The 45,407-nt window shown below is 57.6% G+C and carries 39 protein-coding genes, 2 tRNA genes and 1 other RNA gene; 29 read left to right on the forward strand and 13 right to left on the reverse strand.

All coding sequences use genetic code 11. The annotated features are described in order from the left end of the window. Nucleotides 1-441: 441 nt before the first annotated feature. The 5 genes from nirD to ABEA58_RS12965 form a co-directional block, all read right to left on the reverse strand. The gene (nirD, locus tag ABEA58_RS12945) at nt 442-774 is read right to left on the reverse strand and encodes a nitrite reductase small subunit NirD (protein WP_345552124.1); all 333 of its coding nucleotides are present in this window, start codon (nt 772-774) and stop codon (nt 442-444) included. Then, on the reverse strand, nt 762-3,383 hold the full coding sequence (gene nirB, locus ABEA58_RS12950) for a nitrite reductase large subunit NirB (protein ID WP_345552126.1): 2,622 nt from the start codon (nt 3,381-3,383) through the stop codon (nt 762-764). Before nirB ends, nirD begins: the two co-directional genes overlap by 13 nt. A gap of 485 nt (nt 3,384-3,868) precedes the next feature. Then, complete coding sequence (locus ABEA58_RS12955; protein WP_345552128.1) at nt 3,869-5,098, reverse strand: nitrate- and nitrite sensing domain-containing protein; 1,230 nt, start codon at nt 5,096-5,098, stop codon at nt 3,869-3,871. A gap of 147 nt (nt 5,099-5,245) precedes the next feature. After that, complete coding sequence (locus tag ABEA58_RS12960) at nt 5,246-7,000, reverse strand: bifunctional protein-serine/threonine kinase/phosphatase (protein WP_345552130.1); 1,755 nt, start codon at nt 6,998-7,000, stop codon at nt 5,246-5,248. 68 nt (nt 7,001-7,068) lie between these two features. After that, complete coding sequence (locus ABEA58_RS12965; protein WP_345552132.1) at nt 7,069-7,911, reverse strand: formate/nitrite transporter family protein; 843 nt, start codon at nt 7,909-7,911, stop codon at nt 7,069-7,071. Between the two features lie 717 nt (nt 7,912-8,628). On the opposite strand from ABEA58_RS12965, the gene cobA reads away from it, so the two are divergent. Together cobA and ABEA58_RS12975 are read left to right on the forward strand one after the other, a co-directional pair. Beyond that, nucleotides 8,629-9,591 carry a uroporphyrinogen-III C-methyltransferase gene (cobA, locus tag ABEA58_RS12970; RefSeq protein WP_345552134.1) on the forward strand — a complete coding sequence of 321 codons (963 nt, stop codon included), beginning with the start codon at nt 8,629-8,631 and terminating at the stop codon, nt 9,589-9,591. A 416-nt stretch (nt 9,592-10,007) separates the two neighbouring features. Further along, a complete protein-coding gene (locus ABEA58_RS12975) occupies nt 10,008-11,234 on the forward strand; it encodes a Rossmann-fold NAD(P)-binding domain-containing protein (RefSeq protein ID WP_345552135.1) in 1,227 nt (408 codons plus the stop codon). Nucleotides 11,235-11,379: 145 nt separating this feature from the next. Here ABEA58_RS12975 and ABEA58_RS12980 read toward each other — a convergent pair whose 3' ends face one another. The 5 genes from ABEA58_RS12980 to ABEA58_RS13000 all read right to left on the reverse strand — a co-directional run bounded on the left by ABEA58_RS12980 (nt 11,380) and on the right by ABEA58_RS13000 (nt 16,278). Next, nucleotides 11,380-12,216: a 23S rRNA (adenine(2030)-N(6))-methyltransferase RlmJ gene (locus tag ABEA58_RS12980; protein ID WP_345552137.1), complete on the reverse strand. Its 837-nt coding sequence runs from the start codon at nt 12,214-12,216 to the stop codon at nt 11,380-11,382. Nucleotides 12,217-12,350: 134 nt separating this feature from the next. Beyond that, nucleotides 12,351-12,738: a transfer-messenger RNA gene (gene ssrA / locus ABEA58_RS12985) on the reverse strand. 134 nt (nt 12,739-12,872) lie between these two features. Beyond that, a complete protein-coding gene (locus tag ABEA58_RS12990; protein WP_345552139.1) occupies nt 12,873-14,249 on the reverse strand; it encodes a sodium-dependent transporter in 1,377 nt (458 codons plus the stop codon). 43 nt (nt 14,250-14,292) lie between these two features. Then, complete coding sequence (gene smpB, locus ABEA58_RS12995; protein WP_345552141.1) at nt 14,293-14,772, reverse strand: SsrA-binding protein SmpB; 480 nt, start codon at nt 14,770-14,772, stop codon at nt 14,293-14,295. A gap of 87 nt (nt 14,773-14,859) precedes the next feature. Then, nucleotides 14,860-16,278: a sodium-dependent transporter gene (locus tag ABEA58_RS13000; protein ID WP_345552142.1), complete on the reverse strand. Its 1,419-nt coding sequence runs from the start codon at nt 16,276-16,278 to the stop codon at nt 14,860-14,862. 195 nt (nt 16,279-16,473) lie between these two features. Here ABEA58_RS13000 and ABEA58_RS13005 point away from each other — a divergent pair, with 195 nt between their 5' ends. Beyond that, a complete protein-coding gene (locus tag ABEA58_RS13005; RefSeq protein ID WP_345552143.1) occupies nt 16,474-16,914 on the forward strand; it encodes a type II toxin-antitoxin system RatA family toxin in 441 nt (146 codons plus the stop codon). Then, a complete protein-coding gene (locus ABEA58_RS13010) occupies nt 16,911-17,246 on the forward strand; it encodes an RnfH family protein (protein WP_345552144.1) in 336 nt (111 codons plus the stop codon). The genes ABEA58_RS13005 and ABEA58_RS13010 overlap by 4 nt, the downstream gene beginning before the upstream one ends. A gap of 131 nt (nt 17,247-17,377) precedes the next feature. Here the strand turns inward: ABEA58_RS13010 and ABEA58_RS13015 are convergent, their stop codons facing one another. Then, nucleotides 17,378-17,722, reverse strand: coding sequence for an outer membrane protein assembly factor BamE (locus ABEA58_RS13015; protein WP_345552146.1), 345 nt, complete (start codon nt 17,720-17,722; stop codon nt 17,378-17,380). A gap of 340 nt (nt 17,723-18,062) precedes the next feature. Here ABEA58_RS13015 and fur point away from each other — a divergent pair, with 340 nt between their 5' ends. The 16 genes from fur (at nt 18,063) to nadA (ending at nt 29,228) form a co-directional block, all read left to right on the forward strand. Further along, complete coding sequence (fur, locus tag ABEA58_RS13020) at nt 18,063-18,473, forward strand: ferric iron uptake transcriptional regulator (protein WP_345552147.1); 411 nt, start codon at nt 18,063-18,065, stop codon at nt 18,471-18,473. 90 nt (nt 18,474-18,563) lie between these two features. Then, complete coding sequence (gene ruvC, locus ABEA58_RS13025; RefSeq protein ID WP_345552149.1) at nt 18,564-19,094, forward strand: crossover junction endodeoxyribonuclease RuvC; 531 nt, start codon at nt 18,564-18,566, stop codon at nt 19,092-19,094. 14 nt (nt 19,095-19,108) lie between these two features. After that, on the forward strand, nt 19,109-19,717 hold the full coding sequence (gene ruvA / locus ABEA58_RS13030) for a Holliday junction branch migration protein RuvA (protein WP_345552150.1): 609 nt from the start codon (nt 19,109-19,111) through the stop codon (nt 19,715-19,717). A gap of 46 nt (nt 19,718-19,763) precedes the next feature. Further along, entirely contained in the window at nt 19,764-20,780 is a 1,017-nt protein-coding gene (ruvB, locus tag ABEA58_RS13035; protein ID WP_345552152.1) for a Holliday junction branch migration DNA helicase RuvB, read from the forward strand. Between the two features lie 59 nt (nt 20,781-20,839). Next, nucleotides 20,840-21,250, forward strand: coding sequence for a tol-pal system-associated acyl-CoA thioesterase (gene ybgC / locus ABEA58_RS13040; RefSeq protein WP_345552154.1), 411 nt, complete (start codon nt 20,840-20,842; stop codon nt 21,248-21,250). Continuing rightward, the gene (gene tolQ, locus ABEA58_RS13045) at nt 21,247-21,936 is read left to right on the forward strand and encodes a protein TolQ (RefSeq protein ID WP_345552155.1); all 690 of its coding nucleotides are present in this window, start codon (nt 21,247-21,249) and stop codon (nt 21,934-21,936) included. The genes ybgC and tolQ overlap by 4 nt, the downstream gene beginning before the upstream one ends. An 18-nt stretch (nt 21,937-21,954) precedes the next feature. Then, nucleotides 21,955-22,395: a protein TolR gene (gene tolR, locus ABEA58_RS13050; RefSeq protein ID WP_345552156.1), complete on the forward strand. Its 441-nt coding sequence runs from the start codon at nt 21,955-21,957 to the stop codon at nt 22,393-22,395. 17 nt (nt 22,396-22,412) lie between these two features. Further along, nucleotides 22,413-23,195: a cell envelope integrity protein TolA gene (gene tolA / locus ABEA58_RS13055; RefSeq protein WP_345552157.1), complete on the forward strand. Its 783-nt coding sequence runs from the start codon at nt 22,413-22,415 to the stop codon at nt 23,193-23,195. Further along, nucleotides 23,195-24,490 (forward strand): Tol-Pal system beta propeller repeat protein TolB, encoded by a 1,296-nt coding sequence (gene tolB / locus ABEA58_RS13060; RefSeq protein WP_345552184.1) that lies wholly within the window; start codon nt 23,195-23,197, stop codon nt 24,488-24,490. Before tolA ends, tolB begins: the two co-directional genes overlap by 1 nt. Nucleotides 24,491-24,632: 142 nt before the next feature. Then, entirely contained in the window at nt 24,633-25,109 is a 477-nt protein-coding gene (pal, locus tag ABEA58_RS13065; RefSeq protein ID WP_345552159.1) for a peptidoglycan-associated lipoprotein Pal, read from the forward strand. Nucleotides 25,110-25,123: 14 nt separating this feature from the next. After that, nucleotides 25,124-26,005: a tetratricopeptide repeat protein gene (locus ABEA58_RS13070; protein WP_345552161.1), complete on the forward strand. Its 882-nt coding sequence runs from the start codon at nt 25,124-25,126 to the stop codon at nt 26,003-26,005. Nucleotides 26,006-26,098: 93 nt separating this feature from the next. Further along, nucleotides 26,099-26,758, forward strand: a complete 660-nt coding sequence (queE, locus tag ABEA58_RS13075) for a 7-carboxy-7-deazaguanine synthase QueE (RefSeq protein WP_345552163.1) — start codon at nt 26,099-26,101, stop codon at nt 26,756-26,758. Between the two features lie 35 nt (nt 26,759-26,793). Next, a complete protein-coding gene (gene queC, locus ABEA58_RS13080; protein WP_345552164.1) occupies nt 26,794-27,474 on the forward strand; it encodes a 7-cyano-7-deazaguanine synthase QueC in 681 nt (226 codons plus the stop codon). Between the two features lie 131 nt (nt 27,475-27,605). Beyond that, nucleotides 27,606-27,681 (forward strand) — tRNA-Lys (locus ABEA58_RS13085). 141 nt (nt 27,682-27,822) lie between these two features. Beyond that, nucleotides 27,823-27,898 (forward strand) — tRNA-Lys (locus ABEA58_RS13090). A 271-nt stretch (nt 27,899-28,169) separates the two neighbouring features. After that, a complete protein-coding gene (nadA, locus tag ABEA58_RS13095; RefSeq protein ID WP_345552166.1) occupies nt 28,170-29,228 on the forward strand; it encodes a quinolinate synthase NadA in 1,059 nt (352 codons plus the stop codon). 195 nt (nt 29,229-29,423) lie between these two features. Here nadA and ABEA58_RS13100 read toward each other — a convergent pair whose 3' ends face one another. Beyond that, nucleotides 29,424-30,995 carry a M48 family metalloprotease gene (locus ABEA58_RS13100; protein ID WP_345552168.1) on the reverse strand — a complete coding sequence of 524 codons (1,572 nt, stop codon included), beginning with the start codon at nt 30,993-30,995 and terminating at the stop codon, nt 29,424-29,426. Between the two features lie 153 nt (nt 30,996-31,148). Here ABEA58_RS13100 and ABEA58_RS13105 point away from each other — a divergent pair, with 153 nt between their 5' ends. The 3 genes from ABEA58_RS13105 to ABEA58_RS13115 all read left to right on the forward strand — a co-directional run bounded on the left by ABEA58_RS13105 (nt 31,149) and on the right by ABEA58_RS13115 (nt 33,853). Continuing rightward, nucleotides 31,149-31,469, forward strand: a complete 321-nt coding sequence (locus ABEA58_RS13105) for a sulfurtransferase TusA family protein (protein WP_425563536.1) — start codon at nt 31,149-31,151, stop codon at nt 31,467-31,469. 20 nt (nt 31,470-31,489) lie between these two features. Beyond that, on the forward strand, nt 31,490-32,605 hold the full coding sequence (locus ABEA58_RS13110; protein ID WP_345552170.1) for an AI-2E family transporter: 1,116 nt from the start codon (nt 31,490-31,492) through the stop codon (nt 32,603-32,605). Nucleotides 32,606-32,749: 144 nt separating this feature from the next. Then, the gene (locus tag ABEA58_RS13115; protein ID WP_345552172.1) at nt 32,750-33,853 is read left to right on the forward strand and encodes a phosphoribosylaminoimidazolesuccinocarboxamide synthase; all 1,104 of its coding nucleotides are present in this window, start codon (nt 32,750-32,752) and stop codon (nt 33,851-33,853) included. 194 nt (nt 33,854-34,047) lie between these two features. Here the strand turns inward: ABEA58_RS13115 and ABEA58_RS13120 are convergent, their stop codons facing one another. After that, a complete protein-coding gene (locus tag ABEA58_RS13120) occupies nt 34,048-34,791 on the reverse strand; it encodes a GntR family transcriptional regulator (protein WP_345552173.1) in 744 nt (247 codons plus the stop codon). A 256-nt stretch (nt 34,792-35,047) separates the two neighbouring features. On the opposite strand from ABEA58_RS13120, the gene ABEA58_RS13125 reads away from it, so the two are divergent. The 6 genes from ABEA58_RS13125 (at nt 35,048) to ABEA58_RS13150 (ending at nt 44,659) form a co-directional block, all read left to right on the forward strand. After that, a complete protein-coding gene (locus ABEA58_RS13125) occupies nt 35,048-37,177 on the forward strand; it encodes a TonB-dependent receptor (protein WP_345552175.1) in 2,130 nt (709 codons plus the stop codon). Between the two features lie 89 nt (nt 37,178-37,266). After that, the gene (locus ABEA58_RS13130) at nt 37,267-38,610 is read left to right on the forward strand and encodes an MFS transporter (protein WP_345552176.1); all 1,344 of its coding nucleotides are present in this window, start codon (nt 37,267-37,269) and stop codon (nt 38,608-38,610) included. A gap of 556 nt (nt 38,611-39,166) precedes the next feature. Continuing rightward, the gene (gene aceE / locus ABEA58_RS13135) at nt 39,167-41,836 is read left to right on the forward strand and encodes a pyruvate dehydrogenase (acetyl-transferring), homodimeric type (protein ID WP_345552178.1); all 2,670 of its coding nucleotides are present in this window, start codon (nt 39,167-39,169) and stop codon (nt 41,834-41,836) included. Between the two features lie 29 nt (nt 41,837-41,865). Beyond that, nucleotides 41,866-43,563, forward strand: a complete 1,698-nt coding sequence (gene aceF / locus ABEA58_RS13140; protein WP_345552179.1) for a dihydrolipoyllysine-residue acetyltransferase — start codon at nt 41,866-41,868, stop codon at nt 43,561-43,563. Nucleotides 43,564-43,943: 380 nt separating this feature from the next. Continuing rightward, nucleotides 43,944-44,249 (forward strand): hypothetical protein, encoded by a 306-nt coding sequence (locus ABEA58_RS13145; protein ID WP_345552181.1) that lies wholly within the window; start codon nt 43,944-43,946, stop codon nt 44,247-44,249. 149 nt (nt 44,250-44,398) lie between these two features. After that, nucleotides 44,399-44,659 carry a hypothetical protein gene (locus ABEA58_RS13150; protein WP_345552183.1) on the forward strand — a complete coding sequence of 87 codons (261 nt, stop codon included), beginning with the start codon at nt 44,399-44,401 and terminating at the stop codon, nt 44,657-44,659. The last annotated feature ends 748 nt before the right edge of the window (nt 44,660-45,407 follow it).

Consider the following 45,407-nt stretch of genomic DNA (forward strand, 5'->3'; position numbering starts at 1 on the left):
CTTTATCCTCCTTGGATTGCACACAAATATCCTGCGTAACTGTGATTAATGCCTAAAGTAAGCTGAAGGAAGCAGGCGGTTGGGTGTGGTTTGGCTGTGTCGTCGGTAATATATAGACATGCCGATGTGCGCACTGATAAATCTGGCTGCCACAGTGTAAAAAGAGTGTGGACAGCTTCGGCATGTTAGAGCAGTTTTCTTCAGAGAGAATTTAAGGAGCATTAAAAAGGCTTCGAGCTAATTTAAAAAAGCTTTGGGAGGTATTGGGCCTGGCTCGCAAGTTACGCCGGTGACGATGGCTGAATAAATTTTGAGGTTATGCGGTTTAAACTATGGCACGCATTATTCTCCGTGCGTGGTAATTTCTCGCAGCAAGATTCGCCGATGCCTTTAGGAAAGGTTTCTTTAGTATTGAGTGGCTCCAGATGTCTGTGTCTTATGTCAGTCGTTAGCAAGAGCTACGTAAACCTTTCCACCTTCTTCCTTTACCCTATAAACGGGAATTCTGATCGAGGCGTCTTCCAGGCACTCGCCGCTGATGAGATCAAAATGCTGCTTGTATAGGGGTGAGGCGACCGCTAGTTTATCTCCGACACTGGACAGCAATCCCCGTGACAAAACGTTGGCGCAACCAATCGGATCATAGTTGTCTATGGCAAAAAGTTTTCCACTATTGGCTTCGCGGAAAATAGCTACCTGACAATCATGCACGCTGGCACAGACGCCGGTGTTTGGGGCAATATCGGAATAGTCACAAATGTTTACCCAGAACATAGAGTTAACTCTTTCTTAGTGATTATTTGACTGTTCGGTTTTTTATCAAGTTTGTTTTCTTTGGCAATCAAATACTCTTTTTCGTCTGCAGTTGCCGGACGGCGCTGCCCCCTTTCTGAGACATAAAGCAAATTTCCGTCGGTTGCATCACTATTGATAAAGTGACTGAAGCGCTTTAGTTTTTGTGGATCATTAAGGGTGGTGTTCCATTCACACTGGTAGTTGCCAATGTTGTATGCCATTTCAGCTTCCAGTTCTGCTGCAATGCCAAGGGAATCTTCAATGATGACTTTACGCAGATATTCGATTCCGCCCTCCATGTTTTCCATCCACACGCTGGTGCGCTGCAGGCGGTCGGCTGTGCGGGAGTAGAACATCAAAAGGCGGTCGAGATAGCGGATCAGGGTATTGCGGTCGAGGTCCGTGGCGAACAAATCTGCATGCCGGGGTTTCATTCCTCCGTTACCACACACATACAGGTTCCAGCCTTTTTCGGTGGCAATAATACCAAAGTCCTTTGATTGTGCTTCAGCGCATTCGCGCGTACAGCCGGATACAGCGAATTTTATTTTATGGGGTGCGCGAAGCCCCTTATAGCGGTTTTCAATATCTATGGCCAGGCCGACTGAGTCATCCACGCCGAAACGGCACCAGGTAGAACCGACACAGGATTTAACGGTACGCACGGACTTGCCGTAGGCATGCCCGGTCTCAAAGCCGGCGTCAACCAGGCGTCGCCAGATTAGCGGTAACTCATGCAGTTGGGCGCCAAACAGGTCGATCCTCTGGCCTCCGGTTATTTTGGTATAGAGATTAAAGTCACGGGCGATCTCGCCCAGCACGATGAGTTTGTCCGGAGTGATCTCGCCGCCAGCGACCCGGGGCACTACGGAGTAGCTGCCGTCTTTCTGCATATTGCCAAGAAAGATGTCATTGGTGTCCTGCAGGCCGATGTGTTTCTGATCCAGGATGTATTCGTTCCAGAGGCTGGCTAGTATTGAGCCGACCGTCGGTTTGCAGACTGCGCAACCGTGGCCACGACCGTGTTTAAGGAGCAATTCACTAAAGCTCAGAATTTTTTCAACTCTAATCAGGTGGTGGAGCTCTTGGCGGGTGAAGTCGAAATGCTCGCAAAGATTGCGGTTCACCTCGATGCCCAGTGCTTGCAAATTGTGATTCACTACCGTGGTAAGCAGTTGTGAGCAGCCTCCGCAACCCGTGCCGGCCTTGGTCTCAGATTTGACTTCACCCACGGAACAGCAGCCTGCGGTGACCGCAGTGGCAATATCGCCTTTGCTGACATCGTGGCACGAACAGATTTGCGCTGTGGCAGGCAGCGCTTCGACTCCAAGAGCTGGTTTTGCTTCTGTGCTTGGTAAAATCAAGCTCTCGGGGTTTTGTGGCAGGCCGATAGCATTGATCTTGTACTGCAACAGGGCCGCATACTCAGAAGTATCTCCAACCAGTACCGCTCCCAAGAGGGTTTTCTTGTCACTACTGATGACCAATTTCTTGTAGTAGCCTGCGGGCTGGTTGAAATAGGTATAGTTAAGTGCACCCGGCGTATTGGCATGTGCATCACCAATGGAGGCCACATCGGTACCGAGCAGTTTCAACTTGGTACTCATGTCGGCGCCCTGAAATAAACTGCCTTGACCCAGAAGCTGGGATACCACAACTCTGGCCATGGAGTATCCCGGGGCTACCAACCCAAAGATCCTGCCCTTCCAGAGTGCACATTCACCGATTGCGTAAATGTCGGGATCTGAGGTCTGGCAGGTGTCACCGATGACAACACCACCGCGCTCGCCAACTTCCAGACCACAATTTCTAGCCAGCTGATCGGCTGGTCGTATTCCGGCGGAGAAGACGATGATGTCTGTTTCCAGATAGCTGTCATCGGCAAACACCATGCGCTGAAGGTTTTTTTCACCGGCTTCGATTTGTTGGGTTGCTTTAGATAGATGAACCTTGACACCGATGGATTCGATTTTATCTTTGAGCAGAGCGCCACCATCGGTGTCGATTTGCAGTGCCATCAGACGCGGGGCGAATTCAACGACATGGGTCTGCAATCCCAGGTCATGCAAGGCTTTGGCCGCTTCCAAACCAAGTAAACCTCCGCCGACTACGGTGCCTACTTTGGCGCCGGAATGGGCCGCAGCAATGATTTTTTCGAGGTCTTCGATGGTGCGATAGACAAAGCAATTGGGCCGGTCGTTTCCTTCTACAGGCGGAACAAAAGGGTTGGAGCCGGTGGCAAGTACCAGCTTGTCATAGCTGATTTCCAGGCCGGATCGGGAGCGTACCAATTTACGCTGGCGATCGATGTTCACCACGGGATCACCCAAGTGCAAATTCACGCCCCAGCTCCGGTACCGCTCCTCTGTTGCCAGCGCCAATTGTGATGCATCGCGGGTGGCAAAGTACTCGCTTAAATGTACCCTGTCATAGGCGCATCGGGGTTCAGCGCTGAAAGTGTGAATACAGATGCCGCTTTTGCCCTCGGTAGCCTCGATTAAACCTTCGATAAAGTGGTTTCCTACCATGCCGTTACCAATAACTACTACGGTCATTGCCTGGTAATCACTGTTTATTTTTTGGGTCATGTGTCACCTCTGCGTGCTCTTGCAAAGCTAGCGCTACAGTAATGCGCATAAGTAGTGGGTAAAAAAAACGCCCATCAAGCTGAGGTCTTTCGACCGGCTTGATGGACGTCTTTGTCCAGTGGTGAAGTCTGTTGTTGCTAAGTTTTTTACAGCACTAACTGTGCCAATTTTGTCTCTGAGCTCTGTATTTCAATACAATAAATTTCGCAATCTGTACGAATGCTGATGGTTCGAGTTTTTTATGGCGCGAAGTATAGCTTTTTTCAGACGTTCACTGTTTCAATTGGATTTGATGCCGGCATTTTTTCTGTCAACCCGCAGCTATCCATCCACAGTATTAAACTCCGTTGATTGAATCGGATTGGGTTGCCGCCTTGGTTTACTTCATGAAAAAGCCTAGAAAATATTCAAAGCGGTGCGTCATGGTGCTCATGTTGTTGCTAGGTATTTAAAATGCATTAAAGTGGTGCATTATGTATTCAGGCTTAATTTTTCGAATAGGACTGGTGTGCGCTTATCACCTTCTTTGCTATTTCTTCAAGAGGGCTGTTTTGATCCATCGCGGATTTCTGTAAGCGGCGGAAGGAATCCTCTTCGCTTAAGTGCAAATTGTTCATCAGAATGGACTTGGCCCTTTCAACCAGTTTTCTTGCTTCCAACGCCTTTCTGGAATTGCTTAATTCGAGTTGAAGCGACTGAATTTGTCTTTGCTGTTCGGCGATCAAAGCCTGAATCGGACTCGATTCGGCGCTGCCCTTGAGCAGTTGGCTGACAGGAATGTCAGGCATCTCATTCAATTCATCTAGTTTCTCGCGGACCAAATTATTTGACTGTTGAGCGGTCTCAATGCGGTTCATGCAAAGGAGGATAATGGACCGCATTGCCTGTGTTTCGATTGTATGGAGCGCATCAATGTAATCGGTAATTTTGTGATACCAGACATCGGTGAGATCCGTGTTAACTTCGCTTCCCGCCGATAAGTTGTTCCTCACCTGTCGGAAACGGTTAAGATCCATTGCAACCGGTCCGCTGTTTAACCGTTCATAGGCGTCCAGAAGTTCAGAATCAGCACAGTTCAGCATGCGTTCTCTGACTTCCTGTTGCGTCATGCTCAGGCGATTAAGACGCTCCTGCAAGCGCGCAATAAAGTGCCCGCGAGAGAAACCAATGAGGGTCCAAGCTCGCTCCTGGCCGACATACTCCTTGAGCTGAATCAGCAGGAAGAATGCGGTCAAAGACTGGGCTACATCGGGATCGGTCGCGAGGTCGATGAGCTCAAATACGATCAAAAGCAGCGTTTCGATGGTGCGGTTATAGGCAAGAGTGGAATCGATCGGCAGTAGTTCACGAGTTTGGTTGCTTGCACGCAGGGCAGGTAGCTGTTCAAGTGTCGACAGGGCGCCGGCAATCAGGTTTAACAGGCTCGGATTAGCCGATTCCCTGCCTTGTAGCAGGGGGGGCAAGGCTGCATTGAACTCCGCCAGCGCCTTGTCACAAATGAGCAGCTGCTCCGTGAATTCATTGGCTAGCGTCGTCTTCTGGCAGACGAGATATACGTTGCTGAGGCCGCGCTCACGCTGTAATGCATGGATCAGATCGCAGATTACATCTACCCATTGCAAAGCACTCATCAGATCTTCGAGTTGACGGATTTTTGCCTGTTGGGCAGCCAGAAAAAAACTCTCCGAGTTGATACCTGCGTTGTGCCGATCCATGGGCATTTTTCCTAAGACTCGCTATGCTGAAAATCAGCAAATTTCATACCAATAGCGTCTGTAGATGGCACCAATGTCGCTTCTTGAGTATGCCTAATATCCAGATATTTTCCTGACACTAAATTCAATTTTTTCACAGTGGTTGGTTTACTGCGGCCATGCAGTCCAGATGAGTAGTGCAGTCATAATTGCCGATACCCATTGCCAAAATGTGACCGGGTCTCGCTCAAGTAATGGTGGCCTTTGACGATTGATAAAGCGTTGGTTCGGTGTCTTCAGGTCGTATATAAACTCGGATATTAGCGCATAGCGTTTTTCTGGATTAATGTGTACCGCCTTTGCTATTGCCATGTCGACCCAAACCGGAATGGCGCGCTCCGGCTTGGATAGAGGTCGATATTGCAGGCGATTTTGAGCGATCGTAGTTGTTGATTTTGCGACATTTGTCCCATAGGGATATTCACCTGACAGCATATGATAGGCGATTACTCCCAGAGAATACTGATCGGATAGTATACTGCCATACTCCCCCAGAAAGTATTCAGGCGCGGCGTACAATGCCGTCCCCTGCAAGGTGGCACCTACCATTCCGGCCTGTGACTCAGCCACCCCGGCGACATAGGTGGCACCGAGGTCGATGATTTTCACAGTACCGTGGGCATCAATCACAATATTGTCCGGCTTTAAATCCTGATGAATCATTTCCATGCGATGGAAAGCGCGCAAGCCGGTTGAGATTTGCTCGAGTATGGCTCTTACCTCGTTAAGGTCCGGTGCGGGGTGATCCGCTATCCACTGCTCCAATGTCTGCCCTTCAATGTACTCGGTTACCGAATACAGGTAGTGGCGGTCTCTATTTGTAGGAGCCGCTTTGATCACATGGGCACTGTGGATGCGTCGGGCAATCCATTCTTCCAGCAAAAATCTTTCGAGATATTGCTCATCAACTGTCATACCCAGCGCGGGTACTTTTAACACTAGCCGTTTCTGTGATTCCAGATCGACAACCAGAAAGGCTTTACTGCGGCTTGAGGAATGCAGCAGACGGCAAACCTGGTAGCCATCAAACAGATCGCCTTCCTTGAGTTCAGGCGGCAGCGACAATTGCTGCGTATCACTCACCACTTTGAGTGATGCGGTGTTGGCAACACTCTCGATTCGAATCAGTTGGATTGAAAGATTGTCGCGGCTGCCTAGCTGCAGTGACCGCTCTGTGATTTGCCTGGCCGCCATAGACAGGTCAACATCTGGAGTATGTAGCATGGACAGCAACGCTACTGTATCCATATGTTCATAAACACCGTCGGTCATAGCGATAAAAATATCGCCTTTATTCAATGCCACATTGACATAATCAATTTTTAAGCCTTCATCTACCCCTAGGGCTCGAGCAAGGTAGCTTTCCTCAGCGGAAACGATCAGACGGTGGTCATTGGTCAGCTTTTCCAAGCCCAGAGAATTAAGACGGTATACGCGGGAATCGCCCACGTGAAAAATGTGTAATAGGTTGTCCTTGATGACCATGGTTGTCAGGGTACATACGTACCCCTTGTTACTGTCGCTGGAGCGCCAGCTTTCCCGGGCGCGAGAACAAAGCCAGGAGTTGGTGGCCTGAATGACCCGTTCACCGGCGGTTCTGGTTGACCATAGTTCTGAAGTACAGAAATAGTCGTCAAGAAAAGCGGTCACAGCGGTGTTGCTGGCAATGTGACTGACATCGCTAGTGCTGATTCCGTCGGCGATGGCCAGGGCAATCCCCTTGTCTACTGTGTCTGAATCTTTAGGGAGTCGATAGGCAATGGCATCCTGATTGATGGACTTAACACCGGCAGATGTAAACTGGCCAATCGACACCTTGAGTTTGGTGTGCAAACTTGCTGGGGGTAAGTCGCAGCTGTTCATAGGCGTTGTCACGGCTAACCCCGGCGCAATTTTGGCTTACCTGGGCATCAGTGGATGGATTAACTGGATCAGGCGGCAATCGGCCTGGCTGCATTGCTGGTGCTGAGACTGCGCTGCTTACCTGTGCGGACATGGGTGTAATAGAGAGGCAGGCCTACCAGGCAGAAACCACCGACCAGATTGCCAAGCGCAGTAGGCAGTTCGTTCCAAATGATGTATTGCATAAATGTGAATTCCCCACCCATTATCATGGAAAAAGGGAACAGGAACATGTTCACGATGGAGTGTTCGAAACCCATGAAGAAGAAAAGCATGATTGGCATCCACATGGCGGCCATTTTTCCGGTAGCCGAGGTGGATATCATCGCGCCGACTACACCCATTGAAACCATCCAGTTACATAGCATGCCGCGAATGAAAATGGTCAACCATCCGTCAACGCCATGGGCCGCGTAACCCAGAGTGCGTGATTCACCAATTGTGGCGACTTTTGCAGCGATAGCACCGCCATCGGTGTTGTAGCCATAGGTCAGGATGAAGCTCATCATGAAGGCAACTGTCAAAGCTCCGGCAAAATTTCCGACAAATACCAGGCCCCAATTACGCAGCATCTGGCCGAAGGATGCACCGGGACGCTTATCCAGTACGGCCAGCGGTACCAGAGTAAATACTCCCGTGAGAAGATCGAACTTCATCAGATAGAGCATAATGAAGCCCACGGGAAACAGGACGGCTCCGATCAGGGGAGAGCCGGTTTTGGTGGCCACCGTAATGGCAAACACCGCAGCCAGCGCCAGAATGGCTCCGGCCATAAATGCACGAATCAGAGTGTCCTGCGTTGACATGAAAATCTTTTCCTGGCCGGCATCGACCATCTTTGTGGTGAATTCGCTTGGAGCTAGGTAAGACATAGAGGCCACCTTTGTGGTTTTGGTTTAGTAAAAACTTTTTACAGGCAAAAAAAAAGTGCCCGGATTTCCCTGTCTTGACAGGGAATCCCAGACACCTTTGTCTTGTAATCAGTCTGTTCTGAACTGATCGATTCAACTATGTTGATGCTAAACTCGTGCCAGATTTAATTTTCAGCATGACGATTTGATAAATGATTCGGTCAAGCCGACATTTCCTACAGATTTTATTGATTTGGTGGGTATCACTAAAAAATGCGCAAGCGATGTTTTGATCTAATCCAGTGCGCCACGGTAGGCGGCAGCACCAAAATGCAGCAGCAAGCTGCATTTAGATATTGGGATTCGGCTTTCATTGAGTTGTCTCTGCTGTATGGCGCCTATTTTGCCTAAGGTAAAAATTGAAAATATCCACTACAGAATGGCGTATTTAAAATCCTTTACCAGGAATCCTGTCCATATGCATCGTGGAGATGCAGCGTTAGGTGTAATCTGGCACATTAACTGCATTTAGATTTCTAAGGATAATACTTTCACCGAGTGGTGAACCAAAGAAGTAAGATAAGTAGGAAAAGTAAGAAGGTTGCGATAGGTCTATAGACGCCACGAAAAAGTTGGCAGATGCCGTCAGTAGATCGTCAATACATTCTTGCTTAACGAGGGTAACGAAGCCCAAAGTTCTGTAACAGGAGCTTTGGGCTTTTTTTGTAGGTAAAAGTTATGCCGAAGTCGATTACTGTCGCAAAATGTGAAGTCGGTTTTTTCAAGCCCAATGCTACTTTTGGCTATCTAATTCTTCGGAGTATGGTGTTGTCGTGGTTATCTGCAGTATTTCGTCGCTCGAACAGCCTTAGCTATTTTTTGGCCAGAAACAGTGAGCGTATTGGTTCGACAGGTGGGTTGACGCTTGGTAGAAGTTCACCTCAAGGCAGGGTTGATTTGGTAGGTGCTGGCCCCGGGGATCCGGAGTTGCTCACTAGGAGGGCATGGAATCTACTCCATCAATGTGATGCGGTAGTTTATGACGCGCTCGTCAGTGCCGAATTGATGGCGTCGCTGCCGAGTCGGATTGAACGTCACTATGTTGGCAAGCGTTGTGGCCAGCATTCGGTTACACAAGATGAAATCGGGAAATTACTGTGCGATTTAGCGCAACAGGGTAAACACGTGGTTCGACTTAAAGGTGGTGACCCACTCATGTTTGGGCGGCTCGGTGAGGAGCTAGACCAGCTTATTGAGGCAGCCATTGCTTATTCTGTTGTGCCTGGTATTGGCGCAGCCTCGGGTTGTGCTGCCAGTGTGGCGATGCCCTTGACGGAACGCGGCCTGGCAAAGGGTTTGCGGTTGATCACGGCCTCACTCAGTGAGGCAGAAGAGCAATTGAACTGGTCCGACCTTGCTCAAGAGGAGGAAACGCTGGTGTTTTATATGGGCTTGTCCAAGGCATCGACTATCAGCCTTAAGTTAATCGATGCCGGACTGCCAGCCAACTTTCCTGTTCTGATTGTAGAAAATGGTACACAGCGACAACAGCGTAACATTTCGACAACGCTACAAGGTTTACCGGTGACGGTTAACACATTCAAGATACAAGCCCCGGCTCTGATTTATGTGGGGAAAATCGTCGGAAAGCTGTCCCAGCGTCAGGGTTGTTTAATCGGTCCTGGAATGGCAATGACCTGATTGTTCGCTTTTAACAACTTTCCTAAGTAACGAACACAGCAAGCGAATCCGGCAGGACACCCATAAAACATCAGATAGCGAGAGTGATAATGAAAGCTGACAAGTTAAAAGTACAAGTAATGAGAACCACTCATACACACTGAGAGTTTCTGGTAAATCTCAAAGGTAATGAATGGGGCTGTTCAGGCCACCGATTGATAATAGTTATCACGGGTTATAAAGAAAATAATTTACATAGTTATTACGACAGTATTTTGATGTTGCGTGGTGAATTCAGCGGAAGCTGATTCACGTCAAAACAGAAAATATGAGAGCAATGAGGCTTATTTGACACCGGGTTTATCAATCCTGGTTTGATCGAATGGGCCTTTTTTTCGTCCTTTTTAAAGAAGCTACATCATCATGGAGAGAATAGTATGAAAAATCTTGCGATCATTCGTGCTCGGGGCACTTTTGTAAAATCGGTCAGCGGGGTGTTGGCTTTTACCACTTTGGCATTATCTGCTCTGAGCTCAGCCAGCACTGCAGAAGACACTGTCTCAGGCGTTAAAACAAAATTGACACTCCGTTATCGTGCCGAGTATGTGGATCAAGAGGGTATTGAAGAAACTGCATTGGCTTCGACTCTAAAAAGCCGTCTGACATTTACTACAGGCAGCTGGAGTGGATTGAGCGGACAAATTGAAGTTGACGATATCACAGTGATCGGCAGCGAAATGTACAGGACGCCAGAAAACGGGTACAGCGAATACCCTGTGGTGGCAGATCCTGAAGGGGTAGATGTCAATCAGGCCAAGTTGAGTTATCAGCGCGATGGCTTCAGCTCGACACTGGGCAGGCAAAGAATCAATCTGGGTTCACAGCGTTTTGTTGGCGGTGTTGGCTGGCGTCAGAACGAGCAAACCTATGATGCCTTCCGGGTTGGCTACAAAACAGATAGTAATGTAAGCGTGGATTATGCCTATGTGTGGGGTGTTGAGCGGGTATTTGGTCCGAACGACTCCACCAGCCAGCTGGCCCGTTGGAATACGGAGTCCCATTTCATTACAGCGGCCAGTGATTTTGAAAAACTGGGCAAGATTGAACTCTTTGCTCTGTTTAATGATTTCAATCCGGTGCCAGGCCTGTCAACACAGACCGTCGGTTTCGATTACCAGTTTAAACCGAAAGCGTTTACGCTGAATTTTGGCTACGCCCAGCAAAATGACTATGGAAGCAACCCCAACAATTTTAATAATGATTATTTATCACTCAGTGCATCCACTGAGGTGGCAAATCTGGGGCTGAGTGCCGGCTACGAAGTGCTGGGTACGGACAACGGTGTTTCCTTCAAGACCCCGCTGGCAACTCTGCATAAATTTCAGGGCTGGGCAGATATGTTTCTGGTCACTCCGGCTGGCGGCGTCGTCGATACCTGGGCGCAGGTGAAGGGGAAGGTCGGACCTGTTGACCTCCTGGTCAAGTATCATCAGTTTGGCTCCGACGAGGACAGTATTGATTATGGCGATGAACTGGACTTGGCTGCCACGTACAGCTTTTCAAAAGATCATTCGATCCAGCTGAAATTTGCCCAGTTCGATGGCAAGTCCATGGTGGATGTGGACAAGGTTTGGCTCAGCTGGAATTGGGCATGGGGTAATTAATAATAATAATTGGGGTCAGAGTAAAATTTTGTCGTCTTTATCTTCCCCCGATCGCCACGCAAAACCCTGTGTAACGGTCACTGATATCTATAGTAAGCTGAAAGAGTCCGGCGGCGGGATACTGTTTAGCACCGCCGCCGGTGGCTTATTCCTCCACCAATGTGGCGCACTGGTATATCTGGCTGCCGCACTGTGAAACCAGTGTGGCCAGTTTTGGTAGCAGTGCCGAGATCTTGCTCATTAGCGTCCATGGCGGGTTGATCACGAGCATTCCGGATGCGGTCATACCGTGTTCTCGTGAGTCCGGCATAACCCCAAGTTCAAAACACTGAATATTTCTGATCCCACTGTTGATCAGCTTTTTCTGCATACGCTGGATGGTGTTTCTATCCACTACCGGGTACCAGATGGCATAAATGCCCTGGCTGAATTTTTTATAGGCCTTGGCTACCTGGTCAATGACTAAGTCGTAGTCAGATTTGATTTCATAGGATGGATCGATCAAAACAAGCCCGCGACGGCTGCGCGGCGGGATCAGTGCTTTTAATCCGTCAAAACCATCAGTGTGGTACACGCGAATGTTTTTCCGTCCTGCAAAGTTCTTCTGCAAGAGCTGGTAATCCTGTGGGTGCAGTTCAAACAGCCAAGCGCGATCCTGTGGGCGCAAGAAGCAGCCGACGATAGACGGCGAGCCTGGGTAGAAGTTAACGGCATCAGTTTTATTGAATGACCCCACTACCTCGGCATAGCGGTCAAGTTCCGGCCAGTCAGCGAAATTTAGTCTGGCAATGCCACCGCTGTGTTCCAGGGTTTTTTGTGACTGCGCTGAGCGTAAATCATACAGGCCGGCCCCGGCATGAGTGTCGATGTAGTCGAAGGCGGTGTCTTTTTTAAGCAGGTGGTCGAGAATCTCGACAAGCACAATATGCTTGAGCAAGTCAGCAAAATTACCGGCATGGAAAGAGTGGCGATAACTCAACAAGGCGAAATACCTGCAGGGCAAAGTTAATGAAAGCAGCGTTTAACACGGGTAAGTGCTAGCGAGCGGCCCAGATACACAAAAGCCCCGAAAGCGCAGGGCTTACGGGGCTTTGTGATCTGTCTGAGACAGTGATTTGGTGGAGATGGCGGGAGTCGAACCCGCGTCCGTCAGCACTCTGCCAGGAGCTCTACATGCTTAGTTCCGCCTATTGATTTAGCTCTTTACAGCCCAGCGGGCAGGACGTTAAGAGCGAGCCTGAATAAGTTTTAGGCCATCCGCGTCAGGCACGCTTCAGGACGATCCAGTTCTGTATGACAGCCAGCAGCGCGATACTGGAACCTTGCTGAAGGCCGCTAAGGGCGAACCCTTAGTAGTGCGTCACGGGCCGCTTACGCAGCCAGTTGGGCACCGTAGTTGTCGTCGTTGGCAACTAATAAAATGCAGCTTTGGATTTACGTGATTCGCTACCCTCACGGCATGCACCCATGGTTTCGTCACCGGCGTCGAATCCAAGTCATCCCCGATAGGAAACCGTCATGGTTTAGAGGCGAGTATACCCGAATTAGTTCCTAAGCCATATCCCGCTGGGCGGCAATCTGGGTTCTTTATGTGCAGATTGTAGAGGGGCGTGAGCCTGACCCTGAGCCGGAGTTGGGTCAGGTGAACAGGTCCAGTATCCCGCTGAACAGGCCCACGGACTGGGCGAAGGCGGCCAGGATCAATACCGGGCACACAAGGCGCACGTACCAGGGCCAGATTTTCCAGAAGAGGGTGCTGCCGATGTTCTCGTGGCCTTTTTTCAGTTCCTTCAGGACTTCGTCGCGGCGCCAGATCCAGCCGGCGAAGATACACAGGGCCACGCCGAGCAGGGGCTGGCCGTATTCGGTGCTGATACTGATGACGAGTACGAACAGGCTGTCGAAGTTGAAGATGATCAGGCTGCTGATGGCAAAAATGATCAGCCCCACCAGCAGCGTGGCGGTTTTGCGGCCCAGTTTGAGGTTCTCGATGGAGAAGGCCACCGGTACTTCGAGCATGGAGATGGAGGAGGTAACTGACGCGATGGTCATAAGGGCAAAGAAGGCGATGGCCACAAACAGCCCGGCGGTGCCCATGGTGTTAAACAGCGCCGGCAGTACCTGCAGGATCAGATCCGGACCGGCGATCAGTTCGCCGCTGGCGGCAAAGATCTGGGTGCCGGCTTCTTGGGCCACATACATGGCGGGCAGGATCAGCAGGCCGGCGGTGAATGCGATGCCCACATCAATCAGGGTCACCAGTGCGCCCAGGCGCGGCAGGCTTTCCTGCTGGCTGAGGTAGGAGCCGTAGATCAGCATGGTGCCCACGCCCAGTGACAGGGAGAAGAACGCCTGGCCCATGGCGGAGATCACCAGTGACCATGAAAAGTGGCTGAAGTCCGGGATCAGATAGGTTTCCAGGCCGGTGATGGCGCCGGGCTGGGTGAGTACATAGACGATCAGCAGCAGCAGCAGAATGATCAAAGCCGGCATCAACAGGGTGGACCAGCGCTCGATTCCTTTCTCCACGCCGCTGGCGATAATCGCCATGGTCATGCCGCTGAAGATGGCGGCAAAAAGCAGGTTGCGGCCGATACTGCCGCTGGTGAGCCAGTTGGCGATCTCGCCGGCGCCGAGCAGGCGGGCAAAGGGTTCGGCCAGATAGGCCACCATCCAGCCGGCGACGATGGAGTAGAAGCTGAGGATCAGCGAGGCCACGATAATGCCGCCGAAGCCGGTGAGGTTGCCGAACAGGCGGCTGATGGGGCCGGTGGAAATCCCGCGCAGTGCCTGCACCATGTTGCTGCGGGCGTGGCGGCCAATGGTGAGTTCCGCCATCAGTGCCGGGTAGGCCAGCAGGAAAGCCAGGAGCAGGTAGACCACCACAAAGGCCGCACCACCGTTCTGGGCTGCCTTGGTGGGGAACCCCCAGATATTGCCGAGGCCCACGGCTGAACCCGCCGCGGCCATCAGAAAACCGATGTTGGAGCTGAACTGTCCGCGCGGTGCGCTCATGATCAATCCTGTGATGATTCTTCTTTTGTGCGGGCGTGCCGGATCAGCGGTGGTCGGTGCGCATCAGCCGTTGCTTCTGGCGGTTCCAGTCGCGCTCGCGCTCGGTATCGCGCTTGTCGTGGTGCGCCTTGCCCTTGCCCAGTGCGATCTCGCACTTGATCAGGTGTTTTTTCCAGTAGAGGGCTGTGGCAACTAGGGCGTAACCCTTCTGGTCCACAGCGGCCTTGAGCCTGGCCAGTTCGCGCTTGTGCAGCAGCAGCCGGCGGGTGCGGTCCGGTTCGGTGACAAAGTGGGTCGAGGCGCTGGCGAGCGGCTGCACACGCACGCCCAGCAGCCAGGCCTGGCCGTCCTTTATCAGCACATAGCTGTCGGTGAGCTGTGCCTTGCCCTCGCGGCAGCTCTTCACTTCCCAGCCCTGCAGCTCAACACCGGCCTCGAACTTCTCCTCGATGAAGTAGTCGTGACGGGCCTTCTTGTTGAGAGCGATGGTATTGGAAGACGGTGCCTTTTTCTTTTTGGCCATAGATACAACTTTGCGGTGGGTCTAACTGGCGGATCATAACAGAGGCCCCCGGGTGATCACAGCGAGGGCTTGCCGGTCCGGGGTGCGTTAGAAGAAGCTGATTCCGAAGAACTTGAGCGCCACGGTGTTGATAAATATCAGCAGCAGGAACACCGGGATGAAGGTGCCCAGGGCGAAGTTGACATAGCGCTGGGAGAAGGAGCCGGCGAAACCGGGCGCACCGTCCTGCAGTTCCTGGTCAAAGTTGGCCTTCTTCCAGCGGTAGATCACAAACAGGCACACCAGCAGGCCGTTGAGCGGCAGGATGGTGTCGTAGAAGATGATTTCCACCAGATCGAAGAAGGACTTGTTGGCGCCGGCGAGGGTGACGAACTCGGTGAACCACTGCACCATGCCGAAAGACACCGCGCAGAAGGCGGCCAGCACCACCTGCACCGCGCCCACGGTGTAGATGGCTTTGCGGCGGTCCATGCCGCGCTCATCGCGCAGTGTGGCCACCGGCACCTCGATGATGGAAACCAGAGAGGTGATGGCGGCCACCAGTACCAGGAAGAAGAAAACCGCCGCGAAGGCGCTGGCGCCCACGTAACCGATGCTGTCCTGCAGGGCCAGGAAGATCTTCGGCAGGAACAGGAAGATCATGCCGGCGGAGCTGTCGGAGAGCTCGGTGGGGTCGATCTGCGGGTTGAAATGGAAGATGGTCGGCAGGATCAAAAGACCGGCGGTAAAGGCCACCATGGTGTCGGTCAGGGCGACCACTTTGGCGGAGCCGGGTATGGACTGGTGAGATTCCATGTAGGAACCGTAGGTGATCAGGATGCCCATCCCCAGTGACAGGGAAAAGAAGGCCTGCGCCATGGCGCTGCTGAGGACGTCCGGAGTCAGTTTGGAAAAATCGGGGATCAGGTAGTACTGCACGCCGAGGATGGCGTTTTCCTTGGTGAGCACAAAGGCCACCAGGCCAATCAGGATGGCAAACAGCATCGGCATCAGGGTCTTGGCCGCGCGCTCGATGCCGTCTTTCACGCCGAGGGCGAGAATGCCGTTGATCAACAGCATCAGTGCAATGAGATAGACGAATACACTGGGCGAGTTGATGAACTGGTTGAAATACGCTTCGGTAGCGAGCCGGTCGAGGTTGCCGCCCAGTGTCTCAACCAGGTAGCCCAGCACCCAGACGGTGACCACCAGGTAGAACACGGCAATCATGAAGGGTGTGATCAGGGCCAGCCAGCCGGGGATCTGCCACAGTTTTGAGCCGCCAGACAGTGTGCGGTAGGCCCCCACCGGGTCTTTGTCGGTGTGGCGTCCGAGGGCCAGCTCCGCCATCATCACGGGCAGGCAGATAAGAATGACGAACAGGGCATAAACCAGCAGGAAGGCGCCGCCGCCACTTTTGGTGGCGGCGACGGGAAAGGCCACCAGGTTGCCGATGCCCACGGCGGACCCCGCCGCGGCCAGGATAAAACCGAGCCGCGATCCAAAATGTTCTCTCGCTGCGGACATAGTACTCTCGCTTGCCTGTTATTCTTTTGCTGCGCCTGGTCGCGCGTGCGATGCGTTTTGCGGGGCGGCGCCAATGAATGATGTTAGAACAATTGTTGCAGGAATTATCTTGCTTGAGTAGCGCTGGCTGGCAAAATTGCCCGCGGGGCGCGCATGTCGGCCCTGCAAGTCCTGAGGTTGGAATCAATAGAAAACATGACGCAGATTGAGCGCAGCGCGCTGGTGATGCACAGCGTGGAACGGATGTTTGACCTGGTAAACGACGTGGAAAAATATCCGCAGTTCCTGCCCGGGTGTCGCAACGCGGAAGTGTTGTACCGAAATGAGCAGACTCTGGAGGCGCGGCTGGATTTATCCCGTGCCGGTATGCGCCAGAGTTTTGTTACCCGCAACCGCCTGCAGCGGCCGACGTTAATGGAGCTGGAGTTGGTGGACGGGCCGTTTTCGGAATTTTCCGGCCGCTGGGAGTTCAAGCCGCTGGGCGACAATGCCTGCAAGGTGCAATTTTCGCTGTCATTCGTGATCCGCAACCGGCTTGTGGCGGCGGCGGTGGGCAAGCTGTTCAGCGAGCTGGCCAATCAGATGGTAGGCGCCATGAGTGCGCGCGCGGACGAGATTTACGGTAAATCAGTATGACGGATAGGCAAACGATCGAGGTGGAGGTGGTGTACGCGCTGCCCCGTGAGCAGCGGCTGGTGAAGTTGCTGGTGGCGCCGGGCACTACGGCCAGGGAGGCGCTGCAGCGCTCGGGAATCCCGGAGGAATACCAGGAAGTGGAACTGGATACGGCCAGGCTGGGTATCTTCGGCCAGTCCTTGGGCACCAAGGGGTTGGCGCCGCCGGATCAGTATGTGCTGCAGCCCGGGGACCGGGTGGAAGTGTACCGGCCGCTGATCGCCGACCCCAAAGAGGCGCGCAAGCAGCGGGCGGAAAAGGCGCGCCGGCAGGCGCAGCGGAAAGAGTCTTAAAGGCTGTTGCCGGCAGGCGCTTCATCAGAAAGCGCCTTATTAGCGAATGTCTTGGCGGACGGCGACTTGGCAGAGCACGTCTTGGCAGAAGGCGCCTTGGTGATAACGCGAGCGCTTCACCGCGCTGGGCCTCAGGGCCAGCCGGCCGGCTGGAAGTCGCCATTGGTGGCGATGAGGATGTCGCCGTTGAAGTAGACGCTGAAGCGCTTCTCGCTCACCTCACCTTCCGGGTCGCGCACCCGGTTCACATAATCCCAGCGATTCGGTTTAAAGGTGTCCTCGATCAGGGGGGTGCCCAGAACAAAGCGCACCTGGCGGCGGGTCATGCCCGGCTTCAGCTGGTCCACCATCTCCTGGGTGACGATATTGCCCTGCTGTATCTCGATGCGGTGCACGCCGGGGAATTCAAACAGGCTGCAAGCGCTGAGCAGGGCGCCGAGGCTGGCGATGGCGATCAATTTTACGAAAGAGGGCATTCAGTGCTCCGTTATCTTTTGTCTTGCAGCGGTAAAGCCCGTCGGTATGGCCCGTGCGGGTCGGTGACCCTGTCTCTGAGAGCCGGCGGCGGTGAAAGTTCCTGCCGCGAACGCCGGGTCGGAATTTCTACGGCGCTTCTGCGCACAGGCCGCGATGGTGACCGGGGTTCCGCTGTGTCCACTGGGCGTGGATAATAACCGAAGAGCAAGCGCGCTGACAGAGATCGCGACCGCTTCGCTGCGGGAGCGCAGGCACGCGACCGGTGCCACGGCGGCGCCCTGCGTCACTCTGCGCCAAGGCGCCACCATAGCAACCAGAATTCAGTCGGGAAAAATATTCATGCCAAACGAAAACCAGGAGCTGCGCAAGGCGGGTCTCAAGGTCACCCTGCCACGGGTAAAGATACTGCAACTGCTGGAAACCGCCAGTGAGCAGCACCTGAGCGCGGAAGATGTTTACAAGATGCTCCTGGAAGCGGGTGAGGATGTGGGTCTGGCGACGGTTTACCGCGTGCTCACGCAGTTTGAGAGCGCCGGCCTGGTGATTCGCCACAACTTCGACGGCGGCCATTCGGTGTTCGAGCTGGACCGGGGCGACCACCACGATCATATGGTCTGCACCGATACCGGCCAGGTCATTGAATTCCACAACGAGCAGATCGAAAAACTGCAGCACCAGATCGCGGCAGAGCACGGTTACGAGCTCACCGGTCACAGCCTGGTGCTGTATGTGCAGAAGAAGACGCAGTAAATCCTGCCGGGGCGGCCCGCGCCGTCCTTGACGCCTTCCCCCCGCCTTGGGACACTTCCCACCACTATATAAACATACAGGGAGCAGCCCTTGACCCGGATACTGGGTATCGACCCCGGCTCGCGCAAAACCGGTTACGGTCTGATCGATATTCAGCGGGGCGGGGCCGTTTACGTGGCCAGCGGTGTGGTGCGTATCCCGGATACCGCGCTGCCGGAACGCCTCAAATTGATCTTTGACGCCATCAGTCAGATCGCCGGGCAGTACGCCCCGGCGCAAATGGCGATTGAAAACGTGTTTATGTCCAAGAGTGCCGGCTCCGCCCTCAAACTGGGTCAGGCCCGTGGCGCCGCGATCGTGGCGGCCACCCACGCGGGCCTGTCCGTATCCGAGTACGAGGCCCGCAAGGTCAAGCAGGCGGTGGTGGGTAACGGCGCTGCGGACAAGCTGCAGGTGCAGCATATGGTTAAGACGCTGTTGCGGCTGCCCGCCGCGCCGCAGGAGGACGCGGCGGACGCCCTGGCAGTAGCGCTGTGCCATATGCACACCATGCAGACCCTGGTGCAGACCGCCGGTGCCGCCAACAGCCGCTTTCGCCGCGGCCGCCTGACGATTTCCTGAGGGGAACTTATCCAATGATCGCAAGACTGCGCGGCAGCCTCGCCGCTATTCAGCCGCCACTGGTATTGGTGGATGTGCAGGGCGTGGGCTATGAGGTGCTCGCGCCCATGACCACCGTGTTCGAGCTGCCGCCGCTGGGGCAGGAAGTTCAGCTGTTTACCCACCTGTCGGTTTCCGAGACCTCGCAGCAGCTGTTCGGATTCCTGCGCGAGTCCGACCGGCAGCTGTTCCGCACCCTGATCAAGGTGAATGGCGTCGGCCCCAAAATGGCGCTGGCGATCCTGTCCGGCCTCGATGGCAAGGCGCTGGCCCGCTGCGTTTCAGAGGATAACGTGGGTGCCCTGGTCAAGGTGCCGGGGGTCGGCAAGAAGACCGCCGAGCGCCTGATCATCGAGCTGCGCGACAAGCTGGCACCGGATCTGGGTGACGCCAACGATATTCCGCTGCTGGCGGCCGGGGCGCCGAAAGTGGACCATGCGGGTGAGGCGGAAAGCGCCCTCACGGCGCTCGGCTACAAGCCCACCGAGGCGAGCAAGATGGTCGCCCGGGCCAGCAAGGAGCAACCGGATGCCGACAGCGCCACGCTGATCCGTCTGGCGCTTAAGGGAATGGCGCCCGCATGATCCGCACTGACCTCTTTGGCCCACTGCTCCTCTGGAGGATGCCGCTTTGATCGAAGCCGACCGCCTGATCGCCCCCGAGCCCATCGGCCCCAGTGGCCATGAGGAACAGTACGACCGCGCCGTGCGCCCCAAGACCCTGGCCGACTATGTGGGGCAGCCTGTGGTGCGCGAGCAGATGGAGATCTTTATCCAGGCCGCGCGGCTGCGCGACGAGGCGCTGGACCACACGTTGGTTTTTGGCCCGCCGGGGCTGGGCAAGACCACCCTGGCCAATATCATCGCCGCGGAAATGGGCGTGGCGATCAAGACCACCTCAGGCCCGGTACTGGAAAAGGCCGGTGACCTGGCGGCGCTGATGACCAATTTGGAGCCGGGGGATGTGCTGTTTATCGATGAAATCCACCGTCTGAGTCCTCATGTGGAGGAGGTGCTGTACCCGGCGATGGAGGATTACCAGCTGGATATCATGATCGGTGAAGGGCCGGCGGCCCGCTCGATCAAGCTGGACCTGCCGCCGTTTACCCTGGTGGGCGCCACCACCCGTGCAGGGCTGCTCACCTCGCCGCTGCGCGACCGTTTCGGTATTGTGCAGCGGCTGGAGTTCTACAGTGTCGAGGATCTCACCAGCATCGTGCGCCGCTCCGCCGGCCTGATGGGGGTGGAAATGGACGAGGGCGGTGCCCGCGAGGTGGCCCGCCGCGCCCGTGGCACACCGCGTATCGCCAACCGGCTGTTGCGGCGGGTGCGGGACTTCGCCGAGGTGAAGGGCGACGGCAGCGTGGATGCCGCCATCGCCGATGCGGCGCTCAATATGCTCAATGTGGATGGGCGCGGCTTTGACCAACTGGACCGGCGCATGCTGCTGGCGATGATCGAAAAGTTTGGCGGCGGACCGGTCGGCGTCGACAGTCTGGCGGCGGCGATCAGCGAAGAGCGCGATACCATTGAGGATGTGCTCGAACCCTACCTGATCCAGCAGGGTTACCTGGCGCGCACCCCGCGCGGGCGCGTGGTGACGGCGCTGGCCTATGAGCATTTCGGCATGCCGCAGCCGAACAAATGATAGGGCGCCCGCGGGCGCCAGCTGTGAACAAGCCAGTCAGAAAAAAATAAGGAACCGGCGTGACAGAGCCTTTCAGTCTTCCCGTTCGTGTCTATATCGAAGATACGGACGCGGGCGGGATCGTGTATTACGTGAATTATTTGAAGTACATGGAACGGGCGCGCACAGAATTCGTGCGCGCCCTCGGCTATGATAAGCCCGCCATGCCGCAACAGGGCCTGCTGCTGGTGGTGCATTCGGCGGAAATTCACTACCGCCGCTCGGCACTGCTGGACGACGCCTTGAGAGTAACCGCGGCGATTGGCAAACTGGGCCGCGCAGCGGTGACCTTCGAACAAAATATTTTCCGCGGTAATGAAATCATCTGCCAGGGTGTTGTCAAAGTCGCCTGTGTCGCGGACGACACTCGCAAGCCCTGCGCGCTACCAGAATCCATCTATTCAGCATTAAAGGCAGCAATCCAACCATGAATGCCGGTGAACAACTTTCCCTGTGGGGGCTGATTCAGAACGCCAGTCTGCTGGTGCAGTTGGTGATGTTGATCCTGCTTCTGGCCTCGGTTATCTCCTGGGTCATGATTATCCAGCGCGGCCTCTATCTGTCCCGGGCCAAGCGCGCCCTGGTCAACTTCGAGCGGCGCTTCTGGTCCGGCGCGGACCTCAACCAGCTTTTCCGGGATGGCAATGCCCGCGCCGAGAAAGGCCGGGTGGATGGCGTCGAGTCGCTGTTTCGCGCCGGCTTCACCGAGTTCACCCGGCTGCGCCAGCAGGGGCGCAGCAGCCCCGAGGCGGTGATGGAGGGCACCGAGCGCGCCATGCGTGTGGCCATGTCGCGGGAGCAGGAAAATGTGGAAATGAACCTGCCGTTTCTGGCCAGCGTCGGCTCGGTGAGCCCGTATATCGGTCTGTTCGGCACCGTCTGGGGCATCATGAATTCCTTCCGCAGCCTAGCGACCATGCACCAGGCCACCATTGCCACCGTGGCGCCGGGTATCAGTGAGGCACTGGTGGCCACGGCCATGGGGCTGTTCGCGGCGATTCCGGCGGTGATGGCCTACAACCGTTATTCCGCCAAGGCCGAGACACTGCTGTCCGGCTACGAGACATTTGCCGAGGAGTTCTCCTCCATCCTGCACCGCAAAGTGCATTCCAGCTAACACCAGCGGACGATTGTCATGAGTGTTTTTCGCAAAGGCGGCAAGCGCAAACTGGTCTCGGAGATCAATGTCGTCCCCTACATCGATGTCATGCTGGTGTTGCTGATCGTATTTATGGTGACAGCGCCGCTACTGATGCAGGGGGTGAAGGTGGATCTGCCCGATGCGCCTTCGTCGCCGATGGAGGATACGGATGACGAACCGCTGATTATTTCGGTGCGCGCCGATGGCACTTATTACCTGAATCTGGGCGAGGATGAGCAGGTGGCCAAGCCCCTGGCCGAGATTCGCGAGACGGTTGCCAAGGTGCTGCGGCAGAAACCCAAGACGCCGGTGCTGGTGTGGGGCGACACCGACGCCAGATACGGGTTGATCGTCGGCGCCATGACGCAGCTGCAGCAGGCCGGGGCCCCCAGTGTCGGCCTCGTGACCGAGCCGCCGCAGCAGTCGCAGCCATAAAGTGGCGCCAGTCCATTATGAATAATGCCAGTTCGTACGCATTGCCGGTCATCATCAGTGTGCTGCTGCATGCACTGCTGATCGGTGTGCTGGCTTTCGGCTGGGAGGCGACACAGGAGCCGCCTCGCAAGAGCATGCCCAAGTTTGTGCAGGCGAAGCTGGTTACCGTTGACGCCACGGTGAAGAAAAAGAAGGCCCCGCCCACGGTGGACCTGATCGAGCGCCGGCAGCAGCAGAAGCTGCAGCGTCAGCGTGAGGCCAAGGCGCAAGCGGAACGGCGCGCGGCGCTGGAGCGCAAGAAGAAGCGCGAGGCCGAGCAGCGCAAAAAGGCCGAGGCCGAACGCAAGCGCAAGGCCGCCGAGGAGCAGGCCAGAAAGGAGAAGGAGCGCAAGGACAAAGAGCGCGAGGAACAACTGGAGCAGCAGCGCCAGAGCGCCTTTGAAGAGGCGCTGGAAGACGAGGAGGAGCTGCTCGATGCCCGCGAGAGCACTCAGGCGGTGATGTCGCTGGCGCAGGCGATTCAGCAGCGCATCGAGTCGGTCTGGAGCCAGCCGCCCAGCGCCCGCAATGGCATGGTCACCGAGGTGCGCATCAGCTTTGTGCCCACCGGCCGCGTGGTGGCCTCTAACATTACCAAGAGCAGTGGCAACGCCGCACTGGATCGCTCGGTACTCAACGCCGTTCGCAAGGTGGAGGTGTTCCCTGAGGTGGCGGAGCTGGCTCGGGCGGAGCCGGCCCTGTTCGAGCGCGAAGTGCGCAATACCCAATTGATATTCAGAGTTGAAGGCCTGCGCCAATGATGAACAAACTGAAGACCCTGCTATCTGTGATTGTCCTCAACTGCCTGCTGGCGGCTGCGGCTCAGGCGCAGATGGTGGTGGAAATCACCCGGGGCAACCCGGACCCGACCCCGATTGCCGTGGCGCCGTTCAGCTGGTCCGGCAGCGGTGTGCTGGCGGAGGATGTGGCCGGGATTATCTCCGCCGACCTGCGCCGCAGCGGGCTGTTTGCGCCGGTGCCGCAGGAGGACATGCTGTCCTTTCCCAAATCGGCGGATGAGGTGGTGTTCCGGGACTGGCGCATCCTCGGCACCGAGTATGTGGTTACCGGCCGTATTCAGCCCCAGGGCAACGGCTATCTGCTGACATTCGACCTCACCAATGTCTTTGGCCAGAGCAAGACATTCACCAAGCAGGTGAGTGGTGGCGCCGAGCAGTTGCGGGACATCGCCCACAAAGCGGCGGACGAGGTCTTCGAGGCGATCACCGGTATTCGCGGCGCCTTCTCCACCGAAATGGTTTACGTGCGCGAGGGCAGTCAGGGCGGGCGCCCGGTTTACGAATTGATGCGGGCGGATATTGATGGCGCGCGATCTCGGCCCATCCGGCGCTTTGATCAGCCGGTGATGTCCCCGACCTGGTCACCGGACGGGCAGGAGGTGGCGTATGTTTCCTTTGAGACCGGCCGCCCGGCCATCTTTCGCGAGAACCTGCGCACCGGTGCCCGCCAGCAGCTGACAAACTTCAAAGGCATCAACAGTTCGCCGGTCTGGTCGCCGGATGGCAGCAAGATGGCCATGGTCCTCTCCAAGGACGGCAACCCGGAAATCTATGTGCTGGATCTCAGCACCGGGCGCTTCACGCGCATGACCCGGCACTTCGCCATCGATACCGAACCCAACTGGATGCCGGACGGCAAGTCTCTGGTTTTCACTTCCGACAGGGGAGGTAAGCCACAAATTTACCAATTGACCCTTGCCACCGGTCAAGTTGACCGCTTAACCTTCGACGGCGACTACAATGCGAGATCGCGTGTGTCGCCCGATGGGAAGACGCTGGTCATGGTGCACCGTAGCAGGGGGGTGTTTACGATTGCTACGATGGATATCAAGACCGGCCAGATGCGACTCCTCACGGAGACCACTCTGGACGAATCCCCCAGTATTGCGCCTAACGGCGCCATGCTGATGTATGCCACCAAGCGCGGGGACCGGGGCATTCTGGCAGCGGTATCGCTGGATGCCGGGGTGAAGTACAACCTTCCATCCCAGCGGGGTGATGTGCGCGAGCCGGCCTGGTCGCCCTACTTCGATTGACAGGGGGGTGCCCGACCCGATGCTCGGTGGCGGCAAGTGGGTAATAGCGGGTTACGGTAATAGCGGGTTTCAAAGTAGTCTTAAACCAATAGACAAAACACTTTCAGATTTTCTCGATAACACAAAAAAAGCGGAGTTGCTTATGTTTAAATCAGTTAAAACCGGTCTCGGACTGGCTTGCGCAATGGTAGTACTGGCTGGCTGTTCCAGCACCGACACCGACGACACTGCCCAGCAGCAGATCGTCGAGCCGACCCAGCCGGTTGTTGAAACCCCGGTTCAGGAAACCGTTACTCCTCTGGACAACGTCGTTTACTTCGATTTCGACAAGTCCCTGCTGCGCGCTGAAACCCGCGACCTGCTGCTTCAGCACGCCGATCGTCTGCGCGGTACCAGCGACAGCGTTCGCCTCGAAGGCCACGCCGACGAGCTGGGCACCCGCGAATACAACCTGGCCCTGGGCGAGCGTCGCGCCAACGCCGTGCGTGATTTCCTGGTACTGCAGGGCGTAGACGCCGGCAGCATGGAAGTGATCAGCTACGGTGAAGAGCGTCCGGCCGTAATGGGCTCCAACGAAAGCGCGCGCGCCCAGAACCGCCGCGTAGTGATCGTTAAGTAAGCGCATTTTTGCCGATGACTTTATCCCTAGGAAAAGTCGCGATCGCCGCAGCCGTTGTGGCTGCGGCATCGCCCGTATTCTCGCAGGCGCCGATTGTGGACCTCTCCGGTGGTAACGCCGAGCAGAGCAGCCAGCAGTCGGCGCCCGCATACCCTCAGCCTCCCTATTCCGAAGCCACCCTGGCAGAGAATCAGCTCGCCCGCGCAGGCTCGCAGCCATCCCGCCAGCAGGGAGGGAATGCACAGGCTGAGGCTTACTATCAGATGCAGGTCCTCCAGCAGGAGGTTCTGGAGCTGCGTGGCGCCGTCGAGGAGCTGACTCATGAGGTCAAGCGCCTCAAGCAGCAGCGCACCGACGACTACATGGACCTGGACCGGCGCATAGCGCGCCTGAGTGGCGAGGCGCCATCCGCGGCACCCACCGATGGCTCGGGTGCGGAAGGTGCCGGTGTGAGCGGTGACGCTGTGAATGGCGGCGAAAGCGAAGGCTCCGCCCTGGCGCAGGCCCCGCTCACCCCCGAGGCCAGTGCCGATGAACGCGAGCGCTACCAGTCCAGCTTTGGCCTCGCCCGCAACGGCGATTACGACGGTGCCCGCGTTGCATTCAAGCGCCTGCTGAACGACTTCCCCAATGGCCAGTACGCCCCCAACGCCAATTACTGGCTGGGCGAGATTGCGCTGGTGCAGGGCAACCTGGAAGAGGCGCGCCAGTGGTTTGTGGCCCTCCTCGATGGCTACCCCAATTCCACCAAGGTCTGGGACGGCCGCTACAAGCTCGGCACTGTCTATCACCAGCTGGGCGATGACGAGCGTGCCCGCGAGCTGCTGCAGCAGGTTGCTGACAGTGGAGCCCGCGCATCCGGTCTCGCCAAGAAATATCTTGAGGACAATTTCTAGCCCGGAGCGGCCGCTGGTTTTTTGAGCATGAAAGCTCTATGATCCCGCGCCCGGACGGTTTGCCCCGTCCGGGCGTTTTTATTTGTGATGAACATGACTGATTTGACCGCGGAATCTCTCCGCATCAGCGAAATTTTCTACTCCCTGCAGGGGGAGGCCCGCGAGTCCGGCCTGCCCACGGTATTCGTGCGCCTCACCGGCTGCCCGCTGCGCTGCACCTACTGCGACTCCGAGTACGCCTTCTACGGCGGCGAGCGCATGACGCTGGCGGCCATTCTCGACAAGGTGCGCAGCTATCCCGCCCGCTATGTGTGCGTCACCGGCGGTGAACCACTGGCCCAGCCCAATTGCCTGCCTTTGATGAAAGCGCTCTGTGATGCCGGTTACCGGGTCTCGCTCGAAACCAGTGGCGCAATGCCTGTGGAGGCGGTGGACAGCCGGGTTTCCCGGGTGGTCGACCTGAAGACGCCGGCTTCCGGCGAGCAGCACCGCAACCGCATGGAGAATATCGCCGCGCTGAGCGAGCGGGACCAGGTGAAGTTCGTGATTTGTGATCGCGCGGACTACGAGTGGTCGCGCTTTACTGTGGATCAGTACAATCTCGGTGAACGGGTGGGAGAAGTGCTCTTTTCCCCCAGTTATGAACAGTTGCAGCCGCGCCAGCTGGCGGAGTGGATTCTCGCCGATGGTTTGCAGGTGCGCATGCAGCTGCAGCTGCACAAGTTGTTGTGGGGTGACGTGCCGGGGGTGTAGTCCTCCGGTGCCGGATCAGGAACAGGGGAAACGCAATGACAGCGAAAAAAGCCGTGGTGCTTCTTTCCGGAGGGCTGGATTCCGCCACCGTACTGGCCATGGCCCGCGAGCAGGGCTTCGAGTGTTATGCGCTGGGCTTTGATTACGGCCAGCGCCACCGTTCCGAACTTGCCGCAGCAGAGCGTGTGGCCAGTGCCGCTGGCGCGGTGGAGCACAAGGTGGTGCGCCTCGATCTGCGCTCGATAGGCGGCTCCGCCCTCACCGACGACAGTATCGCTGTTCCCGAGGATGCCCCCGAGGGCATCCCCGTTACCTATGTGCCCGCCCGCAACACCGTCTTTCTGTCGATCGCTCTCGGCTGGGCGGAGGTGCTCGGTTCACAGGACATCTTCGTCGGCGTCAATGCGGTGGACTACTCCGGCTACCCGGACTGCCGGCCCGAGTATATCGAGGCCTTCGAGCGCATGGCCAACCTGGCCACCCGCGCCGGGGTGGAGGGGCACCGCCTGCACATCCGGGCGCCGCTGATGCATATGAGCAAGGCGGATATCGTTCGCCGGGGAACCGAGCTTGGAGTGGACTACAGTTTAACAGTGTCCTGCTATCAGGCCGACGAGCGCGGCGCGGCCTGTGGCCGCTGTGACAGCTGTCGCCTGCGGGCGGCGGGCTTTGCCGAAGCCGGTCTGGCGGACCCGACAGTCTACGCCGGAGCTTGAGGGGGCTGTCGGCCTTGGGCCTAAGCCCTTCAAAACGCTGGATTTTTTTGCCGCCAGGTATTGTTTTTCGGAAATAGATCCGTAAGATACGCAGCTCCTCACATCGAGGCTCTGCTCGGTGGGGAATTTCAGGGTCGTTAGCTCAGTTGGTAGAGCAGTTGGCTTTTAACCAATTGGTCGCTGGTTCGAATCCAGCACGACCCACCATATTGCAAAGGGCCGCCGGTTGGCGGCCCTTTTCGTTGCAAACAATTGCAAGAGCTGTTGCCGAAGCGCTCAAGGCCGCCGGCAACAGGGCAGAATACAATTGTTTTTCTGCCGCAGATCAGTAACATACGCACCGCTTTCGGGTCGTTAGCTCAGTTGGTAGAGCAGTTGGCTTTTAACCAATTGGTCGCTGGTTCGAATCCAGCACGACCCACCATATTCCTGAGGGCCGCCGAAAGCGGCCCTTTTTTTTCGCCGGATTCTTTTGGGCCGGACTCTTTGGCCGGACTCTGGCCCTGCCGGGACACTGCGCGCTCTGCCCGCGGCTTTGCTTCGGTAACGCTGCGCCTCCGTCGCCACTGTCGTCACACAGGAATGTAAAGCGGCGACGCAAAAGTTGCGGTCAGGTTTCGGTTAAAGTTTGCGGCCAAGGAGTCCGACCGCCGTCCGCGCTATAATGCGCGTTTTTCTGCTGTTCACAGGTAGCCATGAGTCAGAAGCTGATTTCCGCAGAGTCCCCCGATCCCCGCACGCTGGTGCAGTCCCATCTGGCTGAGCCTGGGGCGCATCAGTACAGCGCCGAGGAACTGCAGCATTGGCGCGAGCGCATCAAGCAGCTGCTGGTGGAGCAGAACGCGGTGCTGGTCGCTCACTACTACACCGACCCCCTGATTCAGGCGCTGGCCGAGGAGACCGGTGGCTGCGTTTCCGATTCCCTGGAAATGGCCCGCTTCGGCGCCGAGCATCAGGCCGATACGCTGATCGTGGCCGGCGTGAAATTTATGGGGGAGACGGCCAAAATTCTCACGCCCCACAAGCGCGTGCTGATGCCCACCCTCGAGGCCACTTGCTCTCTGGACCTGGGCTGCCCCCCGGAAGAGTTTTCCGCCTTCTGCGATGCGCACCCGGACCGCACCGTGGTGGTGTATGCCAATACCTCCGCCGCAGTGAAGGCCCGCGCCGACTGGGTGGTGACTTCCAGCATCGCTCTCGATGTGGTCGATCATCTCGACGCGCAGGGGGAGAAAATCCTCTGGGCCCCTGACAAGCATCTGGGCAGCTATGTGCAGCGTGAAACCGGCGCCGACGTGTTGCTCTGGAACGGCTCCTGCATCGTGCACGAGGAATTCAAGGCCAAGGGGGTGGCGGAACTCAAGGCGCTGTACCTGGACGCGGTGGTGCTGGTGCACCCCGAATCCCCCGCGGCGGTGGTGGAGCTGGCGGACGTGGTGGGTTCCACCTCGCAGATCATCAATGCGGCCAAGACCCGCCCGGAGAAGCGCTTTATCGTCGCCACCGACCAGGGCATTTTCTACAAGATGCAGCAGCAGTGTCCTGACAAGGAGCTGATTGTGGCGCCCACCGCCGGCGCGGGCGCAACCTGTCGCAGCTGCGCCAACTGCCCGTGGATGGCGATGAACTCGCTGGAAAACCTCTGCGGTGTGCTCGAGCGCGGCGACAACGAGATACTGGTCGACCCCGAGCTGGGCAAGCGCGCCATGAAGCCGCTGCAGCGCATGCTGGATTTCCGCAAGCCCCTGGACTGACCGCTGGCTGTTGGAAGCGTAAAGCGCAGTAATCAGTCACTGACGAGCTGCCGCGACAGCAATAACAGTCCCTCAGTCCCCAACAACAGAAAGGCCGGCATATTGCCGGCCTTTCTGTTTTCTGACGGGTTCCGCCAGAGGGGTATTGCGAGAGCGGGGGGGCAGGGCCTCAGGTGCTGCGGAGCCTCGCAAGCCTCAAAGCTCCTTGATGTCCTGTTGCATCTTCAGCACATCTTTGAGGCGCTGCTGCAGGATAGCGTGCATCTGGTAGTCGTTCTGGGCCAGGCGCACGCCGTGGCGCAGGTGCTGCGCTGCCTTGTCGAATACGCCATTGAGTATGTAGTACTCGGCGCGGGCCTCGTGCACACCGACGATATCGCCGGCTAGGCCGTGGGTTTCTGCCAGCAGGTACCACACCGCCGGGTCCTTGCGGCGCACGCGGCTGTGCCGCTCCAGAATGCGCTCGGCGGCCAGGTAATTGCCGGCCTTGAAGTGCGCGTTGGCCAGTCCCATGGTCAGGGCGTGGTCGCCGGGGTTGCGGCTGAGGGCCTTGTCCAGGCGGCGGGTGGCGCTGGTGTAGTCTTCCCGCGCCAGGTCGACATCGGCTCGCGCCAGCACAAAGGCCGCTTTATCCGGCTCCCGCTCCAGCAGGGGCTGCAGGGTTTCGAGGGCTTCGTCGGGCTTGCCCGCCGCCACCTGGGCCAGCGCCAGACCGTAGCGCGAGGCGTCCTCGTTGTCGTTGATGCCGCGCAGCTCCGCCTGGAAGCGCTTTACCGCCTGCTGTGGGGTGGATTCGGCGGCCACACGGATGCGGGCGCGCATCAGGTGGTATTCACGGTTGTCTGAGTTATGTACGTCCGGCATGCGGCTGGCGCGCAGCTTGGCGTCGGCGATGCGCTTTTCCGTAACGGGGTGGGTGAGCAGGAATTCCGGCGGCCGCCGATAGTAGCGCGTCGCCTTCAGCATCTGCTCGAACATCTCGCCGGCGGCCTCCGGGTCTTTGCCGGCCTTGGCCAGGGTGTCGATGCCGACCCGGTCCGCTTCCTGTTCGTTCTGGCGCGAGAAGCGCAGCTGGCTGTCCAGCGCCGCGGCCTGGGTGGCGGTCATGGCGGCGATACCGGCATCGCCGCCGGCGGTCGCCGCCAGCACCAGGGCGCCGAGCATGCCGGCAAGGGTGGGGAGGGTGCTGTTGCGCTGTGCTTCCAGGGTGCGGGCGTAATGACGCTGGCTGAGGTGCGCCAGTTCGTGGGCGAGCACCGAGGCGAACTGGTCTTCGTTCTCCGCGAAAAGAAACAGGCCGGTATGCACGCCGACCACGCCGCCGGGCACCGCAAAGGCGTTCATGGTGTCGTTCTTCACCACCACGACGTCGAGGGTTTTGTCCTCCAGCGGGGCGTGTTGCGCCAGCCCCTTGAGGGTGTCTTCAACATATTGCTGCAGCAGGGCGTCGTTGGAAGTGCGCACCTGGCTGCGAAACATGCGCAGCCACATCTGCCCCAGTTCCTTTTCGCGGCCGTGGGAAACCAAGCCGCTGCTGGAGTCCCCCAGTTCCGGCAGGCGGATCTGGCTGTTGTCGGACACCGCAACTGCCGGCGCGGCCACAATCAGCATTCCCAGGCCCACGGCAAACAGAGTTGCAACCAGTTCTGATTGAACAAGCCGGCGCAATGAGCGTCGAAGAGGCTGCCGCTGGGAAAATTTGGGGTTGTGGCGCATGGCGTGTACTGCTCGGTCGGTGGTTTTGAAGCGGCTGCTGAGGCTGCTCATTAACACTATACGTAACCTCGGGAGACTGTCGAGGTTTTGACCGGGAGGGCGGGAAAAGGTTCGCGAAGAGGGTGTTGGCGAGGTTTTCGGCTGCGTCGCGGGCGGCGATTTTCACCGGGGAGTCGCGCTATAATCCGCCGCAGCGGAGAGATTATGACCGATAATTCTGGGCCAGGCCTGGCCGATAATCAGGGCGAGACTTTGTCTGCGGCTGATGCGCACGCCGATGACACTTGCGTAGATGTCAGCGCAGATGTGACGGTGGATGCGCGACAGCTGCCCTGCCCGCAGCCGCTGCTGCTGATGCGTCGCGCTCTGCGCGAGCAGCCGCCGGGTGCCGTGATCCGGGTACTGGCGACGGATGCCGGCTCCTGGCGGGATTTCCACAGCTTTGCGCAACTGAGCGGCACACCCCTGCTGCGGGCGGAGGCGCGCGATGACCATTACTGCTACTGGCTGACGGCCAGAAAATAACAGGCGAGAACGCGGAAGTTATGCTCAATATCGTCAGAAACTGGGTTAACCGGTACTTCAGTCAGGAAGAAGTGGTGCTTCTTTCCCTGCTCCTGTTGGCGGCCCTTCTGGTGCTCGCCACCCTCGGGGAGGTGCTGGCACCGGTGCTCGCGGCGATCATCATCGCCTTTCTGCTGCAGGGCATGGTTCAGCGCCTGGTGGCGTGGAAGCTGCCGCACTGGTTGTCGGTAACTGTCGCCTGCCTGGTGCTGGTGGGCACCGCGGTGGCGCTGCTGCTGGTGGTGATGCCGCTGATCTGGCGCCAGCTGGTGCGACTTTTCGCGGAGCTGCCCAACATGGTGGAGCAGGGGCAGAACCTGCTGCTGCTGCTGCCGGAGCGATTCCCGCGTCTGATCTCGGCGGCACAGATTCAGGAGATCTTTGACACCCTCGGCAGCGAGCTGGGCACTGTGGGGCAAACCCTGTTGACCTTCTCCCTGACCAATCTGCCCATTCTGGCATCGCTTCTAATCTACGTGGTGGTGGTGCCGATACTGGTGTTCTTTTTTCTCAAGGACACCGACAAGCTGATCAACTGGTGTTCCTCCTTCCTGCCCAACCGCCGCCCCATGCTGCGCCAGATCTGGCACGAGATGAACGACCAGATCGCCAACTACGTGCGCGGCAAGGTGATCGAAATCGCCATTGTGGCGCTGGTGAGTTACGCCGCTTTCTTGATTCTGGGGGTGAATTACGCCCTGCTGCTGGCCGTCGCCGTGGGCCTCAGTGTGCTGATTCCCTATATCGGCGCCGCCGTGGTGACGATCCCGGTGGCCGCCATCGGCCTGTTCCAGTGGGGCTGGAGCAGCGAGTTTCTCTATCTGATGCTGGCCTACGGCTTTATTCAGCTGCTCGATGGCAATGTACTGGTGCCGCTGCTGTTTTCCGAGGCGGTGAACCTGCACCCGGTGGCGATCATCATGGCCGTGCTGGTGTTTGGCGGCATCTGGGGTTTCTGGGGCGTCTTCTTCGCCATTCCCCTGGCCACCCTGCTGAAGGCGATCATAAACGCCTGGCCCACCAGTGAGCATCAGGCCGAGTGGCAGGCGCGGGAAGCCATCGAACAGGGAATGGCTTCGCCCCTCGATCAGGACTGAAGCGGGCGCGCCGGGGCTATTCTTTGCTGGGAGCCCCGCTGCCCCCTGTCTGAGCTTCGGTCGCTTTGCTAGAATTCCGCGCCTGTTTTTCCGCTGCGCGGGGCCAGGCGCCGCATCCTATCTGAACCTCACAGGAATCCATCCATGAGCCTTGCTGAAAAAGTACTGGCGGTGAACAACGATCTACCGATCCGCACCGATAAGCCGATTCACAGCGGTAAGGTGCGCTCTGTCTACTGGCTGACCGAAGCCGACAGTCGCCGCCTGATTCGGGAAAAGGGCTATCCCGTGGCGGAGGATGCGCCGCTGGCGGTGATGGTGATCTCCGATCGTATTTCCGCTTTTGACTGCATCTGGCGTGGCGAGGGTGGCCTGCAGGGGGTGCCGGGCAAGGGCGCGGCGCTGAACGCCATCGCCAATCACTGGTTTAAGCGCTTCAAGGAGCGGGGACTGGCGGACAGCCACATCCTGGATATCCCCCACCCGCTGGTATGGATCGTGCAGAAGGCGCGCCCGGTCATGGTGGAGGCTATTGCGCGGCAGTACATTACCGGTTCTATGTGGCGCGCTTACAGCAAGGGCGAGCGCGACTTCTGTGGCATCCGCCTGCCCGATGGGCTGAGCAAAGACCAGAAGCTGCCGGAACTGCTGATCACTCCTTCAACCAAGGGGATTCTGCGCGGGATTCCCGGCGTGCCGGAAGCGGATGATGTCAACATCACCCGCGCCGACCTCGAGAACAACTTCGCAGCGTTCAATTTCCGCAGCAGGACGGATATCGATCAGTATGAAAAACTGCTGAAGGAGGGCTTTGACCTGATCTCCGACGAGCTGGCCAAGCTGGACCAGATCTTTGTCGACACCAAGTTCGAGTTCGGTTACGTCACCGATGCCAGTGGAGCGGAAAAGCTGATCTACATGGACGAAGTGGGTACCCCCGATTCCTCGCGGATCTGGGATGGCGAGGCCTACCGCCAGGGCGAGGTGGTGGAAAAGTCCAAGGAGGGATTCCGCCAGGCGCTGCTGAGCCACTTCCCGGACCCGGATATTCTGCTGAACAAGGACCGCATGGATGAGCGACTGGCGCTGGCCCGCGACAATGTCCTGCCGGCCGCCATGTTGATGGAACTGTCCGAAACTTATATCGCCATTGCCGAGAAAATCCTCGGCCACAAACTGGTCATTTCCGATAACCCCAAGGCGGAGCTGCTTGAGGTGCTGAAGCGGGATTACGCCCTGGTCGATTGACGGCGGCTTCGCACTGTACCGTCAGGCTTTAAAAGCAAGGCTGTAAAAGTGGGATTGAAAAATAAAAAAGCACAAAGCCGGCGCTAGCGTCGGCTTTGTGCTTTTTTACTTTCTGCTTTCTGTTCTCCGAGCAGCGCAACAGCGCAGTCTCAAATCATTGTTTGGCAGCTGGGAATCAAACGCCTCCTGGCGGTTTAATCTGTAATAGGGCGCCAGTGGGGCAGGTCATTGGTCAGTTGCAGGTCTTGTGACAGCAGGTATTCGTAGCGTGCGGGGTTGAACAGGCTCTGTTGCACCACAAGCGGGGCCTTCTCATTGTTCAGAACCCGGTTGGTGTAAACGATGGTCGCGGCTCCCTCGGGAATGCCCAGCAGTCTGCTGACTTCGCCGTCGGCGAGTCGTGCGGAAAGCGTCTGCTCGGCGAAGCTGGGCTGATACCCCAGCTCCTGCAGGCAGAAAAAAACCGGCGTGTCTTCCAGTCTTTCACTCTTCAGGGTTGCGGCAACTTTTTCCGGCACAAACAGCGTAACCAGGCAGAAAGGCGATTGCTGATGCAGGCACAGGCGCTTTAATCGCATCACCTTTTCTCCCTCGCCAAGGGTCAACTGTTGCCGGATGCGGGCGGGGGGGATCACCCATTCCGACTGCAGCAGCGCGGTTTCCAGCTCGACATCTTCCACCGCCAGCGGGGCGCGTTTGGGCGTCGCCTGCCGGCGCTGGGGCAGGGGAAAGGTGCCCATACCCGGTTTACGTGCCAGCCGGTTTTCCATTTCCAGTCGCGCGAGCGCCGCGCGCACGGTGGCGCGCGCCACCGAGAATTCTTTCGCCAGTGCCAGCTCGCCGGGCATTTTCACATCGGCGGGGTAAACACCGTCATTGATCCGTTGCAGCAGCAGCAGGTAAATACGGTGGTAAATCGGTAGTTTGCTGGTCTCCACACTCGCTCCTTGGTGGTGCATTTTTACCGCTGTGCCAAATTTTTAAGCCGATCTTTAAGCTGAAACTACAGCTATCCCTGCTGGCCATCTTACTAAATGTCTATAGGTCTGTACATTAGGTCAAATGCTTTGGTAATCTCAATGGGTCAAGGCAATGTTCCAAGCCCGGATCGGCGTGTAACGGCAGTAGCGGTTGAGTAGCGGTTACTGTTATCTCTCGTCGTCATTTATCTGAAAAACAATAAAAGAGGCAGGCATGAGTAATCCCTCCATTATCAAGAAGCCCCTGGCGCTCGTTATCGCCGCACTGCAGCTCGGTGCCGTGGGCACTGCATACGCCCAGCAGGACCAGGGCCGCAGCGCAACCTCACTGGAAGAGGTGGTGGTTACCGCGCGCAAGCGCGAAGAAAGTCTGCAGTCTGTGCCGATTGCGGTCACCGCGCTGGATTCCGCAGCGCTGGAAAGCCGCCAGATCAGTGCCGTGGAGGACCTGGGCAGGGCGGTACCCAACCTGCTGACCACCCCCGCATCCGGCAGCCCCACCAACACGCGTATCTTTATGCGCGGTCTGGGGCAGGGGGAGAGCAGTCAGCCCACGGCGGAATCCGCTGTCGGCCTGTATATTGATGATGTGTATGTGGCGCGCTCCAACGGTGCCAATATCGGTCTTTACGATATCGAGCGCATCGAAGTGCTGCGCGGACCTCAGGGGTCTCTGTACGGGCGCAACTCCACCACCGGTGCGATCAAGGTGGTGACCCGCAAGCCAACGGGCGAGCAGGACTTTGACCTGAGCCTCAGCGCCGGGGAGCTGGATAACAAGGGCGTAAGGATTTCCGCTTCTGCTCCCCTGAGCAGTGACTGGGCCGCGGGCGTCAGCGCCATGTACTTCGAGCAGGGCGGATATATCACCCGCCGCGATATGGAATCAGAGGCAAAAATTGAGTCGGACCTGAATGCGCGCGAATACGGTGGTGTGCGCACGTCACTGAGCCGCACTGTGCAGGATGGTTTTACCGCGGACCTGAGTGCCTATTACTTTACCGATGACGGTGAAGCTTCCTATATCACACCCATGGATGCGGAAACCGGACAACCTTATTTTAATGGTGACTTTTACTCTACAGGTTCTAACCTGCCGCAATTCGCCCGCGCCGATCAGTACGGTGCCAGCGCCAACCTGAGCTGGGAGCTTGGTGATATCACCCTGCGCTCGGTTACCGCTTACCGCAATGTGGAAAATGACAACCTGATCGATATTTCCGGGCGTAACAGCTGGTACATCGATACTGAGGTGGACAGCAGCCAGATTTCCCAGGAACTGCAGCTGCTCGGCAGCGCCTTTGCCGAGCGTGTGGACTGGATCGCCGGCGTCTACCTCTTGCGGGAGGAGAGCGATTCGCTGACGACAAATGCACTCGGTCCTATCTTGAGTACCCAGGATTACACGGTGGAAACCGACTCTCAGGCCCTGTTCGGGCAAGCCACTTTACATGCTTCCGAGATAGTGGATCTGACCCTGGGGCTGCGCTACACCCGCGACGACAAGCAGTTTGATGGCACTACTAACAGCAATATGCTTTTCGAGAATGGATCTAACCGCCTCAGCGAAACCTTCGATGATGTAACCCCCAAGCTGGGCATCGATGTGCAGGCCACCGACGAGATGCTGATTTATGCATCGGTCGCCAAGGGCTTCAAGGCCGGTGGCTTCCAGGGCCGCGCACTGAATGCCGGGGACCAGGAGGTTCTCTACGACGCCGAACAGGTATGGACCTATGAGGCGGGCATCAAGTCCGAGTGGCTGCAGAACCGCCTGCGCCTGAACGCCAATTACTTTATGAATCAGTTCGAGGACCTGCAGCTGAATTCACTCAACCCCGGTGGCGGCACGGTGATTCAGAACGCGGCGGAAGCCGAGGTGGACGGTATCGAGGTGGAGCTGACCTATATGGCCACCGACCGGCTGTATGTGGTGGCCAATTACGCAACCGCCTGGGGCGCCTACAAAGAGCTGGCGGATAACGTTAGTGGTGTAACCCTGGATTCCGAACTGCCCGGTACCCCCGAGGTGAATGCCTCTATCGGTGTAGAGCACAGCTTCAGTTTCGCCGCCGGCGAGCTGCTGTGGGGGCTGGACTACCAGCACACTTCCGAAGTGCAGCCAGGTGCGTCCACCAGTGCCCTGGTGGAAGTGCCGAGCCTCGACCTGTTCAATGGCTTCGTCAAATTCACCGATGCGGATGACCGCTGGAGTGTCGGCCTCTTCGGCACCAACCTCGGCGACAAGGCCTACCACTACACCGGCTTCACCTTCAGCAGCTTCGAAGCCGTTTATGCGGCGTCACCGCGGATGATCAAGGCGGTGGTGGATTACCGTTTCTAAACCTTGCCTGACGGTTTTTAACGGAAATCCAAGTCCTGTCACCGGGCTTCGCCCCGGTGATTTTTCTCATTTGTTGGGTGAGTGGGTGTATGCAACGAGAAGTATCGGATAAGTCCGGATTCGTATCTGTGGCGGCCTATGCGAGCATGGCCGCGCCTCTCAGTGTGGTGTTCACCCCGCTGATTATTTTTTTGCCACCCATGTATGCCACCGAGGTGGGACTCAGCCTGACTACCGTCGGGCTGCTGTTTCTGGTCGCCCGCTTCTGGGATGCGGTGACGGATCCTCTGGTGGGCAGGCTGTGCGACCGCTGGCAGTTCTCGCTTGGGCGGCGCAAAGTGTGGATCTTGTGCTCCGCGCCGCTGCTGATGCTGATGGCCTGGCTGTTTTTCCAGCCGCCCGCCGGTGCCACGGCCGTGTATCTGCTGGTGATGATTCTGCTGTTTTATCCGGTGTGGACCATGGTGATGATTCCCTATCAGTCCTGGGGGGTGGAACTCAGTCAGAATTATCAGCAGCGCACCCGTATCGCCGGGTTTCGTGAAGTGGCCTCGATGATTGGCACCACGGCGGTATTGGGAGTACCGATGTTCTTAGTCGGCGAGGGCGGTGCCAGCAAGCGCGAAATACTGGGGCTGATGTGCGGCATGTTCCTGCTGGTGTTTCCGCTGACCGTGCTGATGGCCACCTGGAAAACCCCCGATCGCAGTCTCGCGCCTGCGCCCCAGCGGCTCGGGTTGAAACAACTGCTGAAGGTGCTATGGAGCAACAGGCCTTTTGTTGCCATCGGTAGCGCTTATTTTACGGTCCAGTTCGCCTACGGCATGTACCTCTCGGTGATTCAGCTCTTCATGATTTCCGCGCTGGGGCTCGGCAAGAAGTTCCTGCTGCTGGTGTTTATCAAGCATATCGTCGCCATTCTGTGTGTGCCGCTGTGGGTGCGGGTGTCCCGTCAGCTCGGCAAACACATCACCTACGCGCTTTGCCTGGTGGCAACTGCGCTGGGGCTGATCGGATTTTCCGTGCTGGAAGCGGGCAACTTCAATCACGCGCTGGCATTGTTTCTCTACCTCGGCGTGGTGACGGCACCGATACTGGTGTTCCCGCCGGCGATTGTTGCCGACACTCTGGATTATGCGCGCCTGAAAACCGGCACGGCCGATACCGGTCTGTATATGGCCATTCTGCAGCTGATCAACAAAACCGCGCTGGCGCTGGCCATCGGTGTCACCTTTCCGCTACTGGACTGGGCCGGATTCAGCGAGGGCGGTGCCAATGAAGGGATGGCCTGGGCGGCACTGCATGGCCTGGTCAGCTGGTTGCCCGCATTGATTATGCTCGCCGCCGCCGCTCTGGCGTGGCGCTTTCCCCTCAACCGTCGCCGTCACGACATTATTCAGCGCCGCCTGGCCGCTGGCGCGGTGGCTGGCTAGTCCCCCGAGGTCGGATGCCCGCGGCGACCGCGGGCAGCTTGACCGAAAGGCGAAGTCTGGACTATATATTTTTCCTGAGTGCCGCCTTTTTTCCGCATATTGCTCTGCTGAAACCGCTTTTTATCAAATATTTGTTTTGCGATTTGGTTTTAGTTGTTACTAATTGTTCTACCTAGAAAATTTTTTGTAGTAATACTACAATCCGTCCCGCTTTGGTCCATGAGCGACCGGGCGGCCACTTTGATCTGTCGCGATCATCGCCGTTTCCGGACTCGTTGTAACAGCAGAAATACCGGCGGCAGACACCCAACCTCCACCCCGATCGCCTTGCGGCAGCGTTATTGCAACGGTCGCATTTACGCCAAACTGGGCGGCAAATTGGCGGGAAATACCAAAAAATGGAGTGGGGCTCTGCCCGCGCTGTACTTTCTCGGGCTGCACTTTCTCGGGCTGCACTTTCTCGAGCTGCACTTTGCCCGAGCAGTTTTTTGCCCGAACGCCAAGCACTGAATTCCACTCAACGACTCGACGTCGCTAAATCGCCGAGGAGCATTTAATGCACGAAGAAACTGACAATCAGGAAACGCAGGAATGGCTGGATGCGCTGCAGGCGGTGATTCGCTTCAGTGGCAAGGAGCGCGCCGCTTTCCTGCTCAAGCAGCTGACCGACCGCGCCACCAATATTGGTGTGGAACTGCCCGCGGCGATTACCACCCCCTACCGCAACACCATCCCGCCGCAGGCGGAAAAGCGCATGCCCGGCGACCTGTTTATGGAACGCCGCATTCGCTCGCTGATTCGCTGGAATGCGCTGGCCATGGTGGTGCGTGCAAATTCCAACAGCGACAGCCTGGGCGGCCACATCGCCAGCTTCTCCTCTGCCGCCACCCTCTACGATGTGGGCTTCAACTACTTCTTCCGCGGTAACGAAGGGGAAGAGCGCGGTGACCTGATCTTCTTCCAAGGCCACAGCGCGCCGGGTATTTATGCCCGCTCCTATCTGGAAGGCCGCTTTGATGAAGAGCAGCTGGACAACTTCCGTCGCGAAGTGAACGGCAAGGGGCTGTCCTCTTATCCGCACCCGTGGCTGATGCCGGACTACTGGCAGTTCCCCACTGTTTCCATGGGCCTCGGCCCCATCCAGGCGATCTACCAGGCGCATATCATGCGCTACCTGTCCGCCCGCGGCCTGTCGCCGCGCGGTGATCGCAAGGTGTGGGCATTCCTCGGTGACGGTGAGTGCGACGAGCCGGAAACCCTGGGCGCGATCTCCATGGCGGGCCGCGAAAACCTGGAGAATCTGGTGTTCGTGGTCAACTGCAACCTGCAGCGCCTGGATGGCCCGGTGCGCGGCAACGGCAAGATCGTGCAGGAGCTGGAAGGCGTGTTCCGCGGTGCCGGCTGGAATGTCATCAAGGTCCTGTGGGGCCGCCTGTGGGACCCCTTGTTGGAAAAAGACGACAAGGGCCTGCTGCAGAAAGTCATGGACGAAGTGGTCGATGGCGAGATGCAGAACTTCAAGGCCAACGGCGGCGCCTACACCCGCGAGCATTTCTTCGGCAAATACCCGGAGCTGCTCGAGATGGTCAAGGACATGTCCGACGACGAGATCATGAAGCTGAACCGCGGTGGCCACGACCCCTACAAAGTTTATGCCGCCTACGCCGAGGCGATGGCGAGCAAGGGCAAGCCCACCGTGATCCTGGCGCAGACGGTAAAAGGCTACGGCCTGGGTGCCGCCGGCGAAGCGGCGATGGATACCCACAACGTCAAGAAGATGGACACCGAAGCGCTGAAACGCTTCCGCGACCGCTTTGCCATCCCGATTACCGACAAGGAAATCGAAGAGGTTCCCTACTACCGCCCGTCTCCGGACAGCCCGGAAATGAAATATCTGGCCGAGCGCCGCAAGGCTCTGGGCGGACCGGTGCCGTCGCGTCCGAGCGAGGTGGCAAAGCTGGAAATCCCGCAACTGGATGCCTTCAGCGCACTGACCAAGGGCTCCGGCGACCGCGAAATATCCACCACCATGGCCTTCGTGCGCGCCCTGTCGGTGCTGGTCAAAGACAAGAAAATGGGCAAGAACATTGCCCCCATCGTCCCCGACGAAGCCCGCACCTTTGGCATGGAAGGCCTGTTCCGCCAGCTGGGCATCTATTCCTCCCAGGGGCAGAAATACACTCCGGTCGACCACGGCCAGATCATGTATTACAAGGAAGACAAGAAAGGTCAGGTGCTGGAAGAGGGCATCAACGAGGCCGGCGCCATGTCCGCCTGGATGGCACTGGCCACCGCCTACAGCAACCACGGCGTGCCGATGGTGCCTTTCTACATCTACTACTCCATGTTCGGCTTCCAGCGCATCGGCGATCTGGCCTGGGCGGCGGGCGACATGCAGGCGCGCGGTTTCCTGATCGGCGCCACCGCCGGCCGCACAACCCTGAACGGTGAAGGCCTGCAGCACCAGGACGGCCACAGCCACGTGCTGTCTGCGACCATTCCCAACTGCAAGAGCTACGACCCCGCCTACGGTTACGACCTGGCGGTGATCCTGCGCCAGGGTCTCAAGGAAATGTACGAAGAGCAGAAGAACCTCTTCTACTACGTGACGGTCGAGAACGAAAACTACCTGCAGCCAGAAATGCCGCAGGGTGTGGAAGAAGGCATTATCCGCGGCATCTACAAGCTCGACAGCAATTCCCGCAAGCCCGGCAAGGGCAAGGCGTCCAGCAGGCACGTTCAGCTGGTGGGTGCCGGCTCGATCCTGCGCGAAGTGCTGGCGGCGGCGGATATCCTCGCCGACAAGTTTGGCGTGACCTCCGAAGTGTGGAACCTCACCTCCGCCACCGAGGCGGCCCGCGAAGGCCAGGACGTGGCGCGCTGGAATATGCTGCACCCGACCGAAGCGCCCCGCAAAGCCTGGCTCAGTGAGCAGTTCGCGGGCAACGAAACCCCGGTGATTATTTCCACCGACTACATTCGCTCCTATGTGGAGCCGCTGCGCGAATTTATCGATGGCGACATGATTGCGCTTGGCACAGACGGTTTCGGCCGCAGTGACAGCCGTGAGCAGCTGCGCCGCTTCTTCGAGGTGGACCGCAACTACGTGACCATCGCCGCGCTGACAGGCCTGGCCAAACAGGGTGTGATCGATGCCAGTGAGGTCGCCGACGCGATCAAGCAGCTGAATATCGACCCGGAAAAAGTCAACCCGCGCCTGGTTTGAGGCTCGCTGTATAAGGAAGGCAAAAAAGCATGGCAAAAGAAGTCATTAAAGTGCCTGATCTCGGCGGCGCCGATCAGGTCGATGTCATTGAGATTTCTGTCTCTGTTGGCGACACCGTCGCCGCCGAGGATGCACTGATTGTGGTGGAGGGCGACAAGGCCTCCATGGATGTGCCGGCGCCGATGGCGGGCAAGATTCTCAGTATCTCGGTCGCGGTAGGGGACAAAGTCTCCGAGGGCGATGTGATCGCAGAGATTGAAACCGACGCCGCTGCAGCCGATACGCCGGAGCCGGCCGCAGCGCCCGAGCAGGAGGTCGCCGCCGAACAGGCACCTTCCAGCGAGGCTGAAAGTGCCAGCGCAGACAGCGATACCCCGGCGCCCGCCGGTGCGGCGGCACAAGAGCTGGCGGTGCAGGTGCCCGATCTCGGCGGCGCCGATGCCGTGGATGTGATCGAGATCAGCGTACAGCCGGGCGATGAAGTCGCCGAAGGCGACTCCCTGATCGTCGTCGAGGGCGACAAAGCTTCCATGGACGTACCGGCGCCGTTCGCCGGCACCGTGGTGTCAATCGACGTGAAGGAGGGCGACAAGGTCTCCACCGGCGACCAGCTGGGCGTGCTGAAAAGTGCCGGCGGCGCAAAAGCTGCGCCGCAGAAGGCCGACAGCAAACCTGTTGAAGAGGCCAGCGGCCAAGCTGAATCCAGCCGAATCGAATCCAGCGCTCCGGTTGCCAGTTCGTCGATCTCCAGTGCTTCTGAAGAGCCGCCGGCGGCGCCGCAGAAAGATCACGCCCTTGAACGCGACCTCAGGGTCTCTGCCGAGGTGTACGCCGGTCCGGCGGTGCGCAAGCTGGCTCGCGAACTGGGGGTGACCCTCAGCAAGGTGAAGCCCAGTGGCCCGCGCAACCGGGTCACCAAGGACGACCTGCACGCCTACGTCAAAGAACAGGTGAAGAAGGCCGAGAGCGGCTCTGTGGGCATCGGCACCACCGGCATTGCCAAGATGCCCGAGATCGACTTCAGCCAGTTTGGCCCGATTCGCACCGAGCCCATGAGCAAGATTCACAAGCTCACCGCCGCCAATATGGCGCGCAACTGGCTCAATGTGCCCCACGTGACCCAGTTCGACGACGCGGATATCACCGAGCTGGAGGAATTCCGCAAGTCCATGAAGGCCGAGGCGGAAAAGCGCGGAGTGAAACTCACTCCCGTGCCCTTCCTGCTGAAAGCCGTCGCGGCGGCACTGCGCGCCGAGCCCAGCTTCAATGTGTCGCTGCACAATGACGGCGAGCATATTGTGCGCAAGGACTATGTGCATATCGGCATGGCGGTGGACACACCCAAAGGCCTGATGGTCCCGGTGATTCGCGATGTGGACAAGAAGGGGCTGTACGACCTGGCGGAGGAGGCCAGCGCAATGGCCCTGGCCGCCCGCGATGGCAAGCTCAAACCCCGCGATATGCAGGGCGCCTGTTTTACCATCTCCAGCCTCGGTGCCATCGGCGGCAAGGGTTTTACCCCCATCGTCAATGCGCCGGAAGTGGGTATCCTCGGGGTGTCCAAGCTGAGCGTGCAGCCGCTGTGGAACGGCAAGGAGTTTGTGCCCCGGCAGATGCTGCCACTGGCGCTCTCCTACGATCACCGCGCCGTCAATGGCGGTGACGCAGGTCGTTTCATGACCTACCTGGTCAGTGTATTGAGCGACGTGCGCAAGCTGTTGCTGTAAAAGCACGCCGGGGGCGCGCCACTTGTCGGCGCGCCTCCTGCTTGTTCCTGCCCATATCCAGCCGCTTGTGCTAATCGGCTTACTCTCTGCTCCCTTTCTCTTTTTTGCCGCTTTCGCTCCCTGCCTGCTTGGTCTTTCGAATTGTTGAGTCTCTCCCCTGACTGATGACCGATCCGCTGGTTTAGCTGCCTCAGCCGTTTAGCTGCGAAAAATCGCCATTGTCGGTGATGGCAAAAGCTGCCGCCTTGGCCCATCGGACACACAGGTTGAATTAGGCGCTGATCTCGCTGCCCAGCCCAAGGCAGATTCCCACGACAGCTAAACTCAGAAAATAGGGCCAGTGGCACACCCGCAGCATTGAAGGCGAGAGGTATTTGCACATGAAGCGCATGGGGATGTTAGTAGTCCCGGTAATTTCGGCTCTGATACTGCAAGGCTGCCTTTTCCTTCCCGCAGAAACAGCGGAAATGCTGGGTGAGCTGGGGGCGACGGATGCTCAGCAGGCTAACGACCCATTTTTCTTTGATTCCAGTGAGCACAGCACATCCGGTGACTTTGCCGAGGTTGGAAATTTTCAGCCTGATCTGAATCCACCTCCCCTAGCCAGCCGCAACTGTGCCATGGAGCCAGGGATCAACGGTATTGGCCCGGCCTGCTGGTTCTTTCCAGTCATGCGTATTTATTGATCTGCATTTTTTGCCCATTACCGGCTGGAAGAGTCGGCTGATGCAGGGCATTTCTGGCACCGCTTACCCACAGCGCTTAACCCCAGCGCTTAACCCCAGCACTTAACTGCGGAATGTAACAGTAGGGCTTAACCACAGAGGTCACACCCATGCGCAAGACGCTCAGTTTTTTTACCGCATTCATTGCCGCAACCATGCTCTCCGCCTGCGGCACCCATGATCCGCGCAACGAAGTGGTGTACCCCTATAGCAAGCCTGTCCCGCGGGCGCCGGCGCACGCCGAACAGAGGACCAGTTATCAAGGGTGCCCCGGGGATGCGGAAGAGTTGGCCCCCGGTTCTATCTGCCCCTCCTCGGCGCAGTGCTTCGAGGTTGCCGGTGGCAAGCGGTGTATCAAATATGCGAAATAACTTTTTGGCGCTGGCGGCTGCCAGCGTGATGCTGTGCGCTTGTACCGGAACCAGTTTCGATGGTTACTGGGGCGACCTCAGTGGCCAGCCGGTATATCCGGGCTATCCCGATCGCAGCCTGCCCCAGGCTCTGGTGCCGGCATTTCCACGGGAGTGCCTCGCCGGGGATGTGCCAGCGTCCTATCCCGGGCAGTGTGGTTTAAACGGCGGCAGCTGTTATCAGCTGATGTCTGGCAGCTGGTGTATAGCGGCGACGGCAGCGCTCGGTTCCTGTCCAGAGGGAACAGTGGAAATTGACCCGGCAACAGAGTGCCCGGTTGCGAGCGACTGCTTTACCCATGCCGGAAATTTGCGCTGCAAAGTGCCTCATTCCAGTACTGCCAAATAGTTGGGGTGGCTAGCGTTTGGGCCTCAGAGCCCATAGGCCACCGTTTTGTGTTGTTGGCTTTCAGCAAGGATGATTCAATCGTCAGAGCGTACAGCCTCGTTGGCTGCAGGTGTTGCTGAATTAATACCTCTATACCTCTATACCTCTATACCTCTATACCTCTATACCTCTATACCTCTATACCTCTATACCTCTATACCTCTATACCTCTATAGCTCCATAGCTTTCTAGGGCAACTCTGAAAAATAGCCCATTTCTGGCAAAATACAGTTTTCCAACCGGGAACCTAGAAAATGACCCAGCTGACCTTCGCTGAAGCTGAATATGCAGGCAAGAAACGAAAAACCCGGCGGGAAAAAT

Origin of the sequence: Microbulbifer aestuariivivens (assembly GCF_039545115.1) — a bacterium.
Classification (GTDB): Bacteria; Pseudomonadota; Gammaproteobacteria; order Pseudomonadales; family Cellvibrionaceae; genus Microbulbifer; species Microbulbifer aestuariivivens.

Coding starts and splice junctions, on each gene's coding strand:
- tolR (WP_345552156.1), top strand. CDS start 21,955: ATGAGTGTTTTTCGCAAAGGCGGCAAGCGCAAACTGGTCTCGGAGATC.
- ABEA58_RS12955 (WP_345552128.1), bottom strand. CDS start 5,098: ATGGATCGGCACAACGCAGGTATCAACTCGGAGAGTTTTTTTCTGGCT.
- ABEA58_RS13150 (WP_345552183.1), top strand. CDS start 44,399: ATGCGCAAGACGCTCAGTTTTTTTACCGCATTCATTGCCGCAACCATG.
- ABEA58_RS12960 (WP_345552130.1), bottom strand. CDS start 7,000: ATGAACAGCTGCGACTTACCCCCAGCAAGTTTGCACACCAAACTCAAG.
- pal (WP_345552159.1), top strand. CDS start 24,633: ATGTTTAAATCAGTTAAAACCGGTCTCGGACTGGCTTGCGCAATGGTA.
- nirD (WP_345552124.1), bottom strand. CDS start 774: ATGTTCTGGGTAAACATTTGTGACTATTCCGATATTGCCCCAAACACC.
- ABEA58_RS13010 (WP_345552144.1), top strand. CDS start 16,911: ATGACGGATAGGCAAACGATCGAGGTGGAGGTGGTGTACGCGCTGCCC.
- queE (WP_345552163.1), top strand. CDS start 26,099: ATGACTGATTTGACCGCGGAATCTCTCCGCATCAGCGAAATTTTCTAC.
- ABEA58_RS13105 (WP_425563536.1), top strand. CDS start 31,149: ATGACCGATAATTCTGGGCCAGGCCTGGCCGATAATCAGGGCGAGACT.
- ABEA58_RS13130 (WP_345552176.1), top strand. CDS start 37,267: ATGCAACGAGAAGTATCGGATAAGTCCGGATTCGTATCTGTGGCGGCC.
- tolA (WP_345552157.1), top strand. CDS start 22,413: ATGAATAATGCCAGTTCGTACGCATTGCCGGTCATCATCAGTGTGCTG.
- ABEA58_RS12965 (WP_345552132.1), bottom strand. CDS start 7,911: ATGTCTTACCTAGCTCCAAGCGAATTCACCACAAAGATGGTCGATGCC.
- cobA (WP_345552134.1), top strand. CDS start 8,629: ATGCCGAAGTCGATTACTGTCGCAAAATGTGAAGTCGGTTTTTTCAAG.
- ABEA58_RS13015 (WP_345552146.1), bottom strand. CDS start 17,722: ATGCCCTCTTTCGTAAAATTGATCGCCATCGCCAGCCTCGGCGCCCTG.
- aceF (WP_345552179.1), top strand. CDS start 41,866: ATGGCAAAAGAAGTCATTAAAGTGCCTGATCTCGGCGGCGCCGATCAG.
- smpB (WP_345552141.1), bottom strand. CDS start 14,772: ATGGCCAAAAAGAAAAAGGCACCGTCTTCCAATACCATCGCTCTCAAC.
- ABEA58_RS13100 (WP_345552168.1), bottom strand. CDS start 30,995: ATGAGCAGCCTCAGCAGCCGCTTCAAAACCACCGACCGAGCAGTACAC.
- nirB (WP_345552126.1), bottom strand. CDS start 3,383: ATGACCCAAAAAATAAACAGTGATTACCAGGCAATGACCGTAGTAGTT.
- aceE (WP_345552178.1), top strand. CDS start 39,167: ATGCACGAAGAAACTGACAATCAGGAAACGCAGGAATGGCTGGATGCG.
- ABEA58_RS13000 (WP_345552142.1), bottom strand. CDS start 16,278: ATGTCCGCAGCGAGAGAACATTTTGGATCGCGGCTCGGTTTTATCCTG.
- ABEA58_RS13070 (WP_345552161.1), top strand. CDS start 25,124: ATGACTTTATCCCTAGGAAAAGTCGCGATCGCCGCAGCCGTTGTGGCT.
- ABEA58_RS13145 (WP_345552181.1), top strand. CDS start 43,944: ATGAAGCGCATGGGGATGTTAGTAGTCCCGGTAATTTCGGCTCTGATA.
- ABEA58_RS13005 (WP_345552143.1), top strand. CDS start 16,474: ATGACGCAGATTGAGCGCAGCGCGCTGGTGATGCACAGCGTGGAACGG.
- ruvA (WP_345552150.1), top strand. CDS start 19,109: ATGATCGCAAGACTGCGCGGCAGCCTCGCCGCTATTCAGCCGCCACTG.
- ABEA58_RS13125 (WP_345552175.1), top strand. CDS start 35,048: ATGAGTAATCCCTCCATTATCAAGAAGCCCCTGGCGCTCGTTATCGCC.
- fur (WP_345552147.1), top strand. CDS start 18,063: ATGCCAAACGAAAACCAGGAGCTGCGCAAGGCGGGTCTCAAGGTCACC.
- nadA (WP_345552166.1), top strand. CDS start 28,170: ATGAGTCAGAAGCTGATTTCCGCAGAGTCCCCCGATCCCCGCACGCTG.
- tolB (WP_345552184.1), top strand. CDS start 23,195: ATGAACAAACTGAAGACCCTGCTATCTGTGATTGTCCTCAACTGCCTG.
- tolQ (WP_345552155.1), top strand. CDS start 21,247: ATGAATGCCGGTGAACAACTTTCCCTGTGGGGGCTGATTCAGAACGCC.
- ABEA58_RS12975 (WP_345552135.1), top strand. CDS start 10,008: ATGAAAAATCTTGCGATCATTCGTGCTCGGGGCACTTTTGTAAAATCG.
- queC (WP_345552164.1), top strand. CDS start 26,794: ATGACAGCGAAAAAAGCCGTGGTGCTTCTTTCCGGAGGGCTGGATTCC.
- ABEA58_RS13110 (WP_345552170.1), top strand. CDS start 31,490: ATGCTCAATATCGTCAGAAACTGGGTTAACCGGTACTTCAGTCAGGAA.
- ABEA58_RS13115 (WP_345552172.1), top strand. CDS start 32,750: ATGAGCCTTGCTGAAAAAGTACTGGCGGTGAACAACGATCTACCGATC.
- ABEA58_RS12990 (WP_345552139.1), bottom strand. CDS start 14,249: ATGAGCGCACCGCGCGGACAGTTCAGCTCCAACATCGGTTTTCTGATG.